This window comes from Microbulbifer flavimaris (assembly GCF_001641755.2).
Lineage (GTDB): Bacteria > Pseudomonadota > Gammaproteobacteria > Pseudomonadales > Cellvibrionaceae > Microbulbifer > Microbulbifer flavimaris.
Genome location: NZ_LRFG02000003.1, coordinates 287322 through 344992, shown reverse-complemented (window position 1 = coordinate 344992; position 57671 = coordinate 287322). Strand labels below are relative to the sequence as shown.

Annotated in this window: 46 protein-coding genes and 1 pseudogene (1 of these 47 only partly in view); 33 read left to right on the top strand and 14 right to left on the bottom strand. The window is 55.6% G+C overall.

Annotated elements, in window-relative coordinates:
* The 4 genes in view from AWR36_RS10655 to AWR36_RS10640 are tightly spaced (at most 35 nt apart) and all read left to right on the top strand, a layout consistent with a single transcriptional unit that may run on beyond the window.
* On the top strand, positions 1-863 hold the 3' portion of the coding sequence (locus AWR36_RS10655; RefSeq protein ID WP_082679543.1) for an outer membrane beta-barrel protein. 346 nt of this gene lie to the left of the window's left edge; 863 of the gene's 1209 nt are visible here — the last part of the coding sequence; the start codon falls outside the window, past its left edge; it ends in the stop codon at positions 861-863.
* A 35-nt stretch (positions 864-898) separates the two neighbouring features.
* Positions 899-1474, top strand: a complete 576-nt coding sequence (locus tag AWR36_RS10650) for a polysaccharide biosynthesis/export family protein (RefSeq protein WP_197409261.1) — start codon at positions 899-901, stop codon at positions 1472-1474.
* Positions 1475-1484: 10 nt separating this feature from the next.
* Complete coding sequence (locus tag AWR36_RS10645; protein ID WP_067084588.1) at positions 1485-3752, top strand: GumC family protein; 2268 nt, start codon at positions 1485-1487, stop codon at positions 3750-3752.
* 2 nt (positions 3753-3754) lie between these two features.
* The gene (locus AWR36_RS10640) at positions 3755-4516 is read left to right on the top strand and encodes a tyrosine-protein phosphatase (RefSeq protein WP_067084586.1); all 762 of its coding nucleotides are present in this window, start codon (positions 3755-3757) and stop codon (positions 4514-4516) included.
* A 5-nt stretch (positions 4517-4521) separates the two neighbouring features.
* Here AWR36_RS10640 and AWR36_RS10635 read toward each other — a convergent pair whose 3' ends face one another.
* Positions 4522-5904 (bottom strand): serine hydrolase domain-containing protein, encoded by a 1383-nt coding sequence (locus AWR36_RS10635; protein ID WP_067084584.1) that lies wholly within the window; start codon positions 5902-5904, stop codon positions 4522-4524.
* A 554-nt stretch (positions 5905-6458) separates the two neighbouring features.
* Here AWR36_RS10635 and hppD point away from each other — a divergent pair.
* Genes hppD through AWR36_RS10620 form a run of 3 tightly spaced genes read left to right on the top strand, consistent with a single transcriptional unit; the run spans position 6459 to position 9148 of the window.
* Positions 6459-7559 carry a 4-hydroxyphenylpyruvate dioxygenase gene (gene hppD / locus AWR36_RS10630; protein WP_067084582.1) on the top strand — a complete coding sequence of 367 codons (1101 nt, stop codon included), beginning with the start codon at positions 6459-6461 and terminating at the stop codon, positions 7557-7559.
* A 1-nt stretch (position 7560) separates the two neighbouring features.
* Positions 7561-8109: a VOC family protein gene (locus tag AWR36_RS10625; protein WP_096866642.1), complete on the top strand. Its 549-nt coding sequence runs from the start codon at positions 7561-7563 to the stop codon at positions 8107-8109.
* A 31-nt stretch (positions 8110-8140) separates the two neighbouring features.
* Positions 8141-9148: a fumarylacetoacetate hydrolase family protein gene (locus tag AWR36_RS10620; protein ID WP_067084578.1), complete on the top strand. Its 1008-nt coding sequence runs from the start codon at positions 8141-8143 to the stop codon at positions 9146-9148.
* 78 nt (positions 9149-9226) lie between these two features.
* On the opposite strand, the gene AWR36_RS10615 is transcribed toward AWR36_RS10620, so the two are convergent.
* The 3 genes from AWR36_RS10615 to AWR36_RS10605 all read right to left on the bottom strand — a co-directional run bounded on the left by AWR36_RS10615 (position 9227) and on the right by AWR36_RS10605 (position 12799).
* Positions 9227-10192, bottom strand: a complete 966-nt coding sequence (locus AWR36_RS10615; protein WP_067084575.1) for a SphA family protein — start codon at positions 10190-10192, stop codon at positions 9227-9229.
* A gap of 235 nt (positions 10193-10427) precedes the next feature.
* Positions 10428-11285 (bottom strand): carbon-nitrogen hydrolase family protein, encoded by an 858-nt coding sequence (locus AWR36_RS10610; RefSeq protein WP_231745303.1) that lies wholly within the window; start codon positions 11283-11285, stop codon positions 10428-10430.
* A 26-nt stretch (positions 11286-11311) separates the two neighbouring features.
* Positions 11312-12799, bottom strand: a complete 1488-nt coding sequence (locus AWR36_RS10605) for a hypothetical protein (RefSeq protein WP_141398519.1) — start codon at positions 12797-12799, stop codon at positions 11312-11314.
* A gap of 155 nt (positions 12800-12954) precedes the next feature.
* Between AWR36_RS10605 and AWR36_RS10600 the strand changes: the two genes are divergently transcribed.
* Positions 12955-13821, top strand: coding sequence for an aldose 1-epimerase family protein (locus tag AWR36_RS10600; protein WP_067084571.1), 867 nt, complete (start codon positions 12955-12957; stop codon positions 13819-13821).
* A 42-nt stretch (positions 13822-13863) separates the two neighbouring features.
* Here the strand turns inward: AWR36_RS10600 and AWR36_RS10595 are convergent, their stop codons facing one another.
* Both AWR36_RS10595 and AWR36_RS10590 read right to left on the bottom strand, forming a co-directional pair.
* Positions 13864-14592, bottom strand: a complete 729-nt coding sequence (locus tag AWR36_RS10595; RefSeq protein ID WP_067084569.1) for an N-acetylmannosamine-6-phosphate 2-epimerase — start codon at positions 14590-14592, stop codon at positions 13864-13866.
* Complete coding sequence (locus AWR36_RS10590) at positions 14589-15320, bottom strand: GntR family transcriptional regulator (protein WP_067084567.1); 732 nt, start codon at positions 15318-15320, stop codon at positions 14589-14591. The genes AWR36_RS10595 and AWR36_RS10590 overlap by 4 nt, the downstream gene beginning before the upstream one ends.
* Positions 15321-15457: 137 nt before the next feature.
* Here AWR36_RS10590 and AWR36_RS10585 point away from each other — a divergent pair, with 137 nt between their 5' ends.
* From AWR36_RS10585 to AWR36_RS10535, 11 genes are read left to right on the top strand one after another with little or no spacing between them, the layout of a single operon-like run.
* On the top strand, positions 15458-16720 hold the full coding sequence (locus AWR36_RS10585) for an ABC transporter substrate-binding protein (protein WP_067084562.1): 1263 nt from the start codon (positions 15458-15460) through the stop codon (positions 16718-16720).
* Positions 16713-17621 (top strand): ROK family protein, encoded by a 909-nt coding sequence (locus tag AWR36_RS10580; protein WP_067084560.1) that lies wholly within the window; start codon positions 16713-16715, stop codon positions 17619-17621. The genes AWR36_RS10585 and AWR36_RS10580 overlap by 8 nt, the downstream gene beginning before the upstream one ends.
* Positions 17621-18481: a carbohydrate ABC transporter permease gene (locus tag AWR36_RS10575; protein ID WP_067084558.1), complete on the top strand. Its 861-nt coding sequence runs from the start codon at positions 17621-17623 to the stop codon at positions 18479-18481. The genes AWR36_RS10580 and AWR36_RS10575 overlap by 1 nt, the downstream gene beginning before the upstream one ends.
* Positions 18481-19308 carry a carbohydrate ABC transporter permease gene (locus tag AWR36_RS10570; RefSeq protein ID WP_067084556.1) on the top strand — a complete coding sequence of 276 codons (828 nt, stop codon included), beginning with the start codon at positions 18481-18483 and terminating at the stop codon, positions 19306-19308. Before AWR36_RS10575 ends, AWR36_RS10570 begins: the two co-directional genes overlap by 1 nt.
* Positions 19305-21872 (top strand): glycoside hydrolase family 38 N-terminal domain-containing protein, encoded by a 2568-nt coding sequence (locus tag AWR36_RS10565; protein ID WP_067084554.1) that lies wholly within the window; start codon positions 19305-19307, stop codon positions 21870-21872. Before AWR36_RS10570 ends, AWR36_RS10565 begins: the two co-directional genes overlap by 4 nt.
* On the top strand, positions 21865-23367 hold the full coding sequence (locus AWR36_RS10560) for a DUF4127 family protein (RefSeq protein WP_082679541.1): 1503 nt from the start codon (positions 21865-21867) through the stop codon (positions 23365-23367). The genes AWR36_RS10565 and AWR36_RS10560 overlap by 8 nt, the downstream gene beginning before the upstream one ends.
* Entirely contained in the window at positions 23364-24944 is a 1581-nt protein-coding gene (locus tag AWR36_RS10555; protein WP_082679540.1) for an FAD-dependent oxidoreductase, read from the top strand. The genes AWR36_RS10560 and AWR36_RS10555 overlap by 4 nt, the downstream gene beginning before the upstream one ends.
* 16 nt (positions 24945-24960) lie before the next feature.
* Complete coding sequence (locus AWR36_RS10550; RefSeq protein ID WP_067084548.1) at positions 24961-26064, top strand: ABC transporter ATP-binding protein; 1104 nt, start codon at positions 24961-24963, stop codon at positions 26062-26064.
* A 2-nt stretch (positions 26065-26066) separates the two neighbouring features.
* Positions 26067-27236 carry a glycoside hydrolase family 10 protein gene (locus AWR36_RS10545; RefSeq protein WP_067084545.1) on the top strand — a complete coding sequence of 390 codons (1170 nt, stop codon included), beginning with the start codon at positions 26067-26069 and terminating at the stop codon, positions 27234-27236.
* 3 nt (positions 27237-27239) lie between these two features.
* Positions 27240-28235, top strand: a complete 996-nt coding sequence (locus AWR36_RS10540) for a carbohydrate kinase family protein (protein WP_067084543.1) — start codon at positions 27240-27242, stop codon at positions 28233-28235.
* The gene (locus AWR36_RS10535; RefSeq protein WP_067084541.1) at positions 28228-29424 is read left to right on the top strand and encodes an AGE family epimerase/isomerase; all 1197 of its coding nucleotides are present in this window, start codon (positions 28228-28230) and stop codon (positions 29422-29424) included. The genes AWR36_RS10540 and AWR36_RS10535 overlap by 8 nt, the downstream gene beginning before the upstream one ends.
* A gap of 281 nt (positions 29425-29705) precedes the next feature.
* On the opposite strand, the gene AWR36_RS10530 is transcribed toward AWR36_RS10535, so the two are convergent.
* The gene (locus AWR36_RS10530) at positions 29706-30287 is read right to left on the bottom strand and encodes an LOG family protein (protein WP_067084539.1); all 582 of its coding nucleotides are present in this window, start codon (positions 30285-30287) and stop codon (positions 29706-29708) included.
* Between the two features lie 272 nt (positions 30288-30559).
* Between AWR36_RS10530 and AWR36_RS10525 the strand changes: the two genes are divergently transcribed.
* The 7 genes from AWR36_RS10525 to AWR36_RS10495 all read left to right on the top strand — a co-directional run bounded on the left by AWR36_RS10525 (position 30560) and on the right by AWR36_RS10495 (position 40731).
* Entirely contained in the window at positions 30560-32353 is a 1794-nt protein-coding gene (locus tag AWR36_RS10525; protein WP_067084537.1) for a DUF885 domain-containing protein, read from the top strand.
* A 369-nt stretch (positions 32354-32722) separates the two neighbouring features.
* A complete protein-coding gene (locus AWR36_RS10520) occupies positions 32723-32920 on the top strand; it encodes a hypothetical protein (protein WP_067084534.1) in 198 nt (65 codons plus the stop codon).
* On the top strand, positions 32910-33839 hold the full coding sequence (locus AWR36_RS10515; RefSeq protein WP_067084532.1) for a DUF4007 family protein: 930 nt from the start codon (positions 32910-32912) through the stop codon (positions 33837-33839). The genes AWR36_RS10520 and AWR36_RS10515 overlap by 11 nt, the downstream gene beginning before the upstream one ends.
* Complete coding sequence (locus tag AWR36_RS10510; protein ID WP_067084530.1) at positions 33836-37315, top strand: hypothetical protein; 3480 nt, start codon at positions 33836-33838, stop codon at positions 37313-37315. Before AWR36_RS10515 ends, AWR36_RS10510 begins: the two co-directional genes overlap by 4 nt.
* Positions 37308-38174, top strand: coding sequence for a phosphoadenosine phosphosulfate reductase family protein (locus AWR36_RS10505; RefSeq protein WP_067084528.1), 867 nt, complete (start codon positions 37308-37310; stop codon positions 38172-38174). The genes AWR36_RS10510 and AWR36_RS10505 overlap by 8 nt, the downstream gene beginning before the upstream one ends.
* The gene (locus AWR36_RS10500; RefSeq protein WP_141398518.1) at positions 38153-38806 is read left to right on the top strand and encodes a GIY-YIG nuclease family protein; all 654 of its coding nucleotides are present in this window, start codon (positions 38153-38155) and stop codon (positions 38804-38806) included. The genes AWR36_RS10505 and AWR36_RS10500 overlap by 22 nt, the downstream gene beginning before the upstream one ends.
* A gap of 11 nt (positions 38807-38817) precedes the next feature.
* Positions 38818-40731 (top strand): ParB N-terminal domain-containing protein, encoded by a 1914-nt coding sequence (locus AWR36_RS10495; protein WP_067084522.1) that lies wholly within the window; start codon positions 38818-38820, stop codon positions 40729-40731.
* A 32-nt stretch (positions 40732-40763) separates the two neighbouring features.
* On the opposite strand, the gene AWR36_RS10490 is transcribed toward AWR36_RS10495, so the two are convergent.
* From AWR36_RS10490 to AWR36_RS10465, 6 genes and pseudogenes are all read right to left on the bottom strand, one after another.
* Positions 40764-41723: a DNA phosphorothioation-associated putative methyltransferase gene (locus AWR36_RS10490; protein WP_082679539.1), complete on the bottom strand. Its 960-nt coding sequence runs from the start codon at positions 41721-41723 to the stop codon at positions 40764-40766.
* A 2-nt stretch (positions 41724-41725) separates the two neighbouring features.
* Positions 41726-42855 (bottom strand): annotated as a pseudogene (locus AWR36_RS10485) (IS3 family transposase).
* 403 nt (positions 42856-43258) lie between these two features.
* Positions 43259-43690, bottom strand: a complete 432-nt coding sequence (locus AWR36_RS10480; protein ID WP_067084515.1) for a hypothetical protein — start codon at positions 43688-43690, stop codon at positions 43259-43261.
* Positions 43691-43700: 10 nt separating this feature from the next.
* Positions 43701-45839, bottom strand: a complete 2139-nt coding sequence (locus AWR36_RS10475) for an AAA family ATPase (protein ID WP_082679537.1) — start codon at positions 45837-45839, stop codon at positions 43701-43703.
* A complete protein-coding gene (locus tag AWR36_RS10470; protein WP_067084511.1) occupies positions 45836-46060 on the bottom strand; it encodes a hypothetical protein in 225 nt (74 codons plus the stop codon). Before AWR36_RS10470 ends, AWR36_RS10475 begins: the two co-directional genes overlap by 4 nt.
* Positions 46057-48174, bottom strand: a complete 2118-nt coding sequence (locus AWR36_RS10465) for a DEAD/DEAH box helicase family protein (RefSeq protein ID WP_082679536.1) — start codon at positions 48172-48174, stop codon at positions 46057-46059. Before AWR36_RS10465 ends, AWR36_RS10470 begins: the two co-directional genes overlap by 4 nt.
* 620 nt (positions 48175-48794) lie before the next feature.
* On the opposite strand from AWR36_RS10465, the gene AWR36_RS10460 reads away from it, so the two are divergent.
* Genes AWR36_RS10460 through AWR36_RS10450 form a run of 3 tightly spaced genes read left to right on the top strand, consistent with a single transcriptional unit; the run spans position 48795 to position 52877 of the window.
* Positions 48795-49481 carry an ABC transporter ATP-binding protein gene (locus AWR36_RS10460; protein ID WP_067084505.1) on the top strand — a complete coding sequence of 229 codons (687 nt, stop codon included), beginning with the start codon at positions 48795-48797 and terminating at the stop codon, positions 49479-49481.
* Positions 49457-51817, top strand: a complete 2361-nt coding sequence (locus AWR36_RS10455) for an ABC transporter permease (RefSeq protein WP_067084504.1) — start codon at positions 49457-49459, stop codon at positions 51815-51817. Before AWR36_RS10460 ends, AWR36_RS10455 begins: the two co-directional genes overlap by 25 nt.
* Entirely contained in the window at positions 51810-52877 is a 1068-nt protein-coding gene (locus AWR36_RS10450; RefSeq protein WP_067084502.1) for a lipocalin-like domain-containing protein, read from the top strand. Before AWR36_RS10455 ends, AWR36_RS10450 begins: the two co-directional genes overlap by 8 nt.
* An 18-nt stretch (positions 52878-52895) precedes the next feature.
* On the opposite strand, the gene AWR36_RS10445 is transcribed toward AWR36_RS10450, so the two are convergent.
* A complete protein-coding gene (locus AWR36_RS10445) occupies positions 52896-53348 on the bottom strand; it encodes a GNAT family N-acetyltransferase (RefSeq protein ID WP_067084500.1) in 453 nt (150 codons plus the stop codon).
* A gap of 2 nt (positions 53349-53350) precedes the next feature.
* Here AWR36_RS10445 and AWR36_RS10440 point away from each other — a divergent pair, with 2 nt between their 5' ends.
* The 4 genes from AWR36_RS10440 to AWR36_RS10425 all read left to right on the top strand — a co-directional run bounded on the left by AWR36_RS10440 (position 53351) and on the right by AWR36_RS10425 (position 57638).
* Positions 53351-53923: a tRNA-uridine aminocarboxypropyltransferase gene (locus AWR36_RS10440; protein ID WP_067084497.1), complete on the top strand. Its 573-nt coding sequence runs from the start codon at positions 53351-53353 to the stop codon at positions 53921-53923.
* A 242-nt stretch (positions 53924-54165) separates the two neighbouring features.
* A complete protein-coding gene (locus AWR36_RS10435; protein ID WP_067084496.1) occupies positions 54166-56376 on the top strand; it encodes an OsmC domain/YcaO domain-containing protein in 2211 nt (736 codons plus the stop codon).
* 147 nt (positions 56377-56523) lie between these two features.
* Positions 56524-56817, top strand: coding sequence for a hypothetical protein (locus AWR36_RS10430; RefSeq protein ID WP_141398517.1), 294 nt, complete (start codon positions 56524-56526; stop codon positions 56815-56817).
* Positions 56818-57092: 275 nt separating this feature from the next.
* Complete coding sequence (locus AWR36_RS10425; protein ID WP_176491128.1) at positions 57093-57638, top strand: glycosyltransferase family protein; 546 nt, start codon at positions 57093-57095, stop codon at positions 57636-57638.
* Positions 57639-57671: the final 33 nt, after the last annotated feature.

Here is a 57671-nt window from a genome sequence, read left to right as displayed (position 1 = left end):
TGGCGGATGCCAGCTGGGACCTGCATCCGCGCCACGGCCTGGAGGTCAACCTCGTCTTCCGCGATATCCAGGAGGAATTCAATAGCGGCGTGGCCCCCGATCTTGAAAGCCTGATTTTCGAGCGGGACCGCTATATCGAAAAGGATTTCAGCAGCACCTATACCTTCGGTGCGGAGGATGCGCGGGGCAGGTTGGAACTGACAGTCGGTCACAATGACCGCGACTATATAGAGGAGATCCGCGCACAAGATCGCCGCGGTGCCTATGGCTCCGGGCTGTTCCGTTTCAATATCGCCGGCCAGACGAATCTGCTGACACGGGTGGACGCCCGCGATATCGACTACCGCCGTCTGCCGGAACTGCCAGACCTGGACAACCGCGAGGTCAATTACCTGGTTGGCGCCGAGCGAGACACGCCATTACTCACCCTGAGCCTGCTGGCGGGACTTGGCACGCGCACTTTTGACGATCCGGAAGTTGAAGACTTCTCCCGGCCCCGGTGGGAATTTCTCGCGGCATGGCGACCGCTGGAAATGACCGAAGTGATTTTTACCGCGGATCGCCTCGCGCTGGAGTCCCGTGGGCTGGCACGCCTGATCGATGCCCGCAGCGCCTCCCTGGGCTGGACCCATGAATGGACAGAGACGATCTCCACGGAGCTTTCATTCCGTTACACCGATGCGGACTTTGAAGGCACCGATCTCACAGAAAATATCTCTCGCGGCATTGCAGGTGTCGACTATCGCTTCCTCGAGTGGCTGACCCTGCGCGCCGGCGTTTCCGCATTGAAACAGGACGCCACACAGGCAGCGTTCGAATACGACCGGAACCAGGCATTTATTGGATTTGAGGCTTCCCTGTAGTAGGCCGAGAACTATCTATTGGAGTGTTACCCACTATGAAGCGATCTGAATTGCAGCTACCCAAACCCCGTTACCTGATTGTCGCGGCGGCGCTATGTTTTGCGCCGGTCCCGTCACTTTCCAGCGAGGCCGCGTCGGCAACGATGGAGATTGCCAATTACCAGCTGGATTCCGGCGATCGCATCGCTATCCGTGTTTTTGGCGAGGACGAGCTCTCGATGGAGACATATCTCGGTGACAGCGGTGTGATCAACTATCCCTTTATCGGTGAGATCGACGTCACCGGTCTCAATACCTCCGAGGTAGAGAGGAAAATCGTCGCCGGCCTGAAGGGGGATTACCTGATCAACCCCAGTGTCGAGGTCACCATCGTCGAGTACCGGCCGTTCTTTATCAATGGCGAGGTCACCACACCGGGAAGCTACACCTTCCATCCGGGCCTGACGATCAACAAGGCGGTGGCCATGGCCAGCGGTTTCACACCGCGCGCATCCGAGCAAAAGATTACGGTCGAGCGCGGGCTGGGGGATAAGAAACGCACATTCAAGGCGGACCTGGATACTCGGCTGCTTCCCGGGGACATCGTGACTGTTGAACAAGGAATTTTCTGAGGGCGCAAGGATGAACAAGCAAAACCCTTTTGAAGGCGAAGAGCTGGTTGAGGAGAGCGGGCCGGACCTGCGCCGCTACTGGCAAGCCATCATGTCCCGCAAGTGGATGATTCTCGGCCTCACCGCGGCTATCACGGCTGTCGCTGTCGTGGTGGTTTCAAGTATGCCCTCGCGCTATGAGGCGACTTCCACGCTGATGTTCGAGCTGGATCAGGCCAACCTGGTATCGGTGGAAGAACTCTATGAAGCCGGCAATCAGCGCCGCGAATATATTCTCACCCAGACCGAGCTACTGCAGTCGCGGGACCTAGCGGAGCGGGTGATTACCCGGCTGGATCTGCTCAACCACGCGGAGTTTGATCCCAACTTACATCAGGGGAGTTCCGGTTTCTGGAGCTGGCTGCCCTTCGTCGGCAGTGATGAGGGCGCTGGTGCCAGCGTCGATCGCACTCGCATGGAGCAGGTCACAACTGCCTTCCTGAAACGGCTCACCGTTGCCCCCAAGCGCAATACCCACCTGGTGGATATAACCTTCTCCGCCCGCTCTCCACAGCTCGCTGCGGATGTGGCGAATACCGTCGGCGAGGAATACATCGCCAGTCAGTCGGAGGCCCGGGCGCAGTTCACCAACCGCGCCAGCTCCTGGCTGAACGAGCGACTGGAAACCGTGCGGGTGAAGCTGGAACAATCTGAAGCCGAATTGCTCGCATTCCAGGAGCAGGAAGACCTGGTGGATATCAGTGGCGTGCTCAGTCTTGCGGAGCAGGACCTGAATGAAGCCACTACCCAGCTACAGGAAATGCGTCGCGAGTTGCGCCAGGTGGGCAGCATTCACGATCAGGTCGAATCCCTGGAGGGGAACGAACTGGCGCTGGCGAACCTCCCTGAAGTGCTCAACAACCCGATGATCCAGGAGATCAAGCGCAATGAGGCGCAGGCCAGTCGCAATGTGGCCGAACTCTCCCGCCGTTACGGGCCAAAGCACCCGCTGATGATCGCTGCCAACAATGAGCTGACCATGGTGCGAGACCAGTTGCGCAGCGAAGTGCGCAATCTCGCCGACGCTATCGAAAGCCGTTACCAGACCGCCCAGGCCCGTGTGCGCGCCCAGGAACAGGAAGTGGCCAGGGCCAAGGAAAACTACCAGCAGGTTTCCCGCAAGGCAGTGCGCCACGGCGAACTGGAGCAGCAGGCGCAGATCAACCGGCAGCTGTTCAATACCTTCCTGACTCGCGTCAATGAGACCCGGGAGGCTTCCGGCTTTGATGTGGCAGCGGCGCGGTTGGCGGATCTCGCGGTGGCACCCAGCGAGCCCTCAGCACCCAACAAGCGGGTCATTGTGTCCGCGGTGTTTGGGTTGGCCGTCCTGCTCTCGGTGGGCATTGCCTTCTTGCTCGACTTCCTGCGCGTGGGAGTGCGCAACCCTGAAGACGTCGAGGTCTACCTGCACCAGCGGTTGATGGGTTTACTGCCCGATGTGCAGAAGGTCAGCGGACAGCGACTGGACCTGCGCGCTTTCTTCGACCCCGACCAGTACACGTTTGCCGAGTCGGTACGCACCCTGCGCACGGGTATTGTCCTGTCCCACTTTGGCGCCGCAGATGGTAAAGAAAACAAAGGCCAGGTGCTGGCTGTGACATCGTCGGTGCCCGGGGAAGGCAAGACCACCGTAGCCGAAAACCTCGCCTTCGCCCTTGGCCAGGTTGAAAAAGTGCTGCTGGTGGATGCGGATCTGCGCAAGCCCGTAGTGGGGATCGACTTCGGCGTGGATCGGGAAAAGCCGGGTCTCACGGACATGATCGAAGGCACGGCTGCCATCGACGATTGTATCCATCCGGATGAGAACGGCGGTATCGATATTATTCCGGCGGGCCGGTTGTGTGACGATCCACAAAAACTGCTGGTATCACCGCGCTTTGATGAAATGATCCAGGTGCTGGCACGCAGCTATGACCGCGTCATTATCGACACTCCGCCGGTGCAGGCGGTAAGTGATGCCCTGATCATCGCCCGCAGTGCCGATTCAGTGTTGTTTGTGGTCAAGCATGACGACGTGAACAAGCGGGTCGTCATCAAGGGACTTGCTCGACTGAAACAGACCGGCGCGCCGGTAGCCGGCGTGGTGTTGAACCACGTGGATACCAGCAAGAGTGCTGCCTATGCCGAGGAATACTACGGCTACGACTACGGTCGCGTAGGAGGTGGCTCCCGGGAAAGCCGCCATACCCCGGTAATGGAAATGGCTGACACCGAGGTAACAGCCGAGGAGAAAAGTTAGGGGTGTTTGACCTGCACTGCCACCTGCTGCCCGGCGTCGACGATGGCGCCGATTGCACAGCAACGGCGCTCGCCCTCGCACGCGTCGCCGTTGCTGACGGTACTACCCATGCAGTACTGACGCCACATATTCATCCCGGCCGCTACGAGAACTCGCTGTCACGACTCACCCCCGTCTTTGACCGCTTCAGGGAATCCCTTGCGGGCGCCTTCGCCGGCGAGACGAGTGGGTTGCAGGTGGCCCTCGGGGCTGAGGTGCGCCTCACCGATGAATTGCCAGTGCTGCTGGAGCAAGGGGAAATTCCGTTTGTCGGCGAGTGGGAGGGCGCTCAGGTCCTGTTACTGGAGCTGCCCCACAGTCATATTCCGCCCGGTACAGACCGGCTCATCCAGTGGCTGGCCAGGCAGGGCATTCGCCCGCTTATTGCCCACCCCGAGCGCAACCGGGATGTGCTGCGGGATTTAGCCCGGCTGCGCCCGCTGGTGAAAGCGGGTTGCCTGTTCCAGGTTACCGCCACTGCCGTGGCCGGGGATTTCGGTCCCGGTGCCGAGAAACGCGCACGCCAGTTGCTGGAGAATAACCTGGTAACGGTGCTCGCCTCTGACGCCCATCACCTGGAGCGCCGGCCACCGGGCTTGTCTCGCGGACGCGACGCCGCGGCGGCCATTATCGGTGACGACCGGGCCCGTGAGCTGGTGGTGGACAATCCCCGGCGCCTTACCGCCAGTCGTTTTGCTAGGAGCGGGCTCGAGAGCCCGGTCTGATTCTGTCAGTTGCGGGTCACTGCCTGGCCGACCGGCGGCAATAACTCTGCGAAATTCTGCCCCACCGGATAGCTTCCCGCTGACCAGCCCAGGCGTACGATGACCGTATTGGTAGACGGCGCCATCATCACCACCTGCTTGCGGTTGCCCTGCATGAAGTAGGCATCTGCGGGCAGCTCCGGATAGCGCAGCACGTCAGCGCCACTATTGAGCCAGAACTGGTAACCGTAACGGGGCTCGTTGTCGCTGCCATTGGGCATGGAGGCGCGCGCAACCCAGTCTTCGCTCAGCAGGCGCTGCCCATTCAGCTCACCGCCGTTCAACATCAGTTGGCCCAACCGTGCCCAGTCCCGGGCCGAGGCATAGATATAGGAGCTGCCGACAAAAATACCGCTGGGGTCCACCTCAAACACCGTGTTGGCCATGCCCAGGGGTTGCAGCAGTTCCCGCTGGAAAAAGTCCACGCTCGCCTGTACATCACTTCCCAGCTGCTGGTGCAGCCAGCGGGCAATCAGGTTGGTGGTACCCGAGGAGTAAGAGAAGTGGCTGCCGGGGGCGTGCGCCGGTGGGCTGGCCAGTGCCACATCGGAAGCGCTTTGCGCGCTGAACAACATGTGGGTGGCGTCACTGCCCGGTGCATAGGTCTCGTCGAAAGCCAGGCCGGAAGACATCTGCAGTAGCTGCTCCAGCGTGATCTCGCGGCGGGGGTCATCCCGCCACTCCGCAAAGAGAGCGCCGGCCTGCCGGTCACCCTGGCCCAGGGCCTCAAGGCGGCCCTGCAGCATCGCGGTCAGGCTCTTGCCCATGGACCAGCCCAGTAACGGGGTCTGTGGTGTGATGCCATCGGCATAGGACTCCGCCACCAGCGCCCCGTCCTGGATGACCAGCAGTGCGCGGGTCTCGAGGCCGGCGGCGTTGTCTGCCGCCAGGATGGCATCGAGGCGTTGTTGCAGCTCAGCATCGATCGATGGCGCGCTGCTGCCCTTTGGCCAGGGCTCGCCGTCTACCTCGACAGGGGTGACTGCAACCTGGTCCAGCGGTGTGGTATCGCCGATCTCCAGCGCGCAACCCAGGCCCTTACGGTAGCGGGCACTCACTTCCCCCAGGCCAATCAGGTCCGCTGTCACCCGTCGGGCGTCGTCGTCATAGTCCAGATTCAGCAGACGGTTCGCCGGTGAGTAGGAGGCCAGGTCCTCCACAATTCCCGCGGGCGTAAAGCCGGAGACATAGCGCCCGGAGCAGGCCAGTTTGGCCCCCATACCGGTGGCCACGCGCACCGCGCTGCCCAGCTGGGTAATGGAAAATCCCAGCAGTGGGGGTGCCAGCAGCGTAACGGCCAGCGCCAGGGCGACAACCGTGCCCAGCAGGATCTTGATCGTGGATTTCATGGTTCACCCGTCTATTACTGTACCCGTCGCCAGAGCGCCGGAGATTTATTGTTCACGGATTCTATCCGCTGGCCAGACACCTTGCTGGTCCCTTTGGGCCATGGCCCGGACCCCCGGCAGGCGGGCTATGGCAGCAGGGGCTCCACCTTGAAGGGGGCAGAACCAGGGAAAGCCACCGCAGATCGGGCCGTCGCAGGCAACCACAGTGTCGAGCGGACCCTGTGACCCTACCGCACCGGCAGGGATCGGCACTATAACCGGGTATCTGTAACAGGAGCACTGCCGACCAGCGCGCTCCCCAGTAATGTGCCGCTGCGGAAAGGGAGCCCATCCAGGGCTTGCGCCTCCAGGGAGGATGACTGCTCAAGGAAGCCTGTTCAGGAACCGCTGACGATCAACTCACAGGCTTGGTTCTGCAGAAAATGACTGATCGGTGCCACCTGGATCAATGCGCCTGTTGACATTAGTTGCAAGTGTAACTAAGTTCGTTGCACCTGAAACTAACTGGCTGCCCCCGCGGGCGGTACGTGAAAAGAAACACAACGGAGGATCACATGGCCGATTTGTTTGAGAACCCGATGGGCCTCAACGGCTTCGAATTCGTAGAATTCACCGCGCCGGAGAAGGGCATTCTGGAAAACGTTTTCGAGGCCATGGGCTTCACCAAGGTGGCCCGCCACCGCTCCAAGGAGGTCGAACTGTGGCGTCAGGGTGATATCAACTTCATCACCAACTACGAGCCCAAGAGCCACGCCGATTACTACGCCCAGGAACACGGCCCCTCTGCCTGTGGCCTGGCCTTCCGCGTCAAAGACGCCAAGTTCGCCTACGAAGAGGCGCTCAAGAAAGGCGCCCAGCCGGTGGACGTTCATACCGGCCCGATGGAACTGCGCCTGCCGGCCATCAAGGGTATCGGCGGCGCTACCCTGTACCTGATCGACCGCTACGAAGAAGGCAGCTCCATTTACGATATCGATTTCGAGTGGATCGAAGGTGTCGACCGCCACCCGGAAGGCTGCGGTTTCCACACCCTGGATCACCTGACCCACAACGTCTATCGCGGCCGCATGGACTACTGGGCCAAGTATTACGAGGACCTGTTCAACTTCCGCGAGATCCGTTACTTCGACATCAAGGGCGAGTACACCGGCCTGCTGTCCAAAGCCATGACCGCGCCGGACGGCAAAATCCGTATCCCCCTGAACGAAGAGGCAGCCGGTGGCGGCGGCCAGATCGAAGAGTTCCTGATGAAGTACAACGGCGAGGGCATCCAGCACATCGCCTTTGCCTGTGACGACCTGATCAAATGCTGGGATCGTCTGAAGGAGCGCGGCATGGAATTCATGACCCCGCCTCCGGAAACCTACTACGAGATGCTGGAAGAGCGCCTGCCGGGTCACGGTGAGCCCACCGACGAGCTAAAAAAGCGCGGTCTGCTGTTGGACGGGACCACCGAGGGCGGTCAGCCGCGCCTGCTGCTGCAGATCTTCTCCGCCAATATGCTGGGCCCGGTGTTCTTCGAGTTCATCCAGCGCAAGGAAGATGAAGGCTTCGGTGAGGGCAACTTCAAGGCGCTGTTCGAGTCCATCGAGCGCGACCAGCTCAAGCGCGGCGTGATCGGTGACAAGGGCAAAGAAGAGAAGCCGGAGGCCTGATATGGGCATCAAGCGCATTCATCACGTGGCCTACCGCTGCCGCGATGCCAAGGAGACCGTGGAGTTCTACCGCGATCTCCTGGGCATGGACTTCCAGCTGGCCATCGCCGAAGACAAGGTGCCCTCCACCGGGGCACCGGATCCGTACATGCACATTTTTCTCGATGCGGGCCAGGGCAACGTACTGGCCTTCTTTGAGCTGCCCAACTCGCCAGACATGGGCCGTGATGAGAATACGCCACAGTGGGTGCAGCACATCGCACTGGAAGTGGAGAGCATGGACGAACTGATGGCCATGAAGCAGAGGCTCGAGGATGCGGGTATCGATGTGCTCGGCCCGACCGACCACACGATCTTCAAATCCATCTACTTCTTCGACCCCAACGGGCACCGTATCGAACTGGCGGCCAACACCGCCGAGCCCGGTATGCACAAAGAGCTGAAGCGGGTCGCGGAAGATATGCTGGAAGAGTGGTCCCGCACCAAGAAGGCTCCGCGGCACGCGGCCTGGATGCACGGCGACGAAGAATTCAAACCGCTAGATCCCTAAATTCAAAGATTGAAACCAAGAGGAAGGCACAGTGAAGTTAGCCAGCCTGAATTCCGGCCGCGACGGCCAGCTGGTAGTGGTCTCCGATGACCTTACCCGTATGGCGTCCGCCGCCGATATTGCCCCGACACTGCAGAGTGCACTGGATAACTGGGATACCGTTTCCGGCAAGCTCGAAAAGCTGCACGCGCAACTGGAGAGTGGTGACGTGCAGGGCGAGGCCTTTGATCAGGCCCAATGCCACAGCCCGTTGCCGCGCGCCTACCACTGGGCCGACGGCAGCGCCTACGTCAATCATGTCGAGCTGGTCCGCAAGGCACGCAACGCGGAAATGCCGGAGAGTTTCTGGACCGACCCGCTGATGTACCAGGGCGGCTCCGATACTTTCCTGGCCCCGCGTGAGCCGGTAAAAATGCCGCAGAGCGAAGGTTTCGGTATCGACTTCGAGGCCGAGATCGCCGTGATTACAGACGATGTGCCTATGGGGGTGTCTCCCGAGGAAGCCCTCAAGCACATCAAGCTGATCATGCTGGTGAACGATGTTTCCCTGCGCGGCCTGATCCCCGGTGAGCTGGCCAAGGGCTTCGGCTTCTACCAGTCCAAGCCGTCCAGCGCCTTCTCGCCGGTGTGTGTCACGCCGGAGCAGCTGGGTGCCAAGTGGCAAGAGGGTAAGCTGCATCTGCCGCTGACCTCCGAGCTGAACGGCAAGGTCTTCGGCAAGCCGAACGCCGGCGTGGACATGACCTTTCACTTCGGCCAGCTGGTGGCCCACGCGGCCAGGACCCGTCCCCTGGGAGCGGGCACCATCATCGGCTCCGGTACCGTGTCCAACAAGCTGGATGGCGGCCCCGGCAAACCGGTGGAAGAGGGCGGTGTCGGCTACAGCTGTATTGCCGAGATCCGTATGATCGAGACCATCCAGAACGGCAAGCCGAGCACGGCCTTTATGGACTTCGGTGACCGCATCGCCATCGAGATGTACGATGACGAGGGCAAGTCGATCTTTGGTCGCATCGAGCAGGTTGTAGAAAAATCATGACAACGGCTTGGTAATATGAAGGCCGCCCAGCGGGCGGCCTTCTTTTTTGAAAACTGCTTTCCCCGAGTCACACAGCTTTCAGAACTGATAGACGAACTTCAACCAGTAATAATCCCCGTCCGGGGTGTTCTCTGTCTCCGTTTCCGGTAACCAGGACAATTCCAGCAGTACGTTTTCCCGACCCATGGGCAGCATGTAGCCCACTACCGGACCGATACCCGCCGAGCGCAGTTCAAAGTCTCCACGAATGATGACCCCGGGCTTGCGGTCAGCGCTGAACTGCTCCGCCCAGTAACCATTGAGACCCAGAGTGACGAATCCGCTGCCCGCCTTGACCATCTGCTGGACACTTGCATCCAGGTGCGCGATACGACCACTGCGGTAGTCGGTATCGCTATTTTCATCATTCAACAGCAGACCCCCGAAGATACTGAAATTGAAGCCAGAGGCGGAGTTGGTATAAGCAGCACCGATGGTTGTCTTCAATGCCCAGTAGTTGAGCCCTTCATTAGCCAGACGCCCGGTCTCATAATCACCAGTGGGGGCGTGCAGGGACACCATGAAATTGTATTGCCAGCAGTCATCGACCCAGCCCAGCAGGGCAGGGATGAGCGTGGTGTCTCCGAGACCGGAGACAGAGTCACGTCGGCTGAAATTGCCCAGCGGACTTTCGATAACGCCGGTGACCTCCACATCAACCCAGGAGGGAAAGGCACCGAGCGTGTACTTGGCGCCCAAAAACGATTCCTCAAAGGTATAGAGCACCCCGGGAGCAAAGGCATCGATTTCTACATCCAGCCCCAGAGCAACTACGCCGGAAATTGGTGTCTCAGCCGCGGCACCGAAGTCACCGCTGTAATGCATATACTGGGGTTTGATCACCCAACCGCTCTGTACCGGCGCGCGGTCGATCAGGGTGGCCATGGTGCCCGGCACGTAATAGCTCATGCCACCCTCGGCGGCGCTCAACGACATCGGCATGGATATCAGCAAGGTCGACAATAACAGTACACGAATAGCGACGGTCGCTCCTGAAAATTCCATTGCTGCACCTCCATGCCGCCTGTTTCCACTTCCAAAATTAAAAAGGGCAACATAAGTCTAGTCAGCAAAGAAAAATCTCCCTGTTGTTCTGCAGGAATGGAGGAGGTAAGAAAATAAGAGGGTGAGGTGGAAAAGGTGAAGGCGATGCGCAGCCAGATACCCTGATGCGGAGCGCGGCGTGAGGCGCTACAGTGCGCTTTTAAGCAAGCGCAACACGCTCACGATTTTAAATCGCTCAGAGTCGGCGCATAGTCAGCAGCGGCATCCGTTTTCTCACTGCTGTGAGCTTTTTCGATGCCAGGGTGGCAGTTAGTGCCGCTTCGCCTTCGTTGGCCTCGGCGACAACCTCCCCCCAGGGATCGATAATCGCCGAGTGGCCCCAAGTGCGCCTTTTGGGAGAGTGCTGGCCGCCCTGGTTTGCGCCAATAACGAAGCAACCATTCTCAATCGCGCGGGCGCGAAGCAGTGTCATCCAGTGAGCCCGGCCGGTGGTATGGGTAAATGCAGAGGGAACCACCAGTATCTCCGCACCGGCCATGGCCAGTTCACGAAAGAGCTCGGGAAAGCGCAGATCGAAGCAGATACTGAGCCCGATTTTACCCCACGGCGTATCAACGACCTGTACCTGCGTCGTCTCACCCGGCTCGATACTCGCAGACTCACGGTAGCTGCCGGCAGAATCTTCCACCTCCACATCGAAGAGGTGAATCTTGTCATAACGGGCGCACAGTCTGCCGCCGTCGTCATACACCAGGCAGGCAGATCGACTACGCCGTCCTTCTGTTGCTGAGCCATCGGGCCGCTGTGACAGTGGTACCGAACCGGCCACCAACCAGATGCCCAGCTCCTTTGCCCAGCGCTGCAGTGCATACTGGATCGGTTGAGTGTCGGCATCGGCTCTGCCGTCGTTGGCAAAAGGCTCTGCCACTGAAAAACTGCCGCGGTCCGACATGTGGGCAAAGTTTTCCGGTAGAAGCGCCAGTTGGGCGCCCCTCTGCACGGCCTCTTCAAGTAGGGTTCGCGCCCTCTTCAGGTTTTCGCTGACTGATTCACCGCTTACCATCTGCACTGCGCTGGCACAAAAATCTTTCACGGTGGTATCTCCGGTCTTTAATGCCGCTATCTGGATTCTAATGCTTTAGCACTGGTGGCGTTGGCTTCCCGCATTTCTTTGCTCGGGTTATTGGTGCTATATCCAGTGCCTTCAAAGTACTGGTGCAGTATGGCATCTGCCAACAGTTCATCACCAATGCTCGCGCGGAGCTGCTCTGATGCAAAAGCATAGTCGGTAAGTTTTGTCTGTTGTGTAAGAAGTCTCTCTACCCAGTTGAGCATCACAGCACGGCTCAGGTTTTTATCGAGCAATAACCAGATCGCAGGAGCCTGCTGGTAGCGCACAGTATCATTGTTAAGTTCGCCTCCAGATTCAGAGATCTCACGGAGAGAGTGAAGCGGAGATCTGGCTGCGCGCTGTAACTTTTTCTGCGTGATTTCGTCCATCGATGTTTCCGCAAAGAGATCACTAACAACCAGTGAGGCGAGATATTCCGCCAGTGACTCACTGAGGATAAAGCCAAAATCGGAATTGAACTGCCGCCGCTCTCCAATAAAAACGTGCGCAAGTTCGTGGGCCGCAAACTGGCTATAGCTGATTCGTTTCTCTAGATCTTCTGACAGTAGCCCCGCCAACAAATCATCATCGTGATCGACAGATACGATGCTTGGAATGGAAACCCACATCCAGGCATTCGCTTTGCTCACCGGCGTTGTGCTCAAAAATGTAAGCCCGCTATCGCTTTGCCAGCCGAGCAGCTTCGCCATCTTCTGCTTGATGGCAGTAAGCCTGGTTAGTACCCGTTCTGCGTCGGCAGGGCTGAGTGGGCTATTGATCAGCACGTTTCCGGCCTGTTCAGAGAAAGAAAAATCACCGAGTAGCAGCAGTGGCTCGACAGGGTCCTTGGAAATAAGATGCGCTTGGGTACCGAGCACAGGATGGCTGCCATTGACAAATATGGCCCGGCAATCGTTGCAACTTATTTTCAGGTCATAAGTGACCTCATAAAACAGCTTATCGCTGTCTTTGTCATAGAGCTGTGGGAACCAGGCAGTCTGCATGCCATCGGCGCGCAGGGTGCCGCCGTTGAAGGCAATGTTGCCTTTCCAGTCAAACGCAGCTGGATTTTCCAGTGCGTCGATCACCGGATATTTGCCGGTGTAATTCCAGTGCAGTGCTTGTGGCAGATACTTACTATTGCTGTCGGAACCGGGTAGCCAATAACTGAGACTTTCGTGGAATCTTTCGGGTAGCGCTGTTCTTCGATAGTGGTAGGTCGCAGCGAGATCCCCGGAGCGAATATTATGGAGGTTCAGCCCGCTATTCAGTTGGAATGTGTAATCCTGCACTCTGGGTAGGTTGCCGACTGTTACATCAGCCTCGATGGTGCCAGTCGCAACTGATACCTCGAGCGTCCCCGATAGGTGCGGAACAGGGTTTGATGTGGCTGAGTACTCAGCCAGTGCCGGGTAGGACAACAGCAAAAACCCTGTATAAACACAGTACTGTATCAATCTGATGCTGAGGGGCAATGAATGGGGAATATGGGTCATGTGCTATCCATGCGAGTCTGATGGTTGTGTATGATCGATTGGCAACTGACAATGCAGGCAAGAATACACAGCGTCCTGTTGTCAGACAATTTTGTAGCATCTGGCGTTCTCACACCGAGCCGTTCGATCAATGACGATATATAAAAAAACCAAGAATGTCCTGTTTCTATCTGAAGAATGACTGGTTCACGCTGGCTGTGCGAGAGCATGGTGCGGAGCTTTGCAGCCTTGTAGATCACAAGAGCCAGCGGGAACTGATGTGGCGCGGCGATCCCGAAATCTGGGCCGGCACTGCACCCATACTGTTTCCTGTCGTCGGGCGCCTGAAGGATGGCGGCTTTCATTGCAATGGGCGCTGGTACGACCCGGGCAAACACGGCTTTGCCGCCCGACGGAAATTTTCACTGCTGCACGCCGACGACCAGTCCCTGACGCTGGTCCTGCGTGCTGACGAGGTGACCAGGGAGCAATACCCGTTCGATTTTGCGCTGCAGGTATGCTTCAGGCTCGAGGAGCAGAGTCTGTCGGTTCGCTATCGGGTCGAGAATAACGGGCAGGGCAATATGCCCTTCTCCCTCGGCTCCCATCCAGCCTTCGCCTTGCCTGGTGAAACCATGGAAACTTCAGACAGCTATCTGGAGTTCGAGTGCGAGGAGCGGGGTGAGTGTTTCCGCTTACAGAATGACCTGCTGGCTGAAAACCCTGAGCCTCTGGCGATAGCTGGCCGACGCCTGCAGCTGCGACGAGAGACCTTTGCCCGGGATGCGTTGATCCTGAAGAACGTCCGTTCGCGCAAGGTCCGCTTATTTGCGCGGGGCGAGCGACTGCTGGAATTCGATACCGGTGGATTGCCCCATCTCGGCCTGTGGGCAAAACCGAATGCGCCCTATGTCTGCATTGAGCCCTGGCATACTACAGACGATATGCCCTCTGCCCCCACCGAGCTGGCCGCAAAGCCTGGTTTTATCTCGCTCGCACCGGGTGAGGTTTTCGAAACCGGTTACCGCATCAGCTACCCCTGATCCGGTCAGCTTTCAATCGCGGCATATTCTACTCGTCACACGTCAGCGCTCGGTCGCAATTGCTGTCTCTGAGGCCCGGCGGGGAGCGGACGTCGCTTCCACAAACCACTGCGTCACCACCTCGGTGCGGGTAATGGCAGTGCCGACGGTGACAGCCCAGGCGCCAAGTTGTCTTGCTCGGGTGCAGTCGCCCGGGGTATTGAAGCGCCCCTCGGCCATAACCCGTGGGTAGGTCTGTGCCAGCTGCTGTAGAAGGTCGTAGTCAGGTTCGGCCGGCACGGGGCCGCCGGTGTAGCCGGACAGGGTCGAACCAACAATATCCGCACCATGGCGATGGGCCTGCCCCGCATCGGCCAGGCAGCTGCAGTCCGCCATGACGACCTTGCCATGGTGGTGAATCGCTTCGATCAATGCCTTGAGGGATTCCGGCCGTGGCCGGTCGGTGCCATCCACGGCGATGATATCCGCTCCGGCCAGCGCCAGTGCTTCGACGTCAGAGAGAAAAGGTGTGATGCGCACCGGACTGTCTGGCAAATCCCGCTTCACGATACCAATAATCAGGGCCTCCGGCAGTGCCTGCCGGACTCGGGCCACGCGGCTGGCCCCTTCGATACGCAGGCCATCCGCGCCGCCGGCCACAGCCGCGCGGGCCAACCTGACGACGGTGTCGTCGTCATCCATCGGTCCGTTGTCCACTGGCTGGCAGGAGACAATCAAGCCATTTCGCAGACACCTGTCGAGCGCTTCCAGGGCTGATGTTCTGTCAGTCATGATTCGTAAACCGTGGCCAGGCGGGTGCCGTTACGCTGGACCAGCACGTTGAAGCGGTAGCGATCCGCGCGGTAAAGACTCTTGGCCAGTTCGATAATGTGCCCTTCCTCGTCGTAGACCGTGCGCTCCGCCAGTAACGCCGGGCTGAACGCAGGAATCTGCAGCAGGTCTGCCTCTTCCTCGTTCACCACGGTGGCGCTGATCTCCTGACTGGCCTGGTCGACGACAATTTCATATTGGTCGTGGAGCAGGCTGTAAAGGGAGCCGGTACTAAGTTGTCCAATGGCAAGATCCGGGAATGCTTCCCTGGGCAGGTAGACTCGCTCGATGGCCACCGGCTCTCCCTCAGCCAGTCGCAGCCGGCGCACCAGGAACAGCTCGGCGCCCGGGGCGATGTTCATTTTGCTGGCGAGCTTTACGTCCGCCTGCACCACATCGTTAAACAGCAGCCGGTTGGAGGGCGTAAGGCCCAGCTGCTGCATCTCCTCACTGAAGGACATCAGCTTGAGCTGGCTTGCCAGCGGCTGTGCCCTGACAAAAATCCCCGCACCCTGGCGAATCTCCACCCGTTGCAGGGTTTCCAGGTGCTTCAGCGCCCGGCGCAGGGTGTCGCGGGAGACGCCCAGTCGTTCACTGAGTTCACGCTCAGCGGGCAGGCGGGTGTCCGGGCCCTGCTGATCGATGATGTCCAGCAATTGCTGGTGCAGCTGCTGTTGTTTGCGGGTCATCCCCATCCGAATGTCCTGAATGCCGTGCCATTGGCCTATTAATTGGCCGGTAGTGACGAAAATACTATACCAATTGGTTTGATTTTCAAATTCGGATTGGTTTACAGTCGGGGTGATAAGAAAGGATAAAACCAATAATGCAATTGATCCTCCGCCCAGTCACCAGGCTGATTGCGGTTGGCTTCGCGGCACTGTTCAGTGCCTATGTCAGCGCGGCCACCCAGATACAGTTCTGGACCATGCAGCTCTCCCCTTTTCACGATGAATACGTGAACGGGCTGATTGCCGAATTCGAACGGCAGAACCCGGACGTGCGGGTGAAATGGGTCGATGTGCCCTGGAAGGAAATGGAAAAGAAGGTGCTGGCCTCAGTGGCGGCCCGCACGGCTCCCGACCTGGTCAACCTCAATCCCCAGTTCGCCGCCAAGCTCGCCCAGTACGGGGCATTGGCAGATCCGGAGCAGTTCCTGGCTCCCGAAGAGATCGATGCCTACCTTCCCAATATCTGGCAGGCCAACAAATACCGCGGCCAGAGTTTTGCCATCCCCTGGTATCTCTCCACCACCGTCACCATTTTTAATCGCGAACTGCTTGAAACGGCTGATGCGGAGGTGCCATCGGACCATGTCGAGCTGTTGGATACGGCCAAACGCATCCGTACCGTGCTGGATAAATACGCTTACTTCCCGGCCATGGACGGCAGCCATCCGATGGAAAGCCTGGTGGCGATGGGAGCACAGCTGGTGGATGAAAGCCGCAGTGCGGTGGGGTTCGACAACGAGGCCGGCCAGGCTTTTTTCCGTTATTACCGTGACCTCTACCAGCAGGGCCTGATCCCCCGCAATGTGCTGACAGAGGGGCATCGCAAAGCCGTCGACCTGTTCCAGTCCGGCGAGGTGGCGATGATCACTACGGGTATGCAGTTCCTGAACAATATCCGCATCAATTCCCCCGATTTATTCGAGAAGGTCGGCATCGCACCACAGCTCAAAGTCGCCGGTGCGCCCTATAACGTGGCGGTGATGAACCTGGCGGTGCCGGCGCTCTCCCAGAACAAGGAAGCCGCTTTCCGCTTTGCCACCTTTGTGACCAATCACGAAAACCAGATGGCGCTGGCTCACCGCGTGCCACTCATGCCATCCACTGCGGAGAGCTACCGCGATCCGTTCTTCAGTGAGCTGGGACCAGAGCCTGGCATCGTCGATCGTGCCCGCCTGTTGTCGGCACAGCAGATTCTCGAAGGCGGTGTGCTGGTGCCGCCGCTGCCGAACTACAGCAAGCTGAAAACCAGTTTTGTCTACAACCTGCAGTCCGCCATGCTGGGGAAGCTGTCCGTGGATGAAGCGCTGGATGAAACCGCAGAGACCTGGGCGCTTTTCCTGGGAGGTTCCGATGACTGATTGCGTACTGGTCGCTGACCTGGGCGGAACCAAAATCCGCAGCGCTGTCTTTGTGGGTGAAGAGAGTCACTTTGTCTCTGATCGCCCGACGGATATCAGCGCAGGGCGCGATTCCGTACTCGCGGCATTGTGTGCGGCCCTGGAAGAATGCCATGTGCAGGCAGTGGACCGGGGCTGGTCGCCGGTGGGCGTCGGTCTTTCCTGCGCCGGGGTGATCGACCCGCAAACGGGCAGCGTGGTCGATGCCACAGAGGCGATTCCCGGCTGGAAAGATACCCAGTTGGGAAAAGTGATCGGGACTCAGTTCGGATTGCCGGTGGCAACGGAAAACGATGTCAAAGCCGCATTGCTGGGGGAGCTGGCAAGCTCACCGGAATACCGCGCCGGCAGCACGGTAATGATCACCCTCGGCACCGGGCTCGGCGGTGCTATCAGTATCGATGGCAATATCCTACCGGGCGCTTCTTTTGTCGCTGGTCACTTTGGCCAGATGCGCCTGCCGAGCCCCTGGCAGTGCGAAAAGACCGTCGCCCTGGAGCAGCTGGTCTCCGGCACCGGTCTGGCAAATATTGCCAATCAGCTGGACGGCAGCACGCGTTTCCGGAATGGTCGTGATGTACTGTCTGCGCTGCGACGCGATGAAGCGCCGGGCCGCGCAGCCCGGGACCGCTTCTGTGAATTCCTGCTGCTGACGCTGGAAAATATCTACTGGTCGCTGAATCCGGACCGGGTGTTGATCGGCGGCGGCCTGGTCAGTGCCCGCGAAGACTGGTGGCCGGTACTGGAAAGCAAACTGGAGGAAGCCGGCCTGCCACTGGAGATCCAGCCGGCGAAGCTGGGCAATGATGCGGGCATCCACGGCGCCGCTGCCCTGATTCATCGCAAGGTAGGGGGTGCATAATGCAGAAAAGCGAGGGCCTGGCGCCCTACCTGTTCCTGATTCCGGCCTGTGCCATTATCGGCGGATTCGTGTTGTACCCGATGCTACACGCTATCGCCGCCAGCCTCACCGATTACAACATGATCACCGAGTCCCGGTTCGTCGGGGCGGACAACTATCGCAAGCTCATCAAGGACCCGTTCTTCTGGAACAGCCTAGGAAATACCCTGCTGTACCTGGTTGTAGTGGTGCCCTTTCTGGTTATTGCACCAATTTTTCTCGCCCTGCTGGTCAACAAATCCCTGGCGGGCATCAAGATATTCCGCGCAATCTTCTACCTGCCAGTGATCACCTCGCTGGTCGTCACCGGCCTGATCTGGAAATGGGTCTACGAAGAGCAGGGCATCCTGAATTACTTCCTGCTCTCCACCGGTATCACCGACAACCCGGTGGCATTTCTCACCGACCCCGCCAATGCACTTTTCTCGGTGATGGCCGTCACCATCTGGACCGGACTCGGTTATTACATGGTGATCTACCTGGCGGGGCTGCAATCCATCCCCAGGCACCTGTATGAAGCCGCGGAAGTGGAGGGCGTGTCCAAGTGGCAGCAGACCATCCATATCACCATTCCGCTGCTCAAGCCCTCGATCGCCATCGTCGCGGTGATGTCCTCCATTGCCGCCATGAAGGTATTCGAAGAGGTCTATGTGATGACCCAGGGTGGCCCGCTCGATGCCACAAAGACGCTGGTCTACTTCATCTACCAGAGCGCCTTTGAGGAATTTGAGATGGGGTATGCCTCTGCCGCGGGTGTGGTGCTGTTCCTGCTCACCCTGGGCCTGTCGATGATCAACCTGTTCGTACTGAGGAAGCGCTGATGAAAAGTTCCTACCTTTCCATCACCGCACGCTACCTGGCGCTGGCACTGGTGGCCCTGCTGACCATGGGGCCATTCCTGTGGCTGCTGTCCACGGCACTGAAATCCGGTAGCGAGAATATTTTCCAGTATCCGCCGTCGCTGTTGCCGGCGCAGCCAACGCTGGAGAACTTCTGGCGGGTCATCGACACGCAACCATTTCTCCTGTACCTGAAGAACAGTGTTCTGGTGGCAGGCCTGGCCGTGGCGGCCAACCTGATCTTTGCTTCGCTGGCGGCGTACCCGCTGGCGCGGATGGAATTCCGCGGCAAGAACCTGATTTTTATCCTGCTGCTCAGCTCGATGATGATCCCGTTCCAGCTGCTGATGATTCCGGTATATAACATCGCCATCAACCTGGGTCTACAAAACTCCTATCTCGGCTTGGTGCTGCCGCACGCCTGCACGGCATTCGGCGTGTTTCTGATGCGGCAGGCGTTCCTCGGTATTCCCCGTGCACTGGAGGAGTCGGCGATGATCGAGGGCCTCTCCCGCCTGCAGATCTGGTGGCATGTACTGCTGCCGCTGGTGAAACCGTCGCTGGCGACGCTGGCGGTATTCAGCTTTATCGGCGTCTGGGGGGATTTTCTCTGGCCGCTGATCATTCTGGATGATCCCGGCTATTACACCCTGCCGCTGGGGGTGAATCGTCTCGCCAATACATTTTCCATGGACTGGCGCCTGGTGGCTGCCGGTGCAGTCTTTTCGATTCTGCCGATCCTGGCGGTGTTTGTGTTCAGCCAGAAATACTTTATCGAGGGCGCCATGCGCGGGGCGGTGAAAGGATGACAAAAAACGTTGCCGTCGTAGTCCAGACCCACTGGGATCGGGAGTGGTATTACCCGCACCAGACATTTCTCGGTCGCCTGCTGCAGGTGATGGAGCAGGTCGTGGCGCAACTCGACAGCGGACAGTTACGCTATTTTCTCTTCGATGGCCAGGTCTCGGCGATCGAGGATTTTTATCGAGAAGCCGAACCGGCGCTGGCGGGACGCGTGCGTGAGTACGTAGCGGAAGAGCGCATTATCATCGGCCCCTGGTACATCATGGCCGATGAGTTTCTCTGCAGTGGCGAGTCGCTGGTGCGCAATCTCGAAATGGGTATGCGGCGCGCGCGCGGGCATGGTCACTGCCAGGCCGTCGGCTACCTGCCAGATACCTTCGGCCATATTTCGCAGATGCCGCAGATACTGTGCGGGTTTGGCATCGACAATGCCGTCGCCTGGCGCGGCATCGACGCCGATCATTCAGAGCTGGTCTGGCAGGCACCGGATGGCAGTGAGGTCTTCACGGTTTTTTTGACTGAGGGTTACTACCAGCACCCTTTTAACGCGGAAGACTGGCAGGCAAGCCTGAACGGCTATCTGGAAAAGATCGACGGGCGCAGTCAATCCGGACAGCTACTGCTGACCCAGGGCGGCGACCATCTGCTCAGCGATCCGCGCCTGCAGTCGCGCATCGAGCACTTCAACGCCGGGCAGGACAACTACCGTCTGCAGCAGACCACGCTCGCGGCTTATATCAAAGAAGTTAGAGCGAGCGCTCCGCAACTCTCTACTTTCCAGGGTGAATTGCGCGGTAACCGTAATGCCTTTGTCCTGCCCGATGTGCTCTCCACCCGCCAGTATCTCAAGCGACAGAATCAACAGCTGGAGGACACGCTTGCCGGCTTGATCGAGCCGCTGCTGGCCGTTGTCCCGGGTGGGCAATATCCCGCCCGCTACCTGGAGCAGACGTGGCAGCTGCTGATCGAGCAGCACGCCCACGATTCCATCTGCGGTTGCAGCGTCGATGCCGTGCACCGGGAAATGGAAACCCGCTTCGCACAATTGCAGCAGCGCCTCGACTATCTACAGGAGTTGGCGCAGTCCGATGCCGGCATGATCAACCCACAACTGGTGGCATCTCGCGAGCATGGGTTACCAAGCCCGTTTGCCGATGACAGCCGGTTCAGCCTGTTTAACCCGTCGCCCAAACCCATTGCCGGCTGGACGGTGCAGTCGCTTTTCCTTGCCGGAGACGCAGCAGAGAGACTGAACCTGTCGGACAACCAGGGCAACTCCATCGAGGCATATGTGCTGCAACGTGAGGCCGCACAGGAATTCACCTCGCCGCTGGATGATTTCCCGGATATGGTGCATGGCCACCGGTACACCGTTGCGATCAAGTCGGAACTGGCGGGTCTGGAACTAAAGTCCTGCCTGGCGAGAAAAGCGCAGAAAGAAAACAACGTTAAAGCCACCTCCAGCTCCACAGATACACGGGAAGCCTCGCTGCAAAACGAGTTTTATCGTGTCCGCGTAGAGGGAAGTGGTTCTCTCATCATTGAGGACAAATTAAGCGGGCAGCGGTATACCGATATCCTCGCACTGGTGAGCGAAACCGACACGGGGGATACCTATAACTTTTCCCCGCTGGGACCGGAGCGCTATCGCGCCCAGATCCGGAGCACCCAATGCCGACAGCTGCCGGGGGGCATTGGCGAGCTGAAGCTGCACCTCGCCCTGGAACAGCCGGCGGGACTGTCGGCAGACCGGCAGGATGTTTCCGATCACCAGGTCGTCAGCCACGGCACCCTGAAGTTACGCCTGCTCCCGGATGACGATCTGCTGCACTGCACGCTGGAATGGAACAACCGGGCAAGCGATCAGCGGCTGCGGCTGATGCTTCCGCTGCTCGAGTCGATAACGCACACAGGATCGGATTCCGCCTTCGACTGGGCCGAGCGCGCCAAACAATATGCGGTGCCCATGCAGGCGCAGGGCCAGCAGGAAGCGCCCGTCTCGGTACTGCCGAGTTACAGTGCCATCAGTGCCGGCGCCGTCGGCTTTGTGCACCGGGGACTACAGGAATTTGAGGTTATCGAAGGGGCAGGGCAGGATCATCTTGCCATCACCCTCGTGCGCAGTGTCGGCTGGCTCTCCCGCCGCGACCTGAAAACCCGCGGTCTCGGCGCCGGCCCTGATCTGCAAACACCGGATGCGCAATGCCTGCGTGACCATCGCTTTGAATTTGCTTTCACCCTGCAAGCACCCGGCCACGTCGATCTTCTGGACCGGGCCGCCGCCTTCCGCAAGCCGGTATCAGTGTTGCGTGGCCATTCGGCTCTGAAGATTTGCAGTCCGCAGCTGCGGAACAGAGAGCTGCAGGTCAGCAGTGTGCGGCGGGTTGCAGCCGGTACGGAAATCCGGGTGTGGAATCCCTCAGCAAAACCAGTGACGGCCCAGTTCGACCTGGCGGCAGTCCGCACTGACCTCGCGGGAGAAACGCTCCCGGATTCTTTGACGGTCAAACCCAAACAGATCGCCACCTTTGTGCTCGCACAACAGGTGAAGGAGCACGCCCGTGGTTAAGAAGAGCATACTGGCTTTACCTGTGGACGGCCGCCCGGTAACGCGGGAGCAGGTGCAGTTGCTGGCACGAGTCGCCGACTGCGAGCTGATGTGTCCGGCGGTGGAAGCGCTGGGTTACTTTCGTGAGCCCGCCGACCGCAACCACCTCGCACAGTGGGTATCAGAATATGGCGAGGCTGCGGATGGATTTATCTTCTCCATCGATATGCTGGTCTACGGCGGCCTGGTCCCATCCCGGTTTATCGAGGATAGTGAGTCGTCCCTGCTGGAGCACCTCGATCTGCTGCGTAACCTGAAACAGCGCTTCCCCGATCGACCGGTCTACGCCTTCTGCGCGACCATGCGCCTGTCCAACAACAACGAGAACGAGGAAGAAAAGCTCTACTGGGCCGACTACGGCGAGCTGATCTGGCGCTGGTCCTATCACAGCGATCGTTTTGATTGCCTCGGCGAAGCCGAGGACCAGAAATGGGCTGATATGACCCAGGCCATGATTCCCGAGCAGATTCGCCAGGACTATCTCGCCACCCGTGCGCGCAATTTTTCCGTGACCTGTCGCGTGCTGCAGCTGGTGGAAGCGGGTGTGATCGACCGCCTGATCCTGCCCCAGGACGATACCGCCGAATACGGTTTTAATATCGCCGAGCGTCGCAAACTGCAGTCCATGGTGGACAAGCGCGATCTGGGCGATCGCGTGTTGATCTATCCCGGTGCGGACGAGGTGATCTACACCCTGCTGGTCCATCAGCTGCAGACCCTTGGCGTCCTGCCAACAACCCGGCTGGCGCTGCATCTTCACCAGACGGATGCCATCGAGCGGATGGTGGCCCGTTATGAGGACCGCCCGGTGCTGGAGTCCATTCGCTGCCAGATCGCCGCTGCCGGTGCCGAGCTGGTCGGCAACAACTCACAGGCGGATGCGGTGATCGCAGTGCACACCAGCGGACCCGAGCAGGGCGACTGGGCCATGGAACAGCCTTTGCCCTCGCCATCGGAAAACGATGACGACTGGCTCGCCTCCCTGGCAGACACAGACAGACCACTGGCGCTGCTCGATCTCGCCTACGCCAATGGTGGCGATCCACAACTGATGGAGGCACTGCCAATACCGTTGCCTGCACTCACCGCCTATGCGGGTTGGAACACCGCCAGTAACAGCATCGGCAGCCTGGTGGCCCAGGTTTGCATCGCCGTGAATGGCGGCTCACCAGAGCACAATCGTCACTTGCTGGCGATCCGGCTGTTGGACGACTGGCGCTACCAGGCCGATTTCCGCCAACAGCTGCGCCGGCAGGTGCCGGAGGCCGCAGCCGATCCCGTGCGCCTGCTCGACGCACTGGAAGAGCTCTATCTGGAACAGGCGCGTGAGTGGCTACAGGAGGAGGGCTTTGACGGAATCCATCTCGACAGTCTCTACCTGCCCTGGCAGCGCAGTTTTGAAATCGGCCTGCGAACCACTGTGGTGGAACCCAGTCGGGAAGAGGTGACGGCGTGAGGACTATATTGATCGAGGCCGCTGTCATCGGTGCCAGCCTCGGCGGCGTCCTGGCGGCCTATCAGCTGTGCGAGAGAGGTGTGCGCACCTTACTGAGCAGCGAGTTCGACTGGATCGGCGGACAGCTCACCAGTCAGGGGGTGCCGCCGGACGAACATCCTTATATCGAGTCTTTCGGGGCGAGTAAAAGCTATTACCGTTTCCGTCGCGCCATTCGCGATCACTATCTGGCTGACGAAAACTTTACCGATAACGGCACCCTGACCGAGGGCTGCAATCCGGGTGATGGCTGGGTGAGTCGCCTGTGTTTCGAGCCTGCGGTGGCGGAGCGCTATTTGCGGAATTTACTGCAGCCACATCTCGCCAGCGGCCTGCTGGTAGTGGAGGAACAAAGCCGCCCGGTGTGCACCGCGCGCACTGGCCGCAGAGTCGAATGGGTAGAGCTGGAGAACCAGTCGGGCGAGCGACTGCGAGTATCCGCACAGTATTTCCTCGACGCCACCGACACCGGCGAACTGCTGGCACAGGCAGATTTGCCCTACCGGTTGGGCAAGGAATCCCGCACAGAGTTTAACGAGCGGCAGGCACCGCAACTGGCCAGCATGGCTGACCAGCAGCCAGTGACTTATGTATTCGCGTTACAGAAAACGGAACCCTCCGCAGCGGAGCCGATCCCCCGTCCGGAAAGTTACGACTTCTGGAAGAGCTACGTACTGCCTCGTTATGACTATCCGCTCTTCAGTGATCACCTGCCGGGGCACGAGGGCTATTCGTCGGTACAGCTACCGCTGTTCGCCAGTGGCAAAACCCTGGACCTGTGGCGCTACCGCCGCATCGTCGCTGCCAATAACTGGCGCGACGAGCGCGAGGATATCAGCCTGATCAACTGGGCGCAGAACGATTACGCACTGCACCCGCTGCTCGACGGTCCGCAGACACAGGCGCAGGTAGCAGCAGAAGCGCGGCAACTGTCACTGTGCCTGGCCTACTGGCTACAGCACGATGCGCCCAGATCCTGGGTTGGCGAAACAGGCTCGGGCTTTCCGGAACTGTCACTGGCCACTGACGCACTGGGCACCGAAGACGGCTTTGCCCAGCAGGTTTACGTGCGGGAGTCGCGCCGCATTGTCGGCCTGCAAACCCTGACCCAATCGGAGATCGAGCTGGATCCGGCGCGAAAGTGGGATCCGGTGCGCTGCGAGCACAGTGTTGGCATCGGCCTGTACAACATGGACATCCACCCCACCTGTGAATCCGGTATGGGTTCCAATGCGCGGGTGCGGCCATTCGAGTTACCGCTGGAAATCTTTATTCCCGCCGATGCGGACAACCTGTTGCCCGCCTGCAAAAACCTGAGCGTCACCCACCTGGTCAATGCCGCCACCCGCGTACATCCGATCGAGTGGCTGGTTGGCGAGGTGGCCGGACTCCTCGCCTCCCATTGCATCCGCCAGAAAATCGATCCCGCCACGCTGGCTTCGCGAAACGATACCGTGGTGGCTTTCCAGAACACCTTGCAGGAAAGTGGCATCCCCCTTCACTGGCCCGAGAGCCCGGCAATGGCCGACAGGACCTGAGTAGAGAGCATTACCCATGGCAGAGTTACAGCTACAGTCCGTCAAGAAACGCTTTGGCAGCACCCAGACCATTCATGGGGTGGACCTGCAGATACAACCGGGGGAGTTCGTGGTATTCGTCGGACCGTCCGGCTGCGGCAAATCGACGCTGCTGCGTATGATCGCCGGCCTGGAAACCGTGACCGAGGGCAGTATTCATATCGCCCGCCGCGATGTCACCGCCCTCGCGCCGAGCCAGCGCCGGGTATCCATGGTATTCCAGTCTTACGCGCTCTATCCCCATATGACCGCCGAGCAGAACCTCAGCTTCGGCATGCGCATGCGCAAAGTGGCCAAGGAAACCGTTGCGGAAAAAGTAGAGCGAGCCAGCGAGATCCTGCAGCTGGAACCCTACCTCAAACGCAAGCCCGGCGAGCTGTCGGGTGGCCAGTGCCAGCGGGTCGCCATCGGTCGCGCCCTGGTGCAGGACCCGGACGTTTTTCTATTCGATGAGCCGCTGTCCAACCTGGACGCTGAGCTGCGGGTCAAGATGCGCGCGGAGATTGCCGACCTGCATCAGCGCCTCGGTGCCACCATGATCTATGTCACCCACGACCAGACCGAGGCCATGACCCTCGCCAACCGCATTGTGGTGTTGCGGGACGGCCGGGTAGAGCAGGTCGGTGAACCCATGGCGCTGTACACCAACCCGGCCAACCAGTTCGTGGCCGGCTTCATTGGCTCGCCGAAGATGAACTTTCTTCCGGTAGTCAGCACAGGCGTTGATGGAGAGAAAATCGAGGTCGCCGTGGAGGGAGAGGGCGGCAAAGCGGAGTTGTCGATCTCATGCAACGCACAGCCTGCCGGCGGCGATGAGCTGACCCTGGGCATACGGCCAGAGCACACCACCATCGATGACAGCAGCGAACTGCGCGCACGGGTGCGGTCGGTAGAGCAGCTGGGTTCCATCAGTTTTCTCTATTGCACCCTGGGCGGCAAGTCACTCTGTGTACAGAGCCAGGGGCAGTTACTGCCGCGCCCCGGGTACGAGGTGGGCCTGAGGTTTGCAGCGGACAAGCTGTACTTGTTCGACGCCAACGAGCAGACCATCTCGACCCTGAAACCGATGGCGGAGCACTGAATATGCGCAAGCTTGTCAGGTTAACCCTGCTGATGATGCTCGCCCACTTCTGCTGGGCAGGGGAGCCTGGAAATGTGGGGAAAGCTGTGTTGCCCGAGGCAGTGCGCGGGGTCTGGCTCACCAATGTGGCCAGCGATGCTTTGTACAGCCGCGAGGGCATCGAAGAGGCGGTTGCCCTCTGTGACGAACTGGGTATCAACACCATCTTTGTCGTTACCTGGAACAAGGGGCAGACTCTCTACCCGTCTGAAGTCATGCATAACTTCACCGGCATAGCCATGGACCCGGAGCTGGACCCGTCCGGCAGCGGACGCGACCCACTGCAGGAAGTCATCGACGCGGCCCGCCCCCGGGGTATCAGGGTGATCGCCTGGTTCGAGTTTGGCTTTTCCTCTTCCCACTCTGCCAATGGCGGTGAGATCGCCCGGCTAAAACCCCACTGGAAATCCCTCAACGCACAGGGTGAGCTGGTGACCAAGAATGGGTTCGATTGGCTGAATGCTCTGGACCCGGAAGTGCAGGCTTTCATGAGCTCGCTGGTGCTGGAAGTTGCGCAGCGTTACGACGTGGACGGGATCCAGGGTGACGACCGCCTGCCGGCCATGCCCTCCGAGGGCGGTTACAACCCGGCGGTGATCGAGCGTTACCAGCGCGAACACGATGGACAGATGCCGCCGGCGGATAGCCAGGCGGAAGACTGGGTCGATTGGCGCGCGGCGATCCTCAACGACTATGCGGAAGACCTGTACCGACAGGTAAAAGCGGTGCGGCCGGACCTGATCGTCTCTTTCTCTCCTTCCATCTACCCCTGGTCGAAGCGGGAATACCTGCAGGACTGGCCCACATGGCTGCGGGAAGACAATGTCGACCTGCTGGTGCCGCAGGTCTACCGTCATAACCTCGCTGATTACGAGTCGGCCCTGCAGCAGACGCTGGCGCTGATTCCCGATGGTGAGCGACAGAAGTTTGTCCCCGGCGTGCTGATCAAGGTGGGCGACCAGCTGCCCAGTCCTGTATTGTTTGAAGGCATGCTGGCGGCCAACCGCCGCGCCGGCCTGCTGGGCGAGGTGTTCTTTTTCTACGAGGGGCTGGAACACTTTCGCGAATCCATCCGCGCCTCCTATGCGGCGCAGCCGGTCCGTTTCCCCGAATACCTGCAGGGGGAGGAATAAGTTGTGCTGAAAGTCGTCTGTTTTGGCGAGGCGTTGGTTGATCTGCTGTCCGACCGCATTGCGGGTAAAGGCAAAGCGGGTGGCGGCGAGGAGCAGTTCCGCAAGTTTCCCGGCGGTGCGCCCGCCAATGCCGCCGTCGCGGTCGCGCGCCTCGGTGGCGAGGCCTACTTCGCCGGCATGCTCGGGGACGACCTGTTCGGCCGTTTCCTGCTCGACGCTTTAAAGGCACAGGGTGTGAAGACCGACTATGTCCGCTTTACCGATGAAGCCAAGACCGCCCTGGCTTTTGTCTCCCTGGACGAGAGCGGCGAGCGCAGCTTTGAATTCTACCGCCCACCGGCGGCTGACCTCTGTTTCCGTCCGGAACATTTCCCGCCGGAAGCGTTTGCCGGCCACGGCATCCTGCACCTTTGCTCCAACAGCCTTACGGATGCCGATATCGCCACGACCACACTGCACGCTGCGGAAACCGCCCAGGCTCAGGGTTGGTTGGTGAGCGTCGATGTCAACCTGCGCCACAATTTATGGCAGAGCGGTGCGGCAGATAGCGAACGGGTGCTGGCACTGGTGCAGCGGGCGGACATCGTCAAAATGAGTCACGAAGAGCGGGACTATCTGGCAACCGATAACAGGTTGCACGAACTACACGAGCAGTTGCTGCAACAGCGCCCGCAGCTATTGCTGATTACTGACGGCCCGAACCCGCTGCAATGGATCCGTGCGGGAGGGCATGGCCAGGTGCAGCCCCCACAGACCATTGCCGTGGATACCACCGCAGCCGGCGATGCCTTTATCGGGGGTTTGATCTACCAGTTGGCCCGACAGCATGTTGCGCCCGCAACACTGGAAGCCTGGTCAAAGAGCGCCGAGTTCGACAAGGCCCTGCAATTCGCCTGCGCCTGCGGCGCCCATGCGGCTTCCAAAGCCGGTGCATTTCCCTCGTTGCCCGACCAGCAATCGCTTGACGCCTTCCTCTCTGCAAGGAGCCACCATGCCTGATATCCCAAACTTCCGCAGCGCCGAGTTTCTCAAGCAGCACGTCGATAGCATCCTGGCCTTCTACCAGCCACATGTAACCGATGAGCGTCTGGGTGGCTTCCACCAGAATTACCTCGATGATGGCACGGTGTTTGATCCGGGTTTCAAACACCTGGTCAGCTCAACGCGCATGATCTTCAACTACTGCGGTGCGTACCGACATTCAGGTAATGCGCAAGATTTACAGCGCGCCCGGCACGGCCTGCACTACCTGCGGAATCAGCACTGGGACGAGCAACGCCAGGGCTACAACTGGTTGCTGAACAACAACGCGCCCGTGGACCAGACCAACCACTGCTACGGCCTCGCGTTTGTGATCCTGGCGCTGGCCAGCTGCGTCGAGCTGGAAATGGACGGTGCCAGGGAAGATCTTTACAGAGCCTGGGATCTGCTCAACCGGCATTTCTGGCAAGCGGATGCCGGCCTTTACGCCGACGAAGCCACGGCTGACTGGCAGACTATCAGCACCTACCGCGGGCAAAACGCCAACATGCACTGTTGCGAGGCATTGCTGGCTGCGCACCAGGCGACCGGCGACGAGCAATTCCTTGACCGCGCCTACACACTTGCCGGGACTGTTGCCGTCACCCTCGCCGATAAGGCCGATGGCCTGATCTGGGAACATTACACCGAGGCCCTCGAGATCGACTGGGACTACAACCGCGACGACCCCAAAAACCTCTACCGCCCCTGGGGCTTCCAGCCCGGCCACCAGACCGAGTGGAGTAAGTTACTGCTCACTCTGTACCGTTATCGGCCGGAGCCGTGGATGCTGGAGCGGGCTCGCAGTCTGTTCGATCGTGCGCTGGAAGTATGCTGGGACGGTGAACACGGCGGTATCGTCTACGGCCATGCACCCGACGGCAGCATCTGCGATGGCGACAAATATTTCTGGGTGCAGGCGGAGAGTTTTGCCACCGCCGCGCTGTTGGCAGAGGCCACCGGTGAAGAGATTTACTGGCAATGGTACGACCGTATCTGGCAGTACTGCTGGGCCCACATGATCGACCACCAGCACGGTGCCTGGTACCGGATTCTGGATCGCCAGAACCGCAAATACTCCAATGAAAAAAGTATCGCCGGCGGTAAGTGTGACTACCACACACTCGGGGCCTCCTGGGAAGTAATCGAGTTGCTGCAGCGCACCTGATCGCTGAGCAAGCAAAGCTAATGCAAGAAAAACCGCACCGGGTTCTCATCGGGTGCGGTTTTTTTATCGGTTGGTGTCAGGGCTGTCTCACTCAATAAGGAACGGTGAGCAATCGTCGTTTTTTCACACGCCTGTCACAGTCCCAGTAACCATGCGGTCCAGACGCTTTACTCCGAACTTATTCACAACTCTATCCAAGGAATGTGTGAGTAACCGAATATCCACAGTTGGTCTGGATAGTATTCGCAGTTGGTATTCACTTACCGGCTGAGAAGGCTGAATCAGAGATCATCGCGGGAGATGCGCTGATCCCGTGCTGGTGGGCGATAACTTTCCATCAGTTTCAGTAGCTTCGCGGGGTCGTCTGCCTCCAGCAGCATGGCCCGGTACTGGGGTTGCAGCAGCTGTTCCGTCACACAGTGATCGAGGAAGGTGGCCAGGTGCTGGTAATACCCGGCAACATCCAGTAATCCACAGGGTTTCTGGTGGAAACCGAGTTGTCCCCAGGTGAGGATCTCGAATAACTCCTCGAGGGTACCAAGCCCGCCGGGCAGGGCGATAAAGCCATCCGAGAGCGCCTCCATCATCGCCTTGCGCTCATGCATCGAGCTCACCACCCGCATCTCGGTGACATTCGGGTGCGGCACCTCCCGCACTGCCAGCGCTTCCGGAATCACGCCGGTGACCTGCCCGCCCTTGTCGAGCACGGCATCCGCCAGCGCACCCATAATGCCGATACTGGCGCCACCGTAGACCAGGCCGATATCTCGCGCCACCAGTTCTGCCGCCAGTGCCCCGGCTGCCTGCAGGAACTCGGGCCGCCGCCCGGGACTGGAGCCGCAGTAGACACAGATATTTTTCATGCTTCCTCCGGGGCCAGCCCTCTGACCATCGCGCTGGTAACAATGTTAGCGCTTACTCGCTGAACAGGCCGCAGTGCATTGCACACTGTCGCCGTTGCCTGCCCAGTATTTATCGCCTGACCAAGAAAACACGTGAGCGGGCATGCAATGCGCTGTAATCGAACAAGTGTGGCCGGCCAGTCCCTTTATGCGCCTGTCATGGTAAGGTTCCGGGCCTGTGTCACAAAAAAACGACACCAAAACAACAACAAATAAATACTGTGGAGAGAGTTATGGCGAGCATTCTCGGCGCGTGCCAGCGGAATTTCCTGCCCACCCTGCTGGCAGCCATCACCTTTCTGGCAATCACTGCTACCAGCGCACACGCCGCCAGCGCCTCCGAAACCTTGCAGCAGGTCATCGACGACCACTGGCAGTACAGCCTGAAAGAGGACCCGATCATGGCTGGCCGCATGGGGTTGGCGGACTACAACGATCGCCTGCCCGGCGTGGCGCCGGAAGACCGCGTCCGGCGGTTGAAAGCGGAAAAAGGTATCCTCGCCCAGTTGCAGGGCATCGATGCGGACCAGCTCACCGAAGCCGAGCGGATCAACCGCGACCTGCTCAGCTGGGTACTGAAGGACTCCATTGAGGCCAACGAGCTCTACCTGGACCGCATCCCTCTGAATACCTTCTACAGCTTCTTCGCTAACGCCCTGCAGGCCAACGACGGCCTGAACATGAATTCGGTCAAAGCCTACGAAGACTACATCGCCCGCATCCGCGAATTCGGCCGCTACTTCGACGAGAACATCGCCAATATGCGCCAGGGCATCCGAGACGGATTCGTGCTGCCGAAGATCGTGGTGGAGGGCATCGCGCCCACCGTGCGCGCCCAGGTCTATGATGACCCCACCAAGAGCAGCCTCTACGAGCCGTTCGCCAAGATGCCGGATAGCATCCCGGCCAAAGAACAGCAGCGCCTGCGCGCCGAGGGCAAACAGGCAATCCAGCAAGAGGCCATACCGGCCTTCGCCCGCGTCGCCGACTTTATGGAAGGGGATTACCAGCAGGCCGCCACCGACACCATCGGTGCCGAACAGCTGCCCGGCGGCAAGGCGTACTACCGTCACGGCATCCGCCGCTACGTCACCCTGGATATGGACCCGGCCGAAATCCACAAGATCGGCCTGGCGGAAGTGAAGCGCATCCGCGCCGAGATGGAAGAACTGATCAAGGAAAGTGGCTTCGACGGCAGTTTCGAGGAATTCACCGAGTTCCTGCGCACCGATCCGCAGTTCTACGCCAAGACTCCGGAAGAACTGCTGAAAGAAGCCGCCTACATCTCCAAGAAGATCGACTACCGTCTGCCGCAACTGTTCGGCAAGCTGCCGCGCCTGCCCTACGGCGTGGTGCCGGTGCCGGACGAGATCGCTCCCAACTACACCACCGCCTCCTATAACCCGTCCGCCATTGGCGGCACGCGCGGTGGCGCCTACTGGGTGAACACCTACGCCCTGGACCAGCGCCCGCTGTACGAACTGCCGGCGCTGACCCTGCACGAAGCCGTCCCAGGGCACCACCTACAGGGCGCGCTCAGCCAGGAACTGGAGAACGTACCGGAATTCCGAAAAGGCCTTTACCTCAGCGCCTTCGGCGAGGGCTGGGCGCTGTACTCCGAGCGCCTGGGCAAAGAGATGGACGGCATCTATACCACCCCCTACGAACACTTCGGCCGCCTCAGCTACGAAATGTGGCGCGCCGCCCGCCTGGTGATCGACACCGGCATCCACTCCCAGGGCTGGACTCGCCAGCAGGCGCTGGACTTCCTCTCCGACAATACCTCCCTGTCAGACGCCAACGTGCGCGCTGAGGTCGACCGCTATATCTCCTGGCCGGGTCAGGCGCTGTCTTACAAGATGGGGGAGATCAAGATTCGGGAGTTGCGTGAACAGGCTGAAAAGGAGCTTGGGGGTCAGTTTGATTTGAGGGCATTCCACGATGCGGTGTTGGCAAATGGGGCTTTGCCGATGGAGATGCTAGAAACGCGATTAGAGGACTCTATAAAGGTGGTCCAGAGACAATAAGAGCTTCCCGCCACTGTTGATGACACCCTGTAGGGCCTTCTGAAGTCTTCACAATCAATATCACAGTTGTTTTACTCGCGTAGGCCAAGGCGCGGTAAGCAGCCTTGTCCGTAAGCGACAGTCAAATTAGATCTTGTTAATGCTTGTCCACAGTTGGCGGGGCATTCATGCACACGATGCCAATCAGATTGCCTGGGCTCATGGTTGGCAGAAAACAAACCTCGCTGGTTGTTTTTTGGCCAAATAGGGTCGCTGCTTAACCAGCAGCTGCTATGAAGGAGTGAATATTTCCCTGTATATATAGACAGTCAATTTTACCTCACGTATGTTACACAGCAAACTATGTTACATAACATGAGCGTCTAAAAAATGAGCATCGGTAGTAGCGGTCGAATCGTCATCGAAATTGAGCCCGACCTCAAAAAAGAGCTTCACAGCGCACTAAAAGAAGACGGTGTGAACCTTAAGTCATGGTTTTTAGACAATGTCGAGCAGTTCCTCCTAAAAAGAAGTAACAGCGCATTTCCAGCCGTAAAACAAGAACAAGGTAAAAATCGTGAAATTTAATGCAGCCAACATGGCTTTTGGCCGCCACGAAACGTTTGCACTTCGCTATGGCTGGCTCTCAAAGGGCTTTAATGCGCTTGTGCAAAGTAAAAAAGGCGCGAGAGTCTTCGATGACGATAATGCAACGGTAGAGCTCGGCGTTGGCAAAAACATGGTCACCTCTATTAAGTACTGGCTAAGAGCCTGTCAGATGACAGACGTAGCCACTGGCGAGCCAACAGAATTGGGGCTTGCTCTACTTGGAGAAGAGGGCTTTGATCCCTATTTGGAAGATGAAGCCACTATTTGGCTGCTTCACTGGCTTTTGGTGACTAACACCGCATTGGCAACCTCTTGGTATTGGTTTTTCAATCGTTACCACAAAGCTGAGTTCACCGGTCAAGAGCTAGCAACGGCCTTGAAAGACTTTGTCTACGATCAGGTCATCGCAAAAAAGAAGCCAGCTAGCACAACGCTCAAGAATGATGCGGGTCTACTGACGAGAATGTACACACAATCCAAAGGCAATACCCGGATGCCGTTAGAGGACGCTTTGGATTCGCCATTTTCCTTGCTCAACTTAGTTTCCCAATCGGCCGGCGGCCGAAGCTATCAGTCTCGCCCTCAAGCACGCCCAGAGATCCCCGTGGGTGTGCTGGGCTATGCAGTGTGTCAATTGTTCAAGGCGAAAAATACATCAGTGATTCCGATAGAGGACCTGATGTATAGCCGAGACGACTATGTTGCTCCTGGATCAGTGTTCCGTTTGACTGAATCAAGCTTAGTGACGAAGCTTGAGGAGCTCGTCGCGTATATGCCGCAGGTCTTCGAAATTCGAGATACTGCAGGTCAACATCAGCTGTTCATGCAAGAGACCACAAACGGTATGAAGTTCATTGAAAAACACTATGAGCATTCTCAAGAAGAGAGGGCTGCATGAGCTTGTCTGAAAAAATCGTAGTTAATACACACTATACGCGCTCGATCAACTTAGAAAGAGATGCTGATTCTCTCGAGGTGGTGAAATCCTACATTCCCACATCTCGAGCATTGAGTCTCTTTAGGCGTATCAGTGAAGGCTTCTCGTCTGAACAAGCCCCAAGAGCCTGGTCAATTGTTGGACCATATGGCTCGGGTAAGTCTTCCTGTCAGAGCTTTTCAGCACACTTGCTTTCGGCGCCTAACGAGAAGCCCACGAAAGCGGCACAGGCTATCTTAAAGTCAGCGGCGCCTGAACTGGCCAAGCAGTTCGCAAAGGAAATAAAAGGTACCAACGGCTACCTTAGAGTACTGGTAACCGGCTCTCCAGAGCCGATGGCTTACAAAATCATTAAAGCTTTATGTGCTGCGGCCGAAAAATTTTGGGCTGGTCAGCCGGGTGCCAAGCCGAAGGTGCTGAGGCTCCTTAAGGATGCGAGTAAAAAAAGCAAAGTTGCCACTTCTGAAGTCGTAGAGCTTGTTAAACAGTTACTACTTTCTCTTGGAAAAGCGAATAGCAACGGAATTCTTCTGGTAATCGATGAACTCGGAAAGTTCCTCGAGTACGAAGCTCGGCACTACGGTGCTAACGATATTTATTTGTTGCAATCCTTGGCTGAGCATGCCTGCGAAGGAGGCAATAGTAGACTCTTTCTCTTTGTGCTTTTACATCAATCTTTTGAGCAATATGCGAAGGGACTTGGTGAAAGCCTGAAAAATGAATGGTCAAAAGTCCAGGGACGTTTTGAGGAAGTTCCTTTTCTCGAGTCCAGTGAGCAAGTCTTAAGAGTAGTAAATGCGGCATTTTCACAGAAGCTCACTAAAGCCGAAGCAAGCTATGTTTCAGATTATGTAGCTTCTGTCGTCGACACTCTAAATAGTGAGGATGCTTTGCCAGGTGTTCTCGATAAGAGTTCAGCCATCGAGTTGTTCAGGGGATGTTATCCACTCCATCCTGTAAGTGCGATCTTGTTGCCACTGCTTTGTCAAAAAGTCGCTCAAAATGAACGCACGTTATTCAGCTACCTGGGGAGCCATGAAGAATTTGGTTTACAGGATATGTTGGCTCGTATTGAGAATGCAGAGGATTGGATTTATCCGCATGACATATATGACTATTTTATAACCAATCAGCCCGCGGTACTTGGTGACTATACAACGCACCGACGCTGGGCGGAGGTGGTGACATCCATCGAGCGGCTTGGTGATGCTCCAGAAAATCAAGTCAATATGCTGAAAACCGTTGGCATACTTAACATTATCGGCGCCAAAGGCGGCTTTAAGGCATCCAAGGCGATTTTGCAAGTATCTGCCAAGTCACCCAAGAGAGCAGGTTTAAAACCGTTGCTAGACAAGTCGATTATTACCTATCGCAAGTTCAGTAATGAATATCGAGTTTGGCAAGGTAGTGACTTCGACTTAGAAGCCGCCGTAGCTGAAGAGCTGAGCAACCTAGGGGATTTCTCACTAGCAGAGCAGCTAAATAAAGAAAAGGCCTTGATGCCGATTGTGGCCCGTCGCTATACGATAAAAAGTGGTGCGTTGCGCTATTTTGTGCCGGAATTTATTGATGCAGACAATTATAAAAAATCAGCTCAAGCTAGCGAAGAGCCAAGAATCCTTTTTTATTTGGCTGCGGCACAAGATGATGAAAAGCATTTTAAAGATCATTTGATTAACTTCTACTCGGCCTTAGATATTACGGCGCTATGCTTGAATGGTTCCCAGCTCAGAGAGGCAACTGCCGAAGTTCTCGCTTTAAGACGCATACAGAACACGCGCCAGGAACTAAATACGGATCCCGTTGCCAAGCGAGAGTTTGAGGATCGGCTGACAGCCGCTGAATTATCACAAAATTCATTACTGCAGGAACTGTTTGAACGGCCGCAGGACGCACGGTGGTTCCACCATGGTAAACAGATCACTGTGGTCGATAAGAGAGGGTTCCAGGAAGCTATATCCGATGTACTAGCTAATGCCTTTAATAAATCACCATTTCTCCACAATGAGCTGATAAATCGAGATCGCCCTTCATCACAAGCTAATGCTGCTCGTAATAAGTTGCTAATTGCGATGCTGAACAATGCCGATCAAGTGGACTTAGGAATTGAAAAGTTTCCACCTGAAAAGGCCATTTATCGGTCGATATTGCGTGAAACCGGACTACATTCGCGCAAAGAGGGCAAGTTCCAGGCGCCACCGAAGACTTCAGCTTTGTATTTGGTCTGGCAGCGCATCGAGCAGTTTTTAGACGAGACCGAAAATGCTCCCAGGTCTTTTGCTGAACTCAATCAGGAGTTGATCGCTCCTCCTTATGGGGTGAAGGCCGGTGTATTGCCTATTCTCTATATGGCAGTTTATGTCGTTTATCAGCATGAGCTAGCCCTATACGAGGAGAGACGCTATCGGCCGTTCTTTACTGATGAAATGGTAGACCGCTTTGTGAAGCGACCGGACCAATTTACTGTACAAAGGTTTAGAATATCAGGCTTGCGCGCGTCCATTTACGAGGAATATAACAAGATCATTGAAGGCGGTGACAAGGCTAAAAAGACCGTTATTGAGCTCGTAAGGCCTTTGGCCAACTGGCTGGGCGCGTTGGAACACTACACATTAAAGACGAAGAGTGGAGCAATCAGTGGAAAAGCGAAACGAGTGCGAGATGCCTTTCAGCTGGCTAAATCCCCAGAAAGTCTGCTATTTGAAGATCTACCCAAAGCGCTCGGCTTTGAGAATGAACTAAAGCAAGAAGTGCCAAACTTGGAGGGAATGGCGGCAACGTTGCAAGGGTGTCTGCAGGAATTGAAAGCTGCTTACCCGAAAATGCTGGACAGTCAAGTGAAGAATTTATCCAGAGCCCTACATATGGATGAAGGCCAGGAGCTCGCAGACCTTCGACGTAAGGCAATAGGACGCTATGAGGGGCTGGACCAGCACACGGTTGATATCGATGGCCTGAAGGCGTTCATTAAGCGCTTGACGAAAAAGGATGGTGATGATTCCACCTGGCTTGAGAACGTGCTGATGTTCTTGGGTAGAAAGCCCACAGCCAAATGGACAGATACTGATCTGAGTGAGGCAGATGTAAGGCTAAGTGATTTTGCAAAGAGAATACTCGATCTTGAGACGCTAAGGCTGCACTACGATCGCTCAGCTGAAAAACTGCAGGGGGATTTTGATGTTATTTTGTTAAAATCGCTTAAAAAAGGCTGTGATCCTATTGATGAAGTCGTAGCGATTGATAAAGCCCGGCATGAAGCGATACAAGATGTGAAAGGGAAGCTTAAAGAAGCATTAAGCGCCCATAAAGATAGTGAGCTGCAATTGGCTGTACTGGCTGAGCTCGTCGATGAATTCCTGAACGAGCGTCAAAAAGCATCCGAAGACAAAAAAAGTAAAGCCAAGAAACCAAAGTTGAAGCAGGTAAGAAATGGCTAAAAAAATGACCATCAAAAGCGCGCTTTTCGATGATAGTCCTCGTCACGTCCTGGGTCTTTCTGGGGGCAAGGATAGTGCTGCGCTTGCTGTCTATCTCAAGCAGCGCTATCCAGAAATTCATGAAAATGTCGAATACTTTTTCACCGATACTGGTGCCGAGTTGAAAGAGGTCTATGATTTCTTGGACCGGCTCGAGTCATATCTTGATAAAGAAATAATTCGCTTAGGAAGTGGTAGAAGTTTTGATCATTGGCTGAAAGTACACAATGGGTATCTGCCTTCTGCAAAGCAGCGCTGGTGCACCAGAGTGATGAAAATTCAGCCCTTTGAAGATTTTGTTGGTGATGACCCTGTCATTAGTTACATTGGAATTCGTGCGGACGAAAACCGGGAAGGCTACATCAGTCAAAAGGAGAACATTAAAGCTATTTTCCCCTTCATTGATGATGGCCTTGTTCGCGAAGATATTTTTCAAATATTAGAGGATACTGTTGGAATTCCGGAATATTACAAATGGCGTTCTAGGTCAGGGTGTTATTTTTGCTTCTTCCAGCGTCAGGATGAGTGGCTGGGCTTAAAACGCAATCATCCAGAATTATTTGAAAAAGCAAAGGATTATGAACAACGCCTGCGCAAAAAATTTGACTGGCAAGATGGCGAAGTCGAAGTGGGAGGCTACGGTTACACTTGGTCCTCGCAAGGTACTGTTGATGAACTTGTAGCTAGAGCCGAAAAGAGAGAGAAAGAGCGGGGCATCATTGCCAGCAACAGAGTAGTGTCTGAGCGATGGCAAGATCTATTGCGCGATGCAGAGGATGATGATCCGGAAGATCAAGCTTGTTTAATTTGTTCACTATGAGCAGGTTCAATAAAGAATACTCAGCATTAAAAGTTGAGCAGTTAAGGCTCTTGCGAGGCCACAATTATATCGCATTGACGCGCGGTTTTAAAAAAATACCGACTTGCAGTGGTATATATATTTGGCGTTACTGGCCCACGGTGAGGGGCCTAGAGTTTGACAGCCTAATTAACCTATTTAAGAGAATACAATGCGAATTTCCGCAGCACGTAGAGAAGCTCAAGAGCACTCGGATTCAAGCGACAATTGTCCGCACGCCTTTTGCGGGTGAAGACGATGAGCGAATCTTTGGTAAGATCCGTGACCACAATAAAATTTTAACGCTACTTAATACTCTGGAAAAATCTAAGGAGAATAGGATTGCGTTAGCGACATTGATAGAATGTTTGCTAGGTCAGGCGCCACCCGTATATATTGGAAAAGCTAATAATTTACAAAAAAGATTGCTTCAACATTTCGAGGGGAAAACCGATTTTTCGGGTCGGCTTGCAAAGACATCGATTCCGCTGGAAGACATATATATTTCATATATCAAAGATGAAATTTCTCTAAGCGATGAGTCTATTACGACAACGATGGAAGAGATTTTACAAAAAATCACTAATCCACCTTTGGTTTCACGCTACGGATAAGGGACATAGAAATGGCAAAAAAGAAGAAGTCAAAGATACAGTCAGTTGATACTGCTAAATATGATTTCTCGGCTCCGGGATCATACTTTAAGACAAATTTCGGTTATGACGAGGATCTTGTTGAGGTCTATTCGTTAAATATAAAAGTTTCAGCACTCCACAGGGATTTTAAAGTTTTTGAAGAGCTAAACAATGTTCAGGATTGGCCTATAAGCACTTTAATCCAGCGTGAATTAGATCATAAGCGTGCATCCCAGATAGCCCATGACTATTTGCTTGCAAAAGGGAATACAAAATACTTTCCTCCGTTAATTGCGGTATTAATTCCGACGGATGATTCTTATATTCCAACCGATACGTATGACGAAGCGGACAGTGACGGCTTGAAGGCTTTGAGTAGTAGTGTCTTTACACCTTATAGCTATGAGGATGAAGGTTACCAGCAGCCCGATTCACCTGTTGGGGGTATTTATAATATTGAATTTGATGAGGAGCGTGGTGACTTAGTCTGGGATCGCAATAAAGTGTCCGCAGTAATAATCGATGGTCAACATCGCTATAAAGCGTTACAAGAGGCTGTCGCTATAGATAAGTCTTTTAATGAGTGCTCATTAACGATCACATTAATCGATTTGATCGGTATATGTGAGCGGACAGATAAGGCTCCGACAGCGGTTGCAAGGGACCTATTTGTAACAATTAACCATACGCCGGTTGAAGTTGACGAATCACGATTAGTCATTATGGACGACCGGGATGCGCTATCTACATTTACCCAAGCATTAATCGATGATTCCAATGACGGATTCGATCCAGTGCTTCCACCTGAATTAATTGACTGGGAATGTGAAGGCGGGAAGCATCGGTCTAATAACTCTATATCAGGTGTGCTGGTTATACGGCAAGTTCTCTTATCGGCAATGTTTGACGGGGCTAAGCTTTCGTCTGTGGACGACCGAATCAATCAGCGTAATGTAAAAAAATGGCTAAAAAAAATCGACACTTGGCTGCTCCCGGATCCACAAATTGAGGCCCAATTTGGAAAGTCGGAATGCCTATCTAGTTTGTATGCATCCGCAGTTTCAGACGCAGATAATGATACAGATGATGAAGAAGAGAGTTCATTTCTTTTTTCCTACAGTGCAAAAGTTGCTTCATTATTGAAAAATCGCTTCAAGGAACTGTATCTCCCTTCTATTAGGTATGTATATCGAAACTTGGGGCCATATGCGGACCTTATAAATTACGCTGAGGAACATGGTGTTCTTACTACACACAGTGAGCTGAATGAGTATTACCGCTCTTTCAGAGGTCGAAGGGAAAAGCTTCGGAAAGATAATAAATCGTTAGCAAAGAAAATTGATCAGTATGAGAAAGGTTTTGAAGAAATCTCCTCGACCAATATTTTTTATACGGTAATGGGGCAGAAGGCAGTTTTTAAGTGTCTATTTGAAAATTTTCTAGATCGAGCCGGCTATGATACGCAAGAGCTCCTTGATGCAACAAAAGAATTTGTCGAGCTATTTAACGACTTATACGAAGTACTATGCCCCGCGAAATCTCCATTGGAGTCCTTGTTTGCACTCAGCTTTGAGGTGTCTTCGAAGTCTAAGCCTATTGTCAAGTCGTCCAACGTAGGTAAGGAATTTTGGAGAGGTATACTTAAAAAAATCAACGGTGAGATCGATTATGGTAAGCCAGCTGTAAACTTATTGAATAGTATTATTGTCGATCTTATAACCTCAGTAGAGGACGGTGTATCTTTTACGTTCTCAGACAGAGAAAAGCTAATCTCTAAACATGAGAAGATGTTGGAAAAGCAGGGGATAATCGAGGATTACGATGAAAGAAGCGAGGTGGCGCAAAAAGTCGTTGCTTTCAAGGAATCGATAATAACCGAAAAGGTAAAGGTACTATTTGAATAGAGAGATTAGATTAATCAAAGTCACTATCTTATTTATTGTTGCTGGTAAAAATTAATTTTATTTTCAAGCGGAGGCTTTTCGAACAGGTCACCATAAGTGAAAAAATCAATTTCTTGTTCTCGAACTTTTATTTTTATGCGCTCTTCAAGCAAGGGCGCCTTTTTCTCAAACTTATCATAACGCAATAAGCTAACTTTTCTTGATGTGAAATGAATCTTGATGAGATGGATGTTTTTAAGCTCACCAAATAACTGACAGGCGCAGCCAATATAAATGCGTAATATAGGAGGCAATTTGTCTAATAAGTCTTTGTGGATTATCCAGCTATGTCCTTGAATAAACTCTCCATGCTGAAGATCCTCAAAAGTGGACCTGCCGGCTTCTTCGATTAGCTTAGGATCCGCAACTGAAAAAGGTGCATTTCGTGCCTGCGTGATAGCATTTGAATAAGTTCTAAAAAGGAACCTGATATCTCTTCGCAAGCTCTCTGGCATTTTCGTCTGTGGCTTACGCTTGTCAAATAAGCCAAGAGCAAAATAGACGATCAGATCGTCACGACGTTTCTTTTCTGCGTCCTTAAATAGTTTTGCTCCAAAATGGCGTACTAGGGCTTGGTGAGCCTTGTTATGAGACCCTGCAATTCGTCGGATCTGCGGAGAAAGCTCACACTCAGAATTGGCGGGTATGCGCCCGAGGTCGAGACACGTTTCCCAGAAGTCGGTAAATAATTCAATATTCCTATCTAAGATGCCGTTCGTTATCGTTTCACTGCGGGCTTGTATCTCACGTTGAGTGAGTTGATGCCAATCCCTTCTGATATGTTGCCGCTCAAGGAGAAATTTTTGTTCTTCTAGTTTTTCTCGGAAAACTATAAAAATACCTTGTCCCACAGCAACAACATTCTGTTTAAGATTCTTCTCAAGAAAAGTTCGAAATTCAAGCTGTGAATAGTACTTCTGAAAGGTGTTCCTACTGGTTGACCTGTCCCCAATATCTAATCCAGCGTCTTCTTAGTAATGTCCGTGGTGGTTGATTCTTTTTTATCCAGTCTCAGTACCGCAGCAAATTCAGCCGGCGTCTGATAGCCGAGGGATGAGTGTGGCCGCTGCTCGTTATAGTCCTGCCGCCAGATACTGATGATTTCTCTCGCATGTGCCAGATCCCGGAACCAGTGTTCATTGAGGCACTCGTCCCGGAACTTGCCGTTGAAGCTCTCGATGTAGCCGTTCTGAGTCGGTTTACCCGGCTGGATTAACTTCAATTTAACGCCATTCTCATAGCCCCACTGGTCCAGGGCCTTACTGGTGAACTCCGGCCCCTGGTCAGTTCTGATCGCCTTCGGGTAGCCCCGGAAGGCAGCTATGGCATCCAGTGTGCGCGCCACCTGGTGGCCAGAGATGCCTCTGGCTACGGGGATGTCGAGGCTCTCCTTGGTGCAGTCATCGACAATGGTCAGGCATTTGATGCGCCGGCCGTTGGCCTCTGCATCCATGACGAAGTCCATTGACCAGACCTCATTGGGCGCTTCCGGCAGCTCAAGCGGTTGTGGCTCAACCATGATGCGCTTGCGCTTTGGCCGCTTGCGCACTGCGAGGCCTGCCTCGAGGTAGAGCCGATAGACCCTCTTGTGGTTCACCTGTAGCCCCTCTCGCCTGAGCATCTGATGTACCCTCCGGTAGCCGAAGCGGCGCCGCTACAGGGCGATTGCCTTGGTACGCTCAACCAGCTCTGGCTCAGCGGCCTTCTGGGGCTGGTATCGCATGGATGCGCGGGATAACCCGACGAGTGAACAGGCCCTGCGCTCCGAGATAGTCGTCTCCGACTGCATGGTGCGCACGGCCTCGCGCTTGTTCCCGACGGTTAGTACTTTCGGTTAAGGGCGGCCTTGAGTGCCTCCTGATCCAGCATGGACTCGGCGAGCAGCTTCTTCAGGCGAGCATTCTCCTCCTCGAGCGCCTTGAGGCGCCGGGCCTCCGCCACCTCCATCCCGCCGTACTTCTTGCGCCAGGTATAGAAGGTGGCATCCGAGATGCTGTACTTGCGGCAGAGCTCCTTGACCGGAATGCCGGCTTCGGCCTCCTTCAGGATCGGGATAATCTGCTCTTCGGTGAATCGCTTCTTCATGTCCATCTTCCTCTCAGGAGATGAACATTACTAGAAGCTAAGTGAACTAGAAAGTGGGGGGCAGGTCAGCATACTGAACTGTGCCTCAGCATTTGGCGCTAGATTCGACAAAATGTGCTGAAAGAGGATTAGTAAGTACTTGTAACCGTTGCTAATGGTGCAGTTCGGGGTTTATTGAGGAATTTAGAACGACATCGCGATGATGTTAAACAGCATTGAGGTGCGACGGAGCTTGTTCCTCCATGATCCCAGCGCACTACTGATCAAGTTGTGCACAAGTTATTTTCGATCATAAAATTTGGGAAAGGAATGACTAAGAACACAGAGAGTTCGGTTCTGAAGGTGATTACTAAAACGTGCAAAAGAAGGCTGGTAGGCACGGTGTGCCTACCTTCCTTTATGATCACATCAGATTCTCTAATTCATCGAGCAATGACCATAGCGGACGCTCGTCGGGTTCAGAGAGAATAGCTAGAAGAACTGGCATAGCAGCATTGGCAACGCCCAGGCAAAAATCAAATACCTTCCGATGTTCAGCAAGACCTTCAACACTACCGGTGCGACCTAAGTAAGCGATCTGCATATGGGCAATTCTATGAGGGTCACTACCAAAGATGGTTCCTGAAATAGCATTGTAGGTATCTGCTTCATCCTCAGGATCTAACTCTTTTGCAATTCCAATGAGAAAGGCAAGATACCAAAAGTCTACTTGGCGCTTGAAAGGGGCGTATTCAGCTGATGCTTTAGTGCCACTTGTCTGGCTGAAGCTTAGTACCGAATCCCTATATTTTTTGGGAATTTCTAAGTTGAAACTGGCAAATGGATTACTGGACATCAAATTCTCCTCAGGCAAAAGTACCGGTACGTCGCTCACAAACAGCACAAGTAGAGCGGTGATCGCACTCGCAGCGAAGAATCCGAGAGTCCGAAACTTGGGGTTCATTAGCCAGCATGCGTGGGTAGTGTGCTGGATTGGTTAGCGTGAAGATCTTTCCAGCTTTTACATCCAAGATATCTTCGACCCCTGCGATTTCATCATGCGTCAGAAACAGAACCACCTGGGATCCTTCCTTAGCTGTTCGCTCCAGTACTGACCGTTTTACATACCCCGCCATCATTCCGAGGGGAGTGTCAATTACATTTGGTGCTTCAACACGGCTCACCTTGGTAAGAGCCAGAATGAATGCGAGTGTGATAGCCCGTCGTGAAGCACCGTTAAGATCCTGGTCTGGGTTCAGAGGGTGACCGCTTGGGCCATAGACGAGAATATCGTAATCTTCAGTCAGCTCTGCACCAGTAATCATTGTCAGTTCATTAGCATCGGGATCCGAGCCAATCATCTCTAGGAAAATACGATTCATCTCGTCGCTAACTTTACGCAGCTCTTCCTTCAGAAGCCGATCAACGATTCGATCAAAGAGATTTTGAGTGGTTCTCGCTATTGCTAACTTGTCGCTTGATGAATCAGTCTTGCTAAGTTTTTTCTCTATCTTTCGCCGATCATCTTCTGCGTCTTTCTTGCGCATCCGTGCATCATCGATTTTACTGTCTAACTGCCCCTGATTTATCCGCGCAGAATTAAGCTTACTGGAAAGCTGGTCTTCAAGCTCACGTAATGAAATTAATGCTGAATCATCGATGGAATCTTTCTCTGCATTCAGCCGCTTGAGTTCATTTTGTTCACCAGAAAGCCTGGAGTTATGATCCATATAGTCTTGCGTGCGAGAGGCATAGCTCTCAAGCCAGCGCTCCTTCCTGCACTCGTCAAAATGTTCACTTCTTACAGAGTAGAAGAGACTTGTAGCGGATTCCTGGATTGTATCCGCGGCCCGACTTTTTTCTATCGAAGCTTCAATTGAGGCTCTGGCCTTTTGACCGCCATCAGTTTCCTTCGATAGGTCTGAACCACAAAAGCATTTGTCTCTGTCTAATAGCTCTTCCAAGATTGGTACATTAACTTTGGGTAATTGCTTTTGGCTGCTCATTGCGTTGAGCAGTTCCATCCCTTTCTTGGCTGTTTTTGAAATTAGGGCCGCAGAAAGATCACTAGAATTAGTCAGGCTTGAAATGTCTGTAAGTGCACGGCTAGCGCCCTCTTTACTTTTTTCGATACTGCGCACTGTTTTTTGCATTTTTTCAACAAGTTTGCCTTTATCCCCTAGCCTGAGTAAGTCCTCGATCTTCTTTCTTGTCGAACTAAGTTCAATGCTAGATTCACTGATAGAGGTCTCTAGATCCTTTCGCTCGGATTCCCAATCGTTAATATCTTCTTCATAAGAGAGGATGCGGTTGTTAAGGAGTTCAAGCTTGGCTTTATAGTCCGTATTGTCGATTAATGAGCTGAATCGACTAGCAGCTCGGGACAAATGCGAGCTAGTCCTTTTTAATAAGTCCAATCCTAGTAGAGACTCGATAGCAGAACTAACACGTTTCCTCTTGACGCCTTGAGTCGCAGCAGCCTCAATAAAAGACATGGCGGCATCACCATCCGTAATGTAAACGTCTTTTAGTGCGATAGGGATACAGCTTTCGATGACACTATCAATATGGGAGTCTAGAACTCTATCTGTGCCTTCGGGCTTGATCTCATAAAGTGTTACCGAGTTTGCTTCACGCCTTACTCGCTCACCATCGACGGGATACTCATAACAAGAGCGAGTTAGGCGATAGTGCTTTTTCTGGAGTTCGTGCGCGCCACGACCGATAGTCACCACTTGATCTGATTCGAACTCGACCTCTACTTTGGTTTCAACTCGATCATGGGTGTCTCGCATATCTGATGGAAACAAAGGAAATTTCTTTCCCTCTCCAGGGAGCGCTTTATCACCAAAAAGTCCCCACAGCAGAGCTGACTTACAAGTAGTTTTTCCAGTTTCATTAGCTGCCCGAATAACCGTAACGTTCTTATTATCATCGGTCGAGAAATCGAGTAGTAAATCTTTTAATAGGCGAAAATTCCTAATGTGAGCTTTAATAAGTTTCACGCATTTTCTCCTAAATCTTTGATTCTATCTGCTGCCATAGACAACTCTCCAATTAAGTCATCAATTATTTTCGAAGATGCATTATGGTTGCTGCTAGCCTCAAGCATGTAAATCTTATTGCAAAGCTGTTCAAGTCGACCTTTCTGCCGCTCATTGAGATGATCAATGCCATTGATTTCATCAATAATCATCTCGGAGATCTTTTTATAACCTATGCTCATTTATTATTCTCCATCAATGAGATTAGTTCGGATATGATTGAAAGCGATCCATTCTTCTCTAAGCCGTTACTGCTTAACTTTGAAAAAAACGATACTCGCTCATATTCGCCTTTAATTAGTGATGCTAAATCATTGTCTATTTCACCATCATTAACCTTAGGTATAACAATGTAGTCATGAATAATTGCGTGATCTTTATTCGTGGCTGGACTTGATCTCAGCACGCGGCCTAGCCTCTGAATCCACTGCCTTCTAACAGTATTGCTTGCGAGTAAGTAGGCCGTTTCAGTTTGGGGTATATTAAATCCTTCATCAAGAACCCGCTTTGAAGTTAAGATCTGAAGTGAACCATCGCTAAAAGAATCGACTATGTTCACTAGGAGCTGCTTTGATGCCGTCTCTTCAGCGGTAACCTGATGAAAATTGATAGAGCGTCTTGTGAGAAGCGCATTGACGGCTAAGAGCTGCTCTGGATCTTTGTCAGTGCAAAAAACTAATGATCTTTTAATGTCTTCTCGATCTTTTGGTAGCGATTGTGCTAGCGCGGCGATTTTCCCTGAAGCAGACTCTACGATTCTTCGTCTTTGAAGACAGAGAAGTTTCCACCTCTCCTTTTCTTTTGCTGTGTCAGGTAGCTCTGCCGCGTAGGCAAGCTGCCGTATCTGATGGGTCAGTTCTGACCAAGCCTCCTCTTCATTTTCATCCAAAACTACCCGATGGACATGGTACTCATAGGGAACCAAGCAGTTGCCAATTGCCGCATCTAATGGGAAGTCATAAACAACGGGGCCAAAGTAGTCAGTAAGAAATGCAGTCCCATCCTCATCGAATTGTCGAACAGCAGTGGCAGAAAGCCCGAGCCGATATTTGAAGCTCTCCCGTGCAGCCTCCTTGAATCCACTACTGCCGAGATTGTGGACTTCATCACCAATTAGCATAATAGGAACCCTACTGCTAGCTTTGTCTATGTCATCCGCTAAGTCTGATTTAAGTGCCGCATGGGTCACGATTAAAACTTCGTTCTTTGAGATTCCTAGACGTAAATTTCTTAGCATCCCCTTTAGTGCGCGCTTTGTGTCACGACCTGTCTTGCCAAAACTACTAAAGGGCTCGATTGAAAAATGTGCTACATCTTTTGCCCATTGGTCTAGCAATGCTTTAGTGGGTACAGCGATGACTACGAGTAGCGACTCTTCTTGGTGCGTTGCTAGCGTAGCTGCGACGAGTGATGTGAGTGTCTTACCACCACCCGTTGCGATAGATAAAATGCCTCGACCCGAACCAACCCAGGAAGAAACAGCTTGGCCCTGGTGGGAATAAGGGCCTGTTTGGTAATTAAGCCAGTCTGGTATTTTTAAACGACGCAATAGTCTTTTTTCCCCTTTTTGTATCAGGCAAGACTCTAAGCGCTGTTGTATTTCTCTCTGAGAAAGGCCTTCCCGTGATTTATTTCGATAAATCTCACAGAGATGATTGAGTGTGTGATCATTAATATCGAATGTTGTAACATGCTGGCTTACATTCGCCCAAAGAGTATTGAATTTTTTCGATATGGCAGAAATAACTTTGCGTGATTTTTCCCCATCCCACTCTTTATCGATACTTAGTTGCTCTGTATTAACGCTAAACCCATTTTGTGTTGCATTGATTGAGCCATGCACAGATAGCCGCCCATGCTCAGTATCGAATAACCAACATTTGGTATGAAATAAGCCATCCTTTTGAATCGCAATTTTAAATTCAATTCGCCTAGTTGCGACAAGGTAAGCGAGTGATTCGACAGACCTCGTCCGTAGGTTATCTTCTGTTGGCTCAAAACCAGGGAATAATAGAGGGATAAGGTTCTTATCTGAAGAATTGGCGTTTCGTAAAGCTTCTGCATCTTCCTGAGATAAGTTTGGACTGATAATAAACTTAATCGACGTACTTTGCGTTTTTAAAAAGTGACTCAATGACTGCGCTAATTCTCTCAGGGAGCCGCTTGAAAAATATCCGGTCATGCACCGAATGTGGTCACTTGTTTGGCAGATTGGGCCAAATACCTCTTCGTCGAGGTTATGTTCATTAGCAAAATAGATAGGTTCTAATTTATTGAGTACTTCGAGGGTTTCCATTGTTATTCTAATTTACCATTGCCTAATACAACTGAGGCTTAAGGAGACTTGGCTGCATTGATGTGGCTGTCGCCTCGGTGAAGCGCGCTCATACAAAAAGTATTAATTGTCGCGTTTAAACTAGTTGAAGTACGGCAAGCGGCCCACCTCGTGTGTAGATGATTGCTAAGGCCAATCGTTACATTTGGATCAGTTAAAGGGAGGGAAGGGCTGGGTGCTGAACATTCGTTGTTAGACGTGCGGGTCAGCCTAGCATGCGGGTGGTTACCCAAATATGCAGGGTGTCCTTTAAACACAACGCAAGTTGGGGTTATTTCTGGTCGCTGTACAAAAAATACACGCCCGGAGTGGTGTTGGAGTGGCTTTCTATCCATTTTTCTTCTGCCTTAACAGTCTTGTAAGCGCCGTTTTTTAGGCGATAGATGTTACAAGGGAATGTGAAAGACGTCACGTTTAATGGGGTAACGCTGATCGTCGGCAATAGATGACAACGCCTAAATTGCATACTAGTGTGGGCCGGAACAGTAAAGGTTATCCTTCGAGCTCTGATAACTGGTGAGCAGTCCGATAGGCTTGTCGGGCCTGCATCCCACATTAAAGCCACATACGGCAACAAGTACATGGATGGCGTCCTTATCAAGGCACGGGATCTCAACAGATCCTACCGGGCTGCCCGCGAGCAAATATCTGTTCTGCACGGCCTATCTTTGGAACTTAGGTCCGGCGAGGCTGTTGCGGTCATCGGCCCCTCGGGCTCGGGCAAGAGCACACTGCTGAACCTGCTCAACGGCCTCCTGCGCCCCGACAGCGGCCAGCTGCAGGTGTTTGGCCGGGATCAGTCCGAGCTGACCGACGCTGACTGGGCCGAATTGCGCCGCACCCGCATCGCCACCCTGTTCCAGGATGGCAACCTGATCCCCACCCTGACTGTCGCCCGCAATATCGCTTTTCGCACCGGGCTGGCCGGCCTGCAGGCGCATGAGGGCGATGCCTTGCTAGAACAGCTGGATATTGCCGACACCACCCATCGTTACCCGGATCAACTTTCCGGCGGCCAGCGGCAGCGGGCGGCGCTGGCTTGTGCTTTTGCTATGCAGCCGCGACTGATCCTGGCCGACGAACCCACCGGTAGCCTCGACCAGGCGACTGCCAAGCGGGTGAGCCCGCTGTTCTTCGATGCCATCCGCGAGCGCAATGTGGGTGCGCTGATCGTTACCCATAACCCGGAGCTGGCGCGCAGCTGCGACCGGATTCTGGAATTGCGGGAAGGAGCCCTGCACCCATGGGACTCGGCAGCGTCTTTATAAGCCATTACCGCCGCCACCCGGGGCAGCTGGCGGGCCTGCTGCTGATCCTGGTGTGCGCCGCCATGCTCTGGAGTGGTGTGCGCTCACTCACCGGTTCGGCCGAGGATGCCGTCAGCCGCTCCCGCGCGGCGCTGGAACCGCTGTTGAGTGTGGTGCGATCAGACGGCGGCCCGGTGACGGTGGAAGATTTTGCGCAGCTGCGCCGGGCCGGGCTGTGTGCGGCACCGCGCCTCCAGGTGCGCTTTCCGGAAGAAGATGCACCGACTGTTGTCGGTATCGATCCGTTCAGTGCCGCTTGCCTGCGCCAGTACAGTGAACAGCAAGGAGACGCTACATCGGCGATCGAATCGCTGTTTACCGAACTCGATAATCCGCCGCTGCTGGGCAATGCCGCCGATCTGCAGACCTGGCAACAGTTGTCGCTGCCGGGTTTGGCTGATTACCCACTTAAAGAGACAGAAGGGCTGCCGCGCGGGCAGCTGCTCACCGATATTTCCGTTGCGACCATGCTGGCAGCGGCGGGTCGCGCAACGCTGGAGCTTCTGCTGCCGGCGACAGAAGTGGAGCGCATTCCGTTGCCCGAGGCTTATAGCGCCCGGGTGGAGGATTACGGCGTGGAGCCGGACCCGCTGGTGGAGGCCTTCCTGCTCAGCCTCGACGCGCTGGGCGCGCTGGCCTTGCTGGTGGCCGCCTTGCTGGTGCGCAGCGTCTATCGCTTTGCGCTGGAGCAGCGCCGCCGCACGCTGGAGATTCTGGTGCGCTGCGGTGTGCCAACTCCCAAATTACGCCTGGCGCTGGTGGCAGAAGTGCTGGTGATCGCGGTGATCGGCGGCAGCCTGGGGCTGTGGCTGGGCAACTGGCTGGCATCGGCCATGGCGCAGGGATTCCAGGGCACGCTGAGCGGGCTGTTCAATATCGACACCCTGACGCAGGGCGGGCCCACGGCGGGAACCTGGCTCGGCATGGTGCTGATCCTTGCTCTGGTCGTGGGCTGGGCCTGTGTGGACCTGCTGATGTTCCGCCACCGCAGTGCGGCGGGCGGAGAACAGATGCCGGGCTGGCGCTGGTTGGCGGCGCTGGCGCTGGTGGCGGTTTCGCTGGCGGTGCTGTTATCCACAGACCGGCTGTGGCTGATCTTCCTCTCCACCACCGGCTGCCTGATCGGCGCCGGCCTGCTGTTGCCGGAACTGCTGAACCGGCTGCTCGCCTATGCTGAACACCGCGCGCGGCGATCGTTGCTGGAGTGGTCCTGCTCTGAGATGCGTGCCCTGTGCCGGGTGCTGCAGTTGCCGCTGACCGCACTGGCCTTTGCCATCGCCACCGCCATCGGTGTGCAGGCGATGGTTACCGGCTTTGAATCCACCTTTGGTCGCTGGCTCGACCAGCGCCTGCAGGGGGATCTCTATCTCGACCCGGGTCAGCCGGTGACCGCGCAGGAATGGCAACGCCAGTTACAGGCGCTGCCCGGCGTCACCAGCGTATTGCCGATGGTGCGCGGCCGCGGTGTGCTCGGGGAGCTGCCGGTGGATATCTTCGCGGTGGACCCAAGTTCGCCGCTATTGCAGGACTGGCCTTTTCTCAATGCCGTGCCGGACCTATGGCAAAGGCTGGCAACCGGGGGTGTGCTGATCAACGAGCAGCTGTCCCGCCGCCAATCCCTCGCTGTGGGTGATCGGGTCCAGTTCCGCCTCGGTACCGAAGCTCAGACGCGGGAGGTGATCGGGATCTATGCGGATTACGGCCGGCCGGAAGGGGAGCTGCTGCTGCCGATAACCGCTGTGCCCGAGGCACTCCCCGGCCGCTATGCGACCTTTGTGCTGGGTGTGGATGACCTCAGCAACACCGGCTGGCAGGACTGGCCCGAGCAATATTCTTGGCTGGCTGAGAGCCGCCTGCGCGACCAGGCCGGCCTGAAACAGGCGGCCAACGCTGCCTTTGCCCGCACCTTCCAGATGACCCAAATGCTGAACACCCTGACGCTGGCCCTGGCGGGTACCGCGCTGGCGCTGATGGGGCTGGTGATTTTCCGCCTGCGTCAGGGCAGCTACACCCTGCTGCATGTCTATGGTGTGCCGCGCAGCAATCTCCGTCGGCGGCTGATTGTGCACAGCATGCTGGTCACCGGTTTGCTGGCCTTGTTGGCAACGCCAATGGGGATTTTCCTTGGCTGGGTCCTGGTCGCCCAGGTGAACCCCGCGGCGTTTGGCTGGGCACTGCCGCTGAAACTGTACCCTGGCTTCTGGTTGCAGGTGTGGCTGGCCTGCCTTGCCATCGGCGCGTTCGTGGGCGCGCTGGTGGGCGACCCGGTACGGCTGGAGACGCTGAAGAATGAATAGCGCTATCCGCTTCCTTCTGATCGTTTTGTTCCTGGCCGGTTGTGGCGAGCGGGCCGACAATGGCAACTCCATGAGTGCCCTGAATGAGCCGCCGGAGGGTTTCCGCCAAGCGGTCTCGGGCATGACCGTCAGTCTCCCAAGGGATCTGGGCGCACACCCGGAGTACCGCCTCGAGTGGTGGTATCTCACCGCCAACTTGCGCAGTGCCGACGGCGAGCGTTTCGGCGTGCAGTGGACCCTGTTCCGCAACGGCCTGCGGCCGGGACCATTTGAAGGGGAAAAGCCGGGCTGGCAGCTGGATGAACTCTGGCTGGCCCACGCCGCGCTGAGCCGGCCTGGCGATCATCGATTCGCGGACCGCGCCGCCCGCGGCGGCACCGGACAGGCCGGCGTTACCGCGCAGCCGTTCAACGCCTGGATCGATCACTGGCAGCTGGCCAGCACGGAGCAGGGCAAATGGACCCTGGCGGTGCAAGACGAGGGCTTCAGTTACCAGCTGCAATTGCGCCCGGTATTGCCGCCAATACTGAACGGCGAGCAGGGCTTCAGTGCCAAGTCCGCCGGTGGCGGCGGCTCGATGTATTTCAGCTATCCACAGCTGGCGATCGAGGGCGAGGTGCAGATCGACGGTGAGCGCTTTGCGGTGAGTGGGAAGGGCTGGTTCGACCGGGAGTGGAGCAGCCAGTACCTGAAAACCGACCAGACAGGCTGGGACTGGATGGCGCTGCACCTGGAAGACGGCCGCCACCTGATGGCGTTCCGGGTGCGCGGTGACGAGGATTTCTATTCCGCCACTTTAGTCGCCGCCGACGGCAGCGCCCGAACCTTGACTGCCAACGACTTCACCCTGCAGCCACTGGAAACCCGCAACAGCCGCTATGGCGAGGTGCCAGTAACCTGGCAGTTGCAGGTGCCATCGGCCGGCTTGGATCTGAAAGTCCAGTCCTGGCCCGGCGATTACTGGAATCCGGGCGCCCTGCGCTATTGGGAGGGACCGGTAACCGTCAGTGGAAGTCACGCCGGTGAGGGCTATCTGGAAATGACCGGCTATGGGAGCTGAAGCCTGCCGCTGGATTTATCAGGCGTTAGGTTTTGCCTGCGCCTGATAGCGCATCACGACAATATCGCGCCCCTGCTTTTGGTAGGTATGGAAACGGTCGACAATCGCACTCGGTTGCCCGTCGACTTCTTCTTCGACAAATCCCAGCGACTGGTAAAACGGTATCAGGTGCCGATAGGGGAAGGTGAAGGTCTGTTGGTCGCAGGCTTCCGCCATGCTGTTCAGCAGCAGCCGGGCAACGCCCTGACCGCGGTAGTCCGGCGCTACCGCCACGCCAGCCAGCAGCTGCGCGTCGGTGAGCTGGCGCAGATACCCGCAGGCGACGATCTGCTGCTGCGCATTCCGGATCACTGCACAGGGATCGTGACGCCGCGCTTTGCCGCGAAATTTATGGGTACGGTAAAATTTGTTGGCCAGCGGGATCTCCATGTCGGAGAGCCAGTGCGCTGAGAAAGGATGTTCTACTGTCATCTATGCCGCGCCAAACTTGCCCTACCTGCCACCGCCCGCTGAACGTCTGTTACTGCAGCGCCCTGGTGCATATCCCCAATCGCATCAAGGTGCTGATCATACAGCACCCCCTGGAAGAGAAGCATCCGTTCAACACCGGCCGTATGGCGCACCTGTGCCTGGAGAATAGTGAACTGGTGGTAGCGGAGAGCCTCACAGAGGCGGAACTGAAAAAGCTGCTGAGACCAAAGTCGGCGTTGCTCTATCCATCCCTGGAGTGGCTGCCGGAAGTGGAGCAAATAGCGCCGGGTGACTCGCAGAGCCAACCGCTTGAACAGCTGGTAGTGATCGATGCCACCTGGCGCAAATCCAAGAAGATGCTCCATCTCCATCAGGCATTGCAGCAGCTGCCCCGCGTCAGCTTCGAAGGTGCGCTGAGCTCTAACTACCAGATTCGGCACTCATCGATCGAAAACAGCCTGTCGACCATCGAGAGCATTGCGGCTGCTCTTCAGCAGCTGGAGCCAGAGCATGACTTTGAGTCTCTGCTGCAGCCGTTCGAAAAGATGATTGCGCTGCAAAGGGGCAGTTTTTAGGGGAGGGTATGGCACGCTGAGCGTTGCTCACCACCGGAATAGTGAGTCATCCATATCAAGTGGCGGAGACGACGTCACAGTTCGCTAGCTCGGGCTTTCTCTGGATTGCGGCCTGCGCCGGAATGACGACGGAAGGCTACTGCGACAGTTTCATCGATGGGGAGACGCGGTGGGGCTAAAACTGGATAATGCCGCGCTCTGGCTATGTGGCCGGCCAATTTCTGCAGAACTGGTAGTCCCCCATGGAAATTAACGTCAACTTCCTCGATAACCTGCGGCTCGAAGCCAAGTTTGACGACTTTACAGTCATCACTGATCAGCCCATTCGCTACAAGGGCGATGGCTCGGCGCCCAGTCCGTTCGACTATTTCCTGGTGTCCTCTGCGCTGTGTGCGGCCTACTTTGTGCGCGTCTATTGCCTGGCGCGGGATATTCCCACCGATAATATCCGTCTGTCGCAGAACAATATCGTCGACCCGGAAAACCGCTACAACCAGATCTTCAAGATCCAGGTGGAGCTGCCGGAGGATATCTCCGAGAAGGATCGCCAGGGCATCCTGCGCTCCATCGATCGCTGCACGGTCAAGAAGGTGGTGCAGACCGGGCCGGATTTCCAGATCGAGACGGTGGAGAACCTGGCGGAGGATGCCCAGGCGCTGCTGATGGTGGAGCCGGACGCCGAGCACCACACCTTTATCGAGGGCAAGGATCTGCCGCTGGAGCAGACCATCGCCAACATGACCAGGATCCTCTCGGACCTGGGCATGAAGATCGAGATCGCTTCCTGGCGCAATATTGTGCCGCACGTGTGGTCGCTGCATATTCGCGATGCGGCCTCGCCGATGTGCTTTACCAACGGCAAGGGCGCCACCAAAGAGGCGGCCCTGTGCTCTGCGCTGGGCGAGTTTATCGAACGCCTGAACTGCAATTTCTTCTACAACGACCAGTACTTCGGCGAGGAGATCGCCAACAGCGAGTTCGTGCACTACCCGAATGAAAAATGGTTTCAGCCAGGGCCAGGTGACGAGCTGCCGGAAGAAATTCTGGATGATTACATGTTGGCCATCTACAACCCGGAGGGTGAGCTGGGCGGCTCGAATCTGATCGATACCAACTCCGGGCGCAGCGACCGCGGTATCTGCTCGCTGCCGTTTGTGCGCAAGTCAGACGGCGAGGTGGTGTATTTCCCTTCCAACCTGATCGAGAACCTGTTCCTGAGTAACGGCATGAGTGCCGGCAATACGCTACCGGAAGCGCAGGTTCAGTGCCTGTCGGAAATTTTCGAGCGGGCGGTGAAGAAGGAGATCATCGAGCAGGAAATTGCCCTGCCGGATGTGCCGCAAGAAGTGCTGGCGAAATACCCGGATATCGTTGAGACCATTGCAGAATTGGAGAAGCAGGGCTTCCCGATCCTGGTCAAAGACGCTTCTTTGGGCGGTCAGTTCCCGGTGATGTGTGTGACGCTGATGAACCCGCGTACCGGCGGTGTGTTCGCCTCCTTTGGTGCGCACCCGAGCTTCCACGTGGCGCTGGAGCGCAGCCTGACCGAACTGATGCAGGGTCGAAGCTTCGAGGGCCTGAACGATGTGCCACCGCCCACCTTCAACAGCATGGCGGTGCAGGAACCCAATAACTTTGTCGAACACTTTATCGATTCCACCGGCGTGGTTTCCTGGCGCTTCTTCAGTGCCAAGTCGGAGTACAAATTTGTCGAGTGGGATTTCTCCGGCAATCACAAGGACACCAACAAGACTGAAGCCGAACACCTATTCCAGATCCTGGAAAACATGGGCAAGGAAGTTTATATGGCCGAGTATGGTGAGTTGGGTGCACCGGCGTGCCGTATCCTGGTGCCCGGTTACTCCGAGGTATATCCGGTCGAGGACCTGATCTGGGACAACACCAACAAGGCACTGGATTACCGCGAGGATATCCTCAACCTGCACTCCCTGAGTGATGCGGAGCTGGAGGAGCTTGTGGAGCGCCTGGAAGAGAGCCAGCTCGATAATTACGAAACCATCATCAGCCTGATCGGTGTCGAGTTCGATGAAAACACGGTCTGGGGTCAGCTGACGATCCTGGAGCTGAAACTACTGATTTACCTGGCCCTGCAACGACACGACGAAGCGCTGGAGCTGGTGGAAATGTTCCTGCAGTACAACGACAACACGGTCGAGCGCGGTTTGTTCTATCAGGCGGTGAATGCAGTACTGGAAATCGCCGTCGATGATGAAATGGCATTGGAAGACTACATCGGCAACCTGCGGCGCATGTTCGGCGAAGAAACGATGGATGCCGTGGTGGGCCTGGTGAACGGCACCCTGCGCTTCCACGGCCTGACGCCGACCAATATGCAGCTGGAAGGGCTGGACAAGCATCTGCGCCTGATCGAGAGCTATAAGAAGCTGCATGCAGCGCGGGCGGCGAAAAGTGCTGGCACTGGCGTAAATTGAGTATCAGGCTGGATTTTTAACTGGACTCTCACGATGCAGTAAGTCGCCCGATCCATAAATCGACATGGAGGACATATGATAAAGCGAGGCGTGCTTTTGCCCTTTTGGGTTGTTCTGTTGTGCAGTTGTACTTACGCCGGGGCAGTTTTGGATGAAGAGATTTATGAGGTAAAGAAGCGTGACCAGGCCGCTTCGAGACATGAGCCCAGAAAGCAGACCAATGATTTCGCTGAGCTGGGATTGTTGATGGATGCAGCGGTGCTGAAAACGGTTCTGATGCCGGATGGCCCCAAGGAGGGCAATCGTGTAGATGTCCCTACCTATTGCTATCACCCTTTTAAACAGGTTTGCTCGGCCAAGGAAAACATCTGCACATGTGAGCATGATGGCGAGGCAGTTATCGGCGTGCGACAAGAAGAGGGCTCTACTTTGCCCAAGTAGCATCTTGGTCTCTTGAAGGATCGTTCACCTGGTGAGTATTTTGCGGGGACAAGTGCAGAATCTACTGTCGGCGGTAGGACGGGACAAACTCTGCGAAAGAGCGGCCAAGAAAGATCCCGGGAGTTCTCACAGCTCATTCTCATCTACATTGAAACGATCAGTGTAATCACAGGGAGATGGTGGTGAAGAGGATGATCTGGGGATTGCCCTTGCTGCTCGTGATCTCATCGCTTTTGATGACAAGCGAGCTCAGGGCGGCGCAAGCCAGTGATGAGATGACATTGGTCGTTGTCCGTCACGCGGAAAAGCCGGCCGAGGGGCTGGGCCTGCTGACCTGCCAGGGCTTAAACCGGGCATCTCTGTTGCCGGAATATTTTCGGCAGAACTTTTCCAAGCCGGACTTTATCTTCGCGCCGGATCCGTCGGTAAAGGCCACAGAGATCCATGGTGATGGCAAGCGGCATGACTATGTGCGGCCGCTATTGACCATCGGCCCGACAGCCGTTTACTTCCAGGTGCCCATCAATACACAAATCCCCTATAACGATCCCGGATTGCTGGCGGATACGTTGTTATCCAAGCCCTATCTTGGCTCTACCGTATACGTGGCCTGGGAGCATATGAATATTGATCTGCTGGTGAAAATTCTGCTGCGCCGATTCAACTCAGACGCAAAAGTGCCGGAGTGGCCCAATTCGGATTACGACACGGTATTTGTCTTCCGCATAAAAGGTGAACCTGGCAGTGGCAGCATTACCCTGGATGTAGGCAAGCAGGCATTCGGCAAGATAGAAGAGCGCTGCCCGTTGGAAGCGACCTGAGAGAGTTTTGCGGTTATTTCCGCGACGCAGCGT

Coding starts and splice junctions, on each gene's coding strand:
- AWR36_RS10650 (WP_197409261.1), top strand. CDS start 899: ATGAAGCGATCTGAATTGCAGCTACCCAAACCCCGTTACCTGATTGTC.
- AWR36_RS10645 (WP_067084588.1), top strand. CDS start 1,485: ATGAACAAGCAAAACCCTTTTGAAGGCGAAGAGCTGGTTGAGGAGAGC.
- AWR36_RS10635 (WP_067084584.1), bottom strand. CDS start 5,904: ATGAAATCCACGATCAAGATCCTGCTGGGCACGGTTGTCGCCCTGGCG.
- hppD (WP_067084582.1), top strand. CDS start 6,459: ATGGCCGATTTGTTTGAGAACCCGATGGGCCTCAACGGCTTCGAATTC.
- AWR36_RS10625 (WP_096866642.1), top strand. CDS start 7,561: ATGGGCATCAAGCGCATTCATCACGTGGCCTACCGCTGCCGCGATGCC.
- AWR36_RS10615 (WP_067084575.1), bottom strand. CDS start 10,192: ATGGAATTTTCAGGAGCGACCGTCGCTATTCGTGTACTGTTATTGTCG.
- AWR36_RS10605 (WP_141398519.1), bottom strand. CDS start 12,799: ATGACCCATATTCCCCATTCATTGCCCCTCAGCATCAGATTGATACAG.
- AWR36_RS10600 (WP_067084571.1), top strand. CDS start 12,955: ATGTCCTGTTTCTATCTGAAGAATGACTGGTTCACGCTGGCTGTGCGA.
- AWR36_RS10595 (WP_067084569.1), bottom strand. CDS start 14,592: ATGACTGACAGAACATCAGCCCTGGAAGCGCTCGACAGGTGTCTGCGA.
- AWR36_RS10590 (WP_067084567.1), bottom strand. CDS start 15,320: ATGACCCGCAAACAACAGCAGCTGCACCAGCAATTGCTGGACATCATC.
- AWR36_RS10585 (WP_067084562.1), top strand. CDS start 15,458: ATGCAATTGATCCTCCGCCCAGTCACCAGGCTGATTGCGGTTGGCTTC.
- AWR36_RS10580 (WP_067084560.1), top strand. CDS start 16,713: ATGACTGATTGCGTACTGGTCGCTGACCTGGGCGGAACCAAAATCCGC.
- AWR36_RS10575 (WP_067084558.1), top strand. CDS start 17,621: ATGCAGAAAAGCGAGGGCCTGGCGCCCTACCTGTTCCTGATTCCGGCC.
- AWR36_RS10570 (WP_067084556.1), top strand. CDS start 18,481: ATGAAAAGTTCCTACCTTTCCATCACCGCACGCTACCTGGCGCTGGCA.
- AWR36_RS10565 (WP_067084554.1), top strand. CDS start 19,305: ATGACAAAAAACGTTGCCGTCGTAGTCCAGACCCACTGGGATCGGGAG.
- AWR36_RS10550 (WP_067084548.1), top strand. CDS start 24,961: ATGGCAGAGTTACAGCTACAGTCCGTCAAGAAACGCTTTGGCAGCACC.
- AWR36_RS10545 (WP_067084545.1), top strand. CDS start 26,067: ATGCGCAAGCTTGTCAGGTTAACCCTGCTGATGATGCTCGCCCACTTC.
- AWR36_RS10535 (WP_067084541.1), top strand. CDS start 28,228: ATGCCTGATATCCCAAACTTCCGCAGCGCCGAGTTTCTCAAGCAGCAC.
- AWR36_RS10530 (WP_067084539.1), bottom strand. CDS start 30,287: ATGAAAAATATCTGTGTCTACTGCGGCTCCAGTCCCGGGCGGCGGCCC.
- AWR36_RS10525 (WP_067084537.1), top strand. CDS start 30,560: ATGGCGAGCATTCTCGGCGCGTGCCAGCGGAATTTCCTGCCCACCCTG.
- AWR36_RS10520 (WP_067084534.1), top strand. CDS start 32,723: ATGAGCATCGGTAGTAGCGGTCGAATCGTCATCGAAATTGAGCCCGAC.
- AWR36_RS10510 (WP_067084530.1), top strand. CDS start 33,836: ATGAGCTTGTCTGAAAAAATCGTAGTTAATACACACTATACGCGCTCG.
- AWR36_RS10505 (WP_067084528.1), top strand. CDS start 37,308: ATGGCTAAAAAAATGACCATCAAAAGCGCGCTTTTCGATGATAGTCCT.
- AWR36_RS10495 (WP_067084522.1), top strand. CDS start 38,818: ATGGCAAAAAAGAAGAAGTCAAAGATACAGTCAGTTGATACTGCTAAA.
- AWR36_RS10480 (WP_067084515.1), bottom strand. CDS start 43,690: ATGTCCAGTAATCCATTTGCCAGTTTCAACTTAGAAATTCCCAAAAAA.
- AWR36_RS10470 (WP_067084511.1), bottom strand. CDS start 46,060: ATGAGCATAGGTTATAAAAAGATCTCCGAGATGATTATTGATGAAATC.
- AWR36_RS10465 (WP_082679536.1), bottom strand. CDS start 48,174: ATGGAAACCCTCGAAGTACTCAATAAATTAGAACCTATCTATTTTGCT.
- AWR36_RS10460 (WP_067084505.1), top strand. CDS start 48,795: ATGGATGGCGTCCTTATCAAGGCACGGGATCTCAACAGATCCTACCGG.
- AWR36_RS10455 (WP_067084504.1), top strand. CDS start 49,457: ATGGGACTCGGCAGCGTCTTTATAAGCCATTACCGCCGCCACCCGGGG.
- AWR36_RS10450 (WP_067084502.1), top strand. CDS start 51,810: ATGAATAGCGCTATCCGCTTCCTTCTGATCGTTTTGTTCCTGGCCGGT.
- AWR36_RS10445 (WP_067084500.1), bottom strand. CDS start 53,348: ATGACAGTAGAACATCCTTTCTCAGCGCACTGGCTCTCCGACATGGAG.
- AWR36_RS10440 (WP_067084497.1), top strand. CDS start 53,351: ATGCCGCGCCAAACTTGCCCTACCTGCCACCGCCCGCTGAACGTCTGT.
- AWR36_RS10435 (WP_067084496.1), top strand. CDS start 54,166: ATGGAAATTAACGTCAACTTCCTCGATAACCTGCGGCTCGAAGCCAAG.
- AWR36_RS10425 (WP_176491128.1), top strand. CDS start 57,093: ATGACATTGGTCGTTGTCCGTCACGCGGAAAAGCCGGCCGAGGGGCTG.